Source organism: Mesorhizobium sp. WSM3866, from assembly GCF_002294795.1.
Classification (GTDB): Bacteria; Pseudomonadota; Alphaproteobacteria; order Rhizobiales; family Rhizobiaceae; genus Mesorhizobium.
Map to the genome: position 1 here is coordinate 1 of NZ_NSGC01000013.1, position 57,671 is coordinate 57,671.

Consider the following 57,671-nt stretch of genomic DNA (forward strand, 5'->3'; position numbering starts at 1 on the left):
TTCCAGATCGTCGACATTGGTCGAAATCGAGCCGGAACCTTTCTCCTCGACATCATCGCCCGCGGCCGCCAGCCGCGCTTCGAATAGTTCAGCCATAGTCGGTCTCCTCTCGTAAATTTCCTCCGCAACGACGGAATCTCCCGGTGCCCGATCGGGCGTCAGGCTGAGCCCATGATCGAGCAAGGCGATGGCGTCGTTGCGCGTGAAGAACGTGATCCTGGGAACTGACCTCGAGTTCCGCCGCTGATCAGTCTGTTGCCTGCCTCAGTCTTGGCCATGCGGGCACGACTGCCGCGAGCAGGCGCAACAGTGACAGGCCTTCCCGCCCAAGGAACAGCGACGGCAGGAGCCAGCACAACAGCAAGCCCCCCACAGAGGCCAGCAATGCCGTATCGATGAGCAGCGGAAGAGGCGATAGATGGAGGGCGCGAAGCCAGTCCACGAACGCCCAGATACCGGTTCCGACAACGCCGGCGAGCGCAACGCCAGGCAGGTGCGCAAGGAAGAAATTTGCCCACGTCATCCCGGTCACGCGGAGACTCAGCTGCGCCATGAGAAAGAAATTGGCCCCGAATGCCAGGCCGACACCGAACGCCACCCCTTCCACGCCCCAGAATTGCCCTATGAAGGCTCCGATGCAGACACCGACGGTGAAAACAGCCTGGCGCCAGGCCCGGGCGTAAACCGTTCCGGTTGCCCGCGAGACGGAATCGCTAAGCTTGTAGCTCGTGCGGAACAGCATGCTGAACGCCAGGATCTGGAGGGGGCCGACCACGCCCTCCCAGCCCCGTCCGAGAATGACCCGAACCAATTCGGGTGCGACGATCGCCACCACCACGCTGGCCGGCAGGACAAGCAGGCTGCAACCGGCGACCGCGCTGCGATAAGCGCGCGCAAGCCTGACGGGCTCTTCCTGGACCAGCGCCATGGTGGGGAACAGCACGCGATCGAGAACCTGGCCGACGATCACCGCCGGAGTGGTCATGAGTTGGGACGACAAACCGTAGACACCGAGCGCATCGGCGCCGAGATAGCGGCCCACGACAAGCCTGTCCACCTGAGTGGCAAGGTAGTTGCAGACCCGCGCAATGGTGAAGCCGCCGCCAAAATAGAGCAGTTCGAAAATCGCGCTCCGCTCGAGCAACGGCCGCATCGGGTGCCGCTGGCCGACGAGCAGCACGATCGTGCGGAACAACTGCTGGACCAGGATCGCTGCGACAAGTGCCCAGATACCGAAGCCGAGCCAAGCCAGCACTGGACCGACGACCACGTAGCCGATGGCGAAAGCGACCGCGTCGACAAGCGCGAGCCAACGGAACCGCAAGGCACGCTGGGCCGAGGCCAGCGCCACCATGGAGGCTCCTTGGAAAAGAAAGATGAAGCAGACCGCACGCACGATCGGAGTGAGCTCGGGCAGGCGAAGAAGACCGGCAATAGCGGGTGCCAACGCCCATACCAGAGCGGTTACGGTAAGCCCAAGGAAGAGCGACAGGGTATATCCGACCCGGAGATGCCGCTCCTCCAGTACAGGTCGCTGCACGATCGCAGGCGTGATGCCGAGGCCCTGGAAGATGGCCGAAAACTTGATGACGATCAGTGCCGCGGAGTAGAGACCGAACTCGTTGGGCGAGAGCAACCGGGCCAGGAGGACGAGGGCGACAAGCTCGGCAACCGCCAAGGCGCCCATGGACAGGCCCGTCCAGAACATGCCTACGACACTGCGTTTTGCCAGCCCGCGCCGGATGTCGCTCACGCCAATCTCCACATGCCGCCTTGCTTACTCGACCGACCAAAGAAGAGCGGCCATGCATCTCCCCGGAACCGCTCAGCGGGGGGAGGGGATATTCGGATGGCCATGCTGAAACGCCAACGGCGCCCGCGTGGGCCGCGAGCCATGCCCGACGAGAAGGGACGGGGGGATCTCGTAGCGGTAGAATCCCATCTCATCCCGCACCTCGGGGATGATCGCCGCCAGTTCGTTCGCATCCAGGCGCAGCCACTTCTGCTGGCGGCCGGGATCGATCATCTCCTTCGCCACGCGAAGGATGTCGTCAGAGCAATGCAGCCCGCAATGTTCATAGATACGGCGCAAGACCAACTCGGGATCCTGTATCAGATCCTCATAGCGAAACGACAGCACGCGGCCTTCGCCCAGCCTGGCGAGATCCTCTCGGGCCATTCGATTGCCGCGCGCCCACTGGCGCGCGATCACTGTCAATTTTTGATGCTCCTGCAAATCCCGATCTATTCCCTTGTAGCGCGGTCCGTAGATCGACGTGTATTTTCTGTGTAATATCCTCTTGGCGACTATCTGCTTTACGACGTCTCCCACGTAGTAATGGACTTGTGTGGCCGGCGTTTCTTTCAATAGTCGCAGAAGACCTTTGAAACTTTTTGCGCGCTGCCACTTAAGTTCCATGGAGCTTATATAGGAAAACGGATTCCTTGTAATATATAGAAATATAGCTTCTGGGAATATCTGGTGGATAAATGGCACGCGCAAGACGTTGGCGGGCGTATTTTCCATGATTTGCCGGTTGCCGTTCCGCAGCTGATAGTCGAGGAACCGGTTGCGAATGTAGCGCACGACCTTCTCGCTGGCATCGGCTTTGACAAATTCGTCATGCCGGCGCGCCGGATCGGCATAGAGCCACAATGTTTTTGGCTCGTACCAGGTGACGACATCCGGGTGCAGCCCGATCAATTTCTGCGTGATGGTGGTGCCCGACCGGTAGTTGCCAATCAGAAAAATCGGAGGTTTCAACTCTGCTGTCGTCATGACAAGCCCCTATCGCTAAAGGTCAACCAGGATGCACGGATGCGCACGACAACGCGCTGCTACTGGTCTCTGAACGCACGCATCATCTGGTCCGTCAAAGGCTTCATCAGGTATGAGAGCACCTTGCGGTCGCCAGTCCGTATGAACGCTTCCACCGGCATGCCGGGCGCCAGCGAGAGCGCTCCAAGCTTCTTCAGCTCGTGGGGGTCGGGGGTGATGCGCACCGTGTAGTAGATTTCGTTGGTATGCTGATCGCGCGTCACGTCTGCCGCGATCATGGAGACCATACCTTCCGTTTCGGGCGTGGTGTGGACGTTGAAAGCCGTGAAGCGAAGAAGCGCGCGCTGACCGATCGAGAGCTGATCGATGTCCTGAGGTGCGGCCTTTACCTCGACCGCGAGAGCATCGGTGTCGGGCACGATCAGCATGATCGGATCCCCCGCGCCAATCACGCCGCCAACGGTATGGACTGCGGATTGATGGACCGTGCCGCTGGCGGGGGCGCGAATATCAATGCGCGACAGCTGGTCCTCGGCGGCGACCTTGCGCTCCTCGAACTCGGCGATCTTGGCCTCGACATCGCGCAGATCGCTCCCGGTCTCGCTGGAAAACTCCTTGTCCAGCTGCAGGATCTGCAGCTCGATTTCGGCGATCGCTCCCTTTGCCTGCGCAATGCTCGACACAAGTTGCGCCCGCTCACCCTCGATGCGCGTTGCCTCACGTTCATATTCGGTCAGCTTCGATTTGAGGGTGAGTTTCATTTCGACAAGACTGCGTATGTCGACGAGCTCGTCGTTGATCAGCTTGATCTCCTTCGTCTTTGCCGATTCCTGCGCCGAATAGCCTTCGATCTGCTTCCCGAACTGCTCGATGCGTTCGCGCAGGCGCGCCTTGTTGCCAGACACCTCGGTTCGACGAAGCTCGAACAGCCGCTGTTCGCTCGCCACCGTGGCAGCTATCTCAGGGTCGTTAATTCTCGCGACAAGCATCGGAGCAAGCGTGATGCGCTCGCTGCCGTCACGCTCGGCCTCGAGCCGGGATTTTCGCGCATAGAGCTCATCCAGGTTCTTCGTCACGTAGGCCAGGCTGGCACGCGGAACGGTGTCGCTGAGCTGGACCAGAACGTCTCCGGCCCTGACGCGGTCGCCGTCGCGCACAAAAATCTTGCCGACCACACCGCCGGTCGGGTGTTGAACCTTCTTTTCGCTGCTGTCGACGACCACCGTGCCGTGCGAAATCACCGCTCCCGAAATATCCACCGTCCCGGCCCAGACTCCCATTCCGCCGACGAGCAATGCGACGATGGTCGTGCCACCCAGGAGATTGCGACGGATCGACCGTCGGTTCAAAAGCGACACGTTCGAAAGGGCAGCTGTCATTTCCCCATTTCCATTCCGGGTCAGCCATCAACGCGGTGTCGGGGTGAGCTTGAAAACCGGCTGCAGGCCTGCGGTCACGGTCTGTGGCGCGGGCAAGAGTGTCGACAGAACGCTTTCCCTGGTGCCGAACATCTGCGTCTGGCCTTCTTTCATCACGAGCAGGAAATCCACTGTGCTGAGAATGTTCGGCCGATGCGCCACAATCGCTAAGATGCCGCCGCGGGCCTTGATTGCGAGGATGGCAGCGGCAAGCGCCATTTCACCTTCGGCATCGAGATTGGAGTTGGGTTCGTCGAGGACCACCAGGAACGGATCGCCATACAGCGCGCGCGCCAGCGCAATGCGCTGACGCTGGCCGGCTGAAAGCGCGGTTCCGCCCTCTCCGATCTGCGTCTCGTAGCCATTGGGGAGACCGATGATGAGCTCGTGGACGCCCGCGGCGCGGGCGGCTGCGACAATGGCCTGCGGGTCCGGCCCAGGATCGAAGCGCGCGATATTGTCGGCAACCGTTCCCGCGAACAGTTCGACGTCTTGCGGAAGGTAGCCTATGTAGCGGCCCAGCCGCTCCGACGACCACTGGTCGAGAGCGGCGCCGTCCAGCTTGATACGGCCCGCCAGCGGTCGCCATGCGCCGACCAGCCCGCGAACCAGACTCGATTTGCCGGAACCGCTTGGTCCTATGATGCCTAGCACCGAGCCGGCATCCAGGCTGAATTCCACACCTTGCACGATGATGCGTTGCGCGCCCGGCGCACCGATCGCGATGCGCTCCACAGTCAACTTCGACCCGGGCACCGGAAGCGCCATCGGTTGAGCGTCCTGCGGCAACCGGGCGAGCAATTTGCTCAGCCTGCTCCAGCTCTGTCGCGCCCCGACGAAGTTGCGCCAATGGGCGATGGCAAGATCGACGGGCGCCAGCGCACGGCCTACAAGGATGGAGCCGGCGATGATGATCCCGGAGGTCGCCTCGCCTTCGATCACGAGCCAGGCGCCCACACCCAGCATCGCCGACTGAAGCATCAGTCGCAACGCGCGAGCGAAACTGCCGAAACCGCCAACGATGTCGCTGACACGCTGTTGCAGCGCAAGATGTTCGCGGCTCGCTTCGCGCCAGTGGTCGTGCAGGCGCCTGCCCATGCCCATCGCCTGAAGCACCTCCGCGTTGCGCCGGCTGGCCTCGGCCAAGCTGTTGCGCCTCACGCTGCTTAGAACCGCGGCGCCCATCGGTCTGCGTGTGAGGATCTCCGTGGCGACCGTCAGCGTCACCAGCACCAACGCGCCGCAAGCGGCGGTTGTCCCGAGGGTCGGATGAAGGCTCCAGATGATCGCCAGATAGAAGGGCAGCCAGGGAAGATCGAACAGGGTGCCAGGCCCGGCACTCGACAGAAAAGTACGGATGTTGTCGAGATCGCGTTGCGGCTGCAATCCATCTCCCTGCTGGCCGATGTACAGGGGCAATTTCGAAACGGCGGTGAATACGCGTCCCCCAACCGCTTCGTCCAACTCAGCACCGATCCGGTTCATGATGCGGCCGCGCACGAGGTCGATGACCGCCTGCCCGGCAAACAGAACGCCGGCCAGTATTGCCATGGCGATCAGAGTGGGGACGCTGCGGCTCGGCAGCACCCTGTCGTAGACCTCCAACATGAACATTGCGCCGGTCAGCATGAGGATGTTGCTCACGCCGCTGAAAACTGCAACGCCCGCGAAGGCTGCCTTGCAGGAACGCAACGCACTGGCCAGTTCGGAGCCGGGCGCCGGTTCCTTGGTCGGGGACGGGGCGCCGGCGTTCGCGAATGCGCCGGGCAAGTCGCTTCTTCGTCTCCGCCTTGCGCTGCGGACGGCTGCCATGAGGAGACCAAGGGCCGCGACCGCCACGAAAACCTGGAGGGCGCCCGGACCGGCCAGCAGGGCCTGCAGGTCGTACAAATAGCGCCAGCCAGCCACGAGGTCCGTCCAGGGTCGCGTCTGCGAAACCCTGGCGAGATCAACAAAGCGTGGCAGAAACTCCGCACCCGCAAGCGCGGCGGCGAGGAGGAGCAGGATTGCAGCGGGAAGTCGGACGATGAGGCGGCGGCGCGGGGCCTTGCTCGACTTCTTGCGGCGCGCAGTTGTGCGGGGGCGCTTTGGCGGCCGCTGCTTCGTCTTGGCATGGAAATTCGCCCGGCGGGGACGCGCTCCAAAGGCCGTCAATGCTGTGCCAAAGATCACGTCAAAATTCCGAAGATTTCTGCTGCTCTATTGGCCGACCATGCTGCGCTGGACGGCCGGATTTTGCACTTTGGGAGAGATACCAGAGTCCGGAGCGTAGAACCCCTTGTTGGCCACGACGGAAACCTCGATGACGTCGCCGGCTCTCACTTCCGTGTTTTGATCGGCGACGATGTCGTGGGCGATCTTCTGGTCGCGCCTGAAGATGGAAATCCTCACCGAGCCCTGCAGGTCGTCGAAGGTTCTCTGTTCGCCGTAAGTGAAGATAAAGAGAAGCTTGTCGGCCACGTATCTGATTTGACTTTGGATTTTTCCGAGCTCAACTTGCGCGTCCTGGGTCTGGCCGATCAATTCCATTTCGTGACTTTGGTGCTTCTTTCGCAGCTCGCTTTCAGCGTTCAGCATCGCCTGCTGCGCCTGTTCCTGCTGCAATTCCGTCTGCGCCAGTTCAGCCCGATAGCTGGTATGTGCTCGTTCCGCCGTCAACACATTCGAGTTCGTTATCAAACCCTTTTCCCGCAGAGACCGGGCAGACTGCAGTTCTTGCAGTTGGATGTTCGCGGTCTTTTCACGTTCTTGCCTGGCCGCGGCTAGCATGGCCGCTTCCTTCTTCGCCCGATCCAGCGAGGCCTCCAGGTAGGAAACGTCATCCCGATACGCGGCAAGGCGGGCGTCCAGCTGCTGCTGTTCGGACGCGATGATGCCGTCAATCAATTGCCCGCCAAACTCGACGGGCGAATCGGGAGGAGCGACGAAGGACTTTTCCAGTCGACTTTCCGCCTGGAGCCGGGCAAGACGGACCTTCAGGCGATATTCTTCAAGCGCCAGGTTTGAGCGCGCGCTTCGCAGATCAGCTATTTGCAGGGCGGGCTCCGTGTTGCCCACAGCGCTGGCGCGAAACCCGCCTGCTATGGCGAGTGCATGGCGAACCGTTATTCCGGGTTGAAACGGATAGGATCCAGGGTGGGCCACCGTTCCGGAGATAAAAAATGGCCGGTATTGTCCGATCTCCACTTTCACGAACGGCTGGAGGATCAGCTTCTGCTGCTGAAATGCTTGCTGGATGGCCTGCGAAAGGGCAACGGTGGTCAGGCCGCGCGCTTTGATATCACCCAACATTGGCAGCGAGATCGAGCCCCGATCATCGACCACGACCTCCAGCGGATAGGATTGTTCGCCGATCACGGACACACGCAGGATGTCACCGGTGTCGAAGGTGTATCCATCTGCGCGCGATGCACTTGCGGTGAGCAGTACAATGGCAACGGCAAGCCCGCCGATCATTGCGAGCATGCTGCCGACCGCGGGTTCGAAGTTGGAAATTAGCCGTCGGCACCAGTCCTTCATGCGCAGAGGCTTGGAAGGAAATTGCTGGTCAACACGCATACGCATCGTCGGTACTCCGGTTGTCTAGCCTGCTGCCATCGAGACCCGCCGACATTCGCCGGCGGGCGCGTGAAAGGAGGTTCTTCCTATGGTTCGAGAAGTAAGCCTGCATTGCGAACTCCATCGGAGCAGCAAAGGCCGATCAAAATCCGTGCAGCCCGAAAGTTTGCCCGGCGAGGCGGTCGCGAACTCTCGCCTCGTTTGGCCTCGCGGCCGAAGGGGCGGGCTCCAGCACGGATTGATAAATCTGCTCGACGCTTTCGCACATGGCGTCCAGCCCCCAGGACGACAGGTCGGTGCGTTTCGCGCCGTCGGCCAGTTGAGTGCGGTGCTGCTGGTTCTCGAGAAGACCGGCGACAGCCGCCGCCGCGGCGCCCACATCCTCGGCCGGGGTCACAATTCCGTTCACGCCATGGCGGACAACCTCTTCCACGCCGGGCAAATGCGAGACCACGCTGGCTCGACCGCCGGCCAGATACTGCATCATGACGCGAGGCAATCCCTCTCGCATCGAGGTCAGCACGCACACGTCCGCCAAGCTGATCAGTCGTTCGGGCTCGCTATGGTAGCCGATCATGCGAATGTTGTTTGCGAACCGGGATCGTTCAATCGCCGATTCAACGTCCGAACGCGCCGGTCCGTCACCGGCGAGGAGCAGTCGCACGTTTGGAACTCGGTCAACGACTTTGCCGAATGCCTCAATGAACTCGACGTGGCGTTTTCTCGGTTCCAGCGCGGCCAACATCAGGACCACCGGCGGCTTTGGCTCCCCGGCAGCCGTCCCCAGGAGCAGATGCGGATCTTGCGGCCACCGCGCGTTCGCGAAGCGTGCCAGATCGAAGCCGGAATGGACGACATGGTGCTGATCGGGGCTGCCCAGATGATTGGCGATGCAGATGTCGCGCATAGCCTGACTGACATCGATGAAAGCGCGCGTGAACCTCGCGGCCAGGCGTTCGGCGGCCAGGAACACCAGCCTCTGCCCGCGGCCGACATGCACGAAAGGCAAGATGTGGACACCGTGTATGATGCCGGGGATATTGGCTTCCTTGGCGGCGAGGCGGCCGACAATGCCGGCTTTGCTTTGATGGGTGTGCACGATGTCGGGCCGCCAATCACGCATAAGGCGGGTGAGCTGCCTTAAGGCGGAAACGTCGCGGGATGGCGCGATCGGATTGATGAGTTTTTCCAGCGTCACCAGTCGAAGGGCTCCGGCAAGGGATGCCCGTAACCTCGGGTCGTATTCCGCGCCGTGAACCAACAGCACTTCATGGCCGTGCCGCGCCTGAGCGAGACAGCAAGCCAACGTGTTCTCCTCGGAGCCGGCTCGAAGCAGTCTGGTGATCACATGGACGATCTTCATTTGCTTGTACCTCAGGGACATGAAATCCGAAGCGGCGGGAGATCGAGGGGATCGAGCGGGAGTATCGCCGGGCGCCTTCCGCGGGTTTCGGGGCACGGGCCGGGCTCGCCCGTCGTTCGGCGCGATCGCGTAAAAGCTGCACGTCGGGGATGATGCGGGGCGGTTGGACCGCCCGATTTGCCTCTCAGAGAGACAGCCAGATATGCCTGAACAACTCTTGGCCGACGGCCTCTATGCCGGCGCTGGCGTCAACGGTCCGGATATCCTTGTCCTTCGCCCGCAGTTCCGCCATCAGCGATAGCCGCGCGTCGAACGCTTCTTTCCTGATGTCCCCGGGCTTTCGCTGTTCGGAGACCGCAAAGTCTGAAACGAGGTGCAAAACGAGGTGTGGGCGGCGTTCCGCCATCTTCTCGTAGAGTCGCTGCTCAAGCCGGGCGAGGGCTGACAGGCCTGGGACGGAGAACAGGCGAGCGGGGATGGTCGGCCCGTCCAGATATCCCCTGCCGAGCGCCTGCGGCCACCGGTCGCAAATGACGATCATGCCGCGCGTCGACCATCGATGTGCGCGTTTCACTACAGCGTATCGCTCAAACGCGATCAAAACCGCCCAAAACGCCAACGCGGCAGCGACAAATCCTCCCTTCGACCAAGCCCGGCCGGAGGAATCGTTGCCATCGTTCTGGGCCAGGGACTTGAGGCGCCGTCTATGGGGAGAGACGACGGCCTGCAGTGCCTTGCGAAGCCGCCATCCATTGCCATCGCCAGTTCCGACATAGACTTGGGCACATCCGAATTTCCACCCGAATATCTGCCTCAGCCAGGTAGCCTGAGTGCTCTTGCCCATGCCATCGGGACCTATCAAGGCCACCACGAATCCACCAGCTGCGGGCCGTCTCTTCGGTGGAAAGCGCCCCGGCAGCAAGCGGTGGAGGGATCTCAGGGCGAGATAGCAGGTCTTGCGCACCAGATGCACCGCCGCATCGGCGATAGGGGGGCGTCCCGTGTAACCACACATTTCCCGGATCGAACGCCGCAGCCTGGCCAGATCTCCGCGGTGGGCGGCCAAGGCGTCGGCGCTTTGCAGGAACCTGCAGCGCACCGTTCTTGCGCCGTCAAACGTGCAGTCGACGACCTGCAAGCCGTGCTCGTCCGACGTGGACGGCAGGCGCGCAAAGTGCTGCTTCCAACCCTCGTCGAGGGTGATCCATTGCCTCCATGGAAGCGCCGAGGCGCGGAAGGCGAAGCGGGCAATCGCTATTCGAAGCTCGTCTTCGGGAGAGACCACCGGAACCGATACTCCGTCGACGCAAATCGCCTCCCATCGCGTGATCGCCGCATAATCGAAAGCCGGATAGCGCTTGCGAAATTCCCGGCCGACGCGGGCACCGATATGCATATCGAGATGGAGATAGCGGCCATGCGTGAAGTCAGGCAGGAACCAGTCTTCTCTGCCGGCACAGACATTATCGTAGCAGGAGAGGCTCACGCCGCGCCGGCCGTGCAATTGACAGACGATGGAGCAGAAGAGCGGGTAGTCATGCTTGTCCAAAAGGACATCCAGATCATCCCGGCCGGCAAATCCGTCGTGCACGGACGCGAGATCCTGAATAATTCCGTACCTCACGCCAGCTTCATTGAGTGCTCGAAACAGTTCGCTGGCAATCGGCAGTGCCGGCGCCGTTTCAATCGGCCTGAAAGGAGCTTCTCCGTCAGTTTGATACGGCGCTGCACCTGAGTGGCTGCCCAATGCGCCCGCGCCAAGAGTCTTCGCCGACGCTGAAACATTCGCTCCCGGCGCCAACGTTTCCGCCACGATCTCCGCCTTGGCCTCCGTAGCCCAGCGTCGATACTGCTGCGGCTGCAGACGATCCCGAAGGTCTCCGGCCGCGGCCGGAGGGAAGGCTGCCGATTTGGACTTGCGTGGTGTTTGCAAGAGATTTCTCGTGATTGGTCGCGGGCGAGCATCACTCGCTCGTCGTCGCCGGAAACGTCGTGGAACTGGCGTGCGGTAAGTCCAAGCCCCTCGGTGGGCTGGTGTTCCTGGGATGTCGAACGACCAATCGTCTCAGTGCCGGCCCGCAGGTTCTGACATCACCTTCGCAGGCTACCGCACCGAGGGTGAATTGGGTGCCAACTCATCACTCCCTGCCGAGTATTTCGGCATCTGTGTAACGAAAGCGGTGAGTAAAAACTCACCGAGTAGTTTCAAGACACTATCGACAACTTGTCCCGATCAATAGTGATAGGAGTAGACCGGTTCATGATGTCGAGAAGGATTCTGACCGCTCCGGCGCTTCCGACATGATCAAGTACCCCGAGCTGGTCCGAAAATGGCCCGTCTATGATCCTGATTTTCTGGCCCGGCCTCAACAGGATGTCCGGGTGCAAAATCCCGTCCTCATCGGTTGCCGATATCAAGGATTCAACCACCCCATAAGGCGCCGGTACCGGCATGCCCTTGCTCATGACGAGCTTTCGGACGCCCACGGTCGAGTTGATCGGGTACCAGCTCTGCTGATGGACAGCCAGGGAGACGAACAGATAGCAGTCGAAATACGCGCTGGAGACGGTCCTGACCCTGCGGGCGTGCCGGACGGTTCGCCTGCGCTTGGGCAGATAGGTCCGGAAGTTCTGCGATAGCAGGTGCCGCTCGGCAAGGCTCTCGGAATGCTGGTGCGTCTGGACCACGCACCAGCGCGCAGCTTCGCCGCCGTGACTTTTGTCCGCCGAGTCAGGAAAACCGTTGTTGCAGAAGTTAGTGTGCAGCATGACGCAATACTGTGTCTTTCCCTAATTGAGGTAGTAACTGTCCGAGACACTGCTTTCGAGCGACGTGTAACGGCCGTATCTGGGCAGCTTTGGTTCGTCCACCATCGTCAGGGCAATGCCGGCAAGCTTGGACCGATCGCCAAGATGTCGAATTCCTTCGGCAACGGCCTCGCGCGAGGTTTCCCGCCACCTCACGACGAAGACGACCTTGTCGACATGCCTGGCCAGGATCGAGGCATCGGCCGCGGGTCCGACGGGTGGTGCGTCAATGATCACCGTGTCGAATTTGCCCCGAACTTCCTCAAGCAGCGAGCGCATTCGCGCCGAAGCAAGAAGGGCAGGCGGGTTGCGGGTTCTTGCTCCTGCGGGCAGCATGGATATGCCCGAGCGTTCGTCCAGATGGATCGCGTTTGCAGCCTTCACCGGCAAGGTCAGGAGATCGACCAATCCGACCTTGTCAGCCATGCCGAAGAAGGCCGTGGCGGCCGAAAGACGCAAGTCCGCGTCGATGACCAGAACCCGTTCGCCGTCGGCAGCCGCCGAGCAAGCCAGGCTCAATGCCAGCGTTGTCTTGCCTTCGCCGGGCATCGCCGATGTCACGAGCACCAGGCGCGGCGAACGGTCCAGTTCCGGCGTGGCCTGGATACCGAGGCGAAGCCGCCGCACCGCTTCGCTGTACCTGGAGAGCGGTTTGCGCTCGAGATAGGCCACAGGCTGAGCATGGACGTCTTTCGACCAGCCTGACATCCTTGGCATCGACGCAAGAACCGGAACGGCCAATTCTTCCTCGATCTGCTTCTTTGCCATGAAGCCAGAAGCGAAGAGTTCACGCAGAACGGCGCCGGCGCCCCCGAAGAAGATGCCGAAAACCACACCCAAAGCCGCAAAAAGAGGCCTGTTTGGGAAGCTTGGCGCGCCAGGAACGCTGGCATCGGTGATTACACGCACGCCGCTGTTGAGGAGGGTGGATTTCTCTTCGGTGAGCTTGGCGCGTGACAGGAACGTCTCGAAGAGTTCCTTGTTCGCGGCCGCGATCCTCTCCAGATCGCGTAACTGGACGCCAACCTGACCTTCGATTTCGGAGCGGTTGGATACCGAGTCCAGGGCGCGAGCCAGAGAAGCCTCCCGAGCTTCGGCCGCGTCGACCTCGTTCTTCAGATTGCCGATCAGGCGCTGGACTTCGGCGGCGATCTGTCCCTCGATGTCGCGGCGCTCGGCCTGAGCGGACAAGACCTCGGGATGCCGCTCGCCATACTTCAATTTGAGGTCGGCTTCCCGCCGGGTCACTCCGGAGAGCTGAGCCCTGAGCGCGTTAATCACCACCGACTGCAGCACGTCCGGAATCGACTGGATGTCGCCTCCGGCAGCCTGTACCTTGCTAACTTGCTGATATTGCGAACGTTTCTCGGACAACTCGGCGCGAGCATTGATTAGGGCGACGTTCAACTCGGACAGTTGCTGGTCAGTCAAGCTGCCCGCCTGCGTCGCTACTAGATTGTGATCGATCCGAAACTTCTGGACAGCTTGCTCCGAGCGGCTGAGCTCCGCTCGCAGATAGGCGGCCCGATCGCTGAGCCACGAGGAGGCCTTCTGGACCCCTTCGTAACGGGACCTTATTCGATCTGCCACATAGGCCTGGGCAATCGCGTTCGCGAGCGATGCCGCTTTTTCCGGATCGTAGGCGCCTACATCAAGCTCAATGACGTTGCCAAGCCCGACGCGCGAAACTCCCAGCGCGTTCTGGAGCCATATCAATGCTCCCGGTCCTATCTTGGGGTCTTCCGCCAGCTTTTGGCTGTCGACGACCTGCTGAAGAAGTGACGCAGACCTCAAGACAGCGATCTGACTTTCAATGAATGTTGGATTGTCAGAAAAATCGGAATTGGAGTAATCCTGTGGAGTCATATAGTCGATCGGAGCGTCGAGCAATATCTGAGAGACGCCGGTGTATGTTGTCGGAAGAGTATATGCGGCAGCCATAAACAGTGTGAAAGTGATGACGGCAATTCCGCACACCAGCTTCCACCGACGAAGAAAGAAATCGAAGACTTCCCTGACGTCGAGGGGCAGGAATTCCCGAATCATCCTCGGATTATCAGTTGGACTGGCCATTTCCCGAATCCTCACGATCGACAGCACAACTCCCAGCCCTTCAGCGTCGGCTGAATGGCGTTCATTTCAAAATGGGTCGGGCAGCTAGCCGTTATGCGCTCTCAAACGCATGAATCGTAAGGGTTGGTGTCCCGCCGACATGTCCAAATCGCTCTTCTGCGCCCACTCACCGATCGCGTCACCGGTAAGGCAGAAACATATCAGCTTCGCGGACATCGCCGCCATTACCATTATTGAGTAGTAACTCGGCTAAAGGTCGATCTGGTCTACCCCGTATGCCTCTCCGAGCTTTAAGAAGTCGCCGAGACACCTTCCTCTCGCCCTTCAGGGAGGTCCACTACAACGCTACGATCGTCAAGGATGCTCCTGACGATGAGAGAAGCGGCCGGCCTCGGCAGTTCTGAGGTTGACATGGACACTTATAGCGAAGTCGTTCCGAGTTTTGCAGGTTGGGTGCTCGACGGTCCCGGGGTCATTCTTCTGCTGGCGGCAACCCTGCCGCTGATGCTTCTTCTTAAGGGCCGGCAGCTGGGCTACGGGACCCTTGCCGTCATTATCGGCACTGTCATGTTGCTTTTGTTGGGTATCGAGAATTGGGCGGGAGCGGTCGCCGCCCTTCTCGCCTATTGCGTCCTCGTTTCATTGGCCTTGCTTTCCACATGGAGGCGTATGAAGCAAATCGAGGACCGCCTCGCATTGGTCGCGTCGGCAATAGACGGCCTGGAAGTCGCCGAGGAGCGGCGACAGACCTACAGCGTCAGGCGTTCGCGCCGGAAGCCGGAAGCCGGAGCAATGGTGCAAACCGTCGCGGTCGGCGCGACGGACAATCCAGGAAGCGAGACGCGATATATCCCAGGGCCGCCTTGGCAAGAGCTGCAAGCGCCCGGTCCGCGACCCGAATCCGCGGCTCCGGCGTCAACGCAATCGGCAGGGCGCAATTTTGCCTCATCGACGGGTGGGGGCCCCTGACAACAAGGTTCGAAGACAAGGATCGGTGTTCCGGCGGCAGGTTCTCGGGCAGCCTGTCCGGACCGACAGCGCGGTTCAACTTTTCGCTGCATCCGCAGCGTCGCGCGTAATGACGAGACTCTCGGCCTCCCGCCGGGGCTTTGCGATGGTCCAGACGATACTGTCGGGCGCAGTATGCGGGATCGGTGCGGTGGGGCCTGCATTTCGACGGCATGCGGGCACGCCGCGGCATGCTGCTTGGCATCGGTGCGGCACGAGCTGTTGTTCCGAAGCCATCGTGTGCTGCAAGCCAAAGCTGTGCTGCCTGAGCGACTTTAATATACCAAGGGTGTAGGGTTGTACCAAAAGGTGGTAGACTGCCTTGCACAGATGGAACTTTTTGCCTAGTCGATAGTTGCAGCTTCAGGTTGACCCGGGGGAGTGGATCATGGGCTTGGGCGATTCGGGGAAATGAATTTATCGAAGCAAGTTGGATTGGTGAAAGGACCCACGCTTGCTGACGCAAGCTGGGAAAGGGGAATCTCTGTACTGCCAGGAGCCGTGCGCCGCACCTATGCGGCCAACGCGACTATTGCAGGCGAATACCACACCAAATCCTCTATTCTGATTATGATCGCCGGCTGGGCGGCATTTGCGAAGACATTGCCAAATGGCTCACGTCTCATCGTCGATTTTGCGCTTCCTCGCGAAATTGCGGTGATCGAGTTCGCCGGAAAAGCGGGCGATACGGTGACGGCCCTCTCGGACGTTATCGCGATCGAGCTGGCCGGCCCCGTCCGTACATGTTCTGCGCGTTATCCGCAGTCCATCTGCGAAGCAATCCTGCGGGCTGAGGCGGATCGATATTCAAGGGTTGCGGAACACCTGGCAAGCGTCAGCAGAAGGGGTGCCGTTGAGCGTACGGCCCATTTCCTTCTCGAACTGGCCTGCCGCTCACATCGATCGGCAACGAGCTATCCGGCCCGCTTTGAATGCCCGCTGACCCAGGGCGAACTGGCCGATGCATTGGGACTTTCGGCTGTGCATGTGAGTCGCGTGTTGAAAACGTTGCGACAGACCGCCCTGGCCTCATTCCGTTACGGGGTCGTCGAGTTGCACGATCTTCCGGGACTGATCAAAACAGCCGGATTTGATCGGTCCTACATTTCAAGCTGATGCAAGGCGCTCAGGCCTGGCACGGGCAGTTCAGAGCGCGGAAGTGCTGAACTGCCCAAACCGTTAGGGCCAAATCGTCTCCTTCCGGCAGCCTATTCTTCCAGCGCAAGCCCCAATTCGGCGCGCCGTCGCAGCCAAAGACTTGCGCGGTAGCGAGGATCCCGGGTGCGGTCATGGATCGTATCCAGGATGCGCAGAATGCGGGCAGGGCCGAGCTTGTTGCCCCACTCCAGAGGTCCGTGGGGATAGCCGAGCCCCAGCCGTACGGCTGCGTCCACATCCGCCGCCGATGCAATCTTTTGCTCGACGATCTCGCTGCCGATATTGACGATCATCGCGACCACGCGCTGGCAGACCGCGCCGCAACTATCGCTCACCAGGGTCGCCTTGCGGCCGGCGCTTTTGGCAAGCGCGAGGGCGGCGCTCCTGGCCGTATCGGATGTCGCCGCCGACGCGACGAGCGTGACGTGACGGTCCAGGCCGAAATAGGGATCGAACCCGACGCATAGTGAAGATGAGAGGCCAAGACGCATCGCGGCGCCGGCGACATCGTGCCCCTCCAACCCTACGAGGATGAGGCCGTCCCGCCCTAGCGCCTGATCCTGGAGACCGCAAACAGTGGCGCCGGCCGACGCGACCAGTTTTTGCATTTCGCCGGTGTCATTGTCGGCCAGAACGGTGACGCGATCCGGAATCCCGGCGGTCTCCGCCGGCTGTGTCGATGCGGGCGGAACGGCTTGCCGGCTGCCGTCGTAGGCATAGAAGCCGCGTCCGGTCTTGCGCCCGAGCAGGCCCGCAGCCACACGCTGCGCCGCGATGACGGAAGGGCGGTAACGCGGATCCTGATAGAACTGGTTGTAGACACCCTCCATCACTGGGTGGGAGACATCGAGCCCGGTGAGGTCCATCAATTCGAATGGGCCCATCCTGAAGCCGGCGGCGTCGCGCAGGATCGCATCGATCTCGGCGATCGAGGCCACGCCCTCCCGCAGCATGGCCAGGGCCTCGGTGCCGAAGGCGCGGCCGGCGTGATTGACGATAAAGCCGGGCGTGTCGCTGGCGACGACGGGCCGGTGGCCGAAGCGGGCCGCAAGCTCGACCAGCGTGTGCTCCACCTCAGGCGCCGTGTGAGCTCCTGAGACGACCTCGACCAGTTTCATCACGGGCACGGGATTGAAGAAATGGTAGCCGGCAATCCGCTCAGGTCGCTTGGCCGCGGAAGCGATCGCCGTGACGGACAGCGAAGAGGTGTTGGTCGCGATGATGGCGTCCGGCCTGACGATTGTCTCCAGCGCCTCGATGAGCTGACGTTTGGGCTCGAGACGTTCGACAATAGCTTCCACCACCAGATCGGCGCCTGCCAGTCGCCCAAGTGTTTCGGCAGGTTCGATATGGGCGAGCAGCTTCTCGACTACCTCCGAGCTGACTTTGCCGGCGGCTGCCCTGGCGCGCTGACGCGACGCGATTTGCTCGATGGCCGCCGCCGCCTTTCCGGGGGCATCATCGACCATCATCACATCGATGCCTGCCGCCGCCAGGACCTCCGCTATGCCGGAACCCATCACCCCGGCGCCTACGACACCGGCTTTCCCGATCCGACTGGTGGGCTCCCCTCCCGCGCCTGCCAAGTCAGCGCCCCTTGAACGAGGGTCCGCGCTTCTCCAGGAAGGCGGCAATGCCCTCCTGTTTGTCCGCGGTATCGAAAAGCAGCTGGAAGGCTTTGCGTTCCAGCCTCAAGGCGGTTTCCAACGGAGCGTCTTCGCCGTTGACGACCGCCTCCTTGATCTGCTCGACGGCCAGCGGCGGAAGACGGCCGATCCTCTCAGCGATTTGCAGCGCATGCTGCAAGGCCTGGCCCTCATCCGTCAGGATGCTGACCAAGCCGGCACGCTCGGCATCCTCGGCCGAAAACATGTCGCCGGTGAGAAGGAGCATCAGCGTCTTGTATTTGCCGATTGCCCTGAGCAGGCGCTGGGTGCCGCCGGCGCCCGGCATCAAGCCGAGCTTGACTTCAGGCTGACCAAAAGTGGCTGTCCGTGCGGCGACGATGATGTCGGCGTGCATGGCAAGCTCGCACCCGCCGCCCAGCGCGAAGCCTTCGACCGCGGCAATGACCGGCTTCGGGCACCTGGCGATCGCGTCCCAGTAGCGGTGGGTGCGCTGCAGAAGCATGTCGGCCGAGCCGAGCTTTTCAAACGCTTTTATGTCGGCTCCTGCAGCGAAGTTGCCGCCGCGCCCAGCAATGACGATCGAACGGATTTCCGTGTCCTCGGAAAAGCTTGCCACGGCGGCGGCCAGCTTCTGCCGCACTTCGAGGTTGAGCGCGTTGCGCACTTCGGGACGATTGATTTCGACCAGCCCCACATTCTCGACAGGGCGGCTCTCGACGACAACAAGGGATTCTTTCGCGGAACTCATTTCGTGCTGCGGAATCTAACAGGGAAACTTAATTTCATACCCGAACTATGGTCAGCGCCCGCGAGGCCCGCAAGGATATTGTTTGCTGCGACCGGTGCGATCAGGGCGGTCCGCAGGCCTGAGGCGGCTTCTCAGCGTCATGCTTTCGCTCGAGCTCCGATGAGTTCTATCCATTAGCGATGCTCCAGCAAGATGCGCGTCACATGCTCGGCGATGGCCAGGCTCGAGGTCAGCCCAGGGCTTTCGATGCCAAATAGATTGACCAGGCCCGCGATGCCATGCGTCCCGGTATCCTGGATGACGAAATCGCTGTTGGCTTCGCCCGGACCGGAAAGCTTTGGCCTGATACCGCTATAGGCCGGCTGCAGGCTGCCGTCGGCCAGTTCCGGCCAGTATTTACGGATTTCAGCATAGAAGCGGGTGCCGCGTGCGGGGTCGACGCGGTAATCGAGCGCATCGGTCCATTCGACGTCAGGCCCAAAGCGCGCCGTGCCACCGAGGTCGAGCGTCAGATGGACGCCAAGCCCGCCGGGCTCCGGCACGGGATAGATGAGGTGCGAAAAGGGCGCTCGCGTCGCCACTGAAAAATAGTTGCCTTTGGCGTAGCGAAGCCCGGGCAGGAACCGGCGAGCGAATCCTGTGATCGAGCCGGCAAGCGCGACAGCGCCGAGCCCCGCCGCGTTCACGAGCCGCGATGTGGCGATCTCGAAATCTTCGCCGCTTCCCGTGCTGGTTGTCTGGAGAACGATGCGGTCGGCTTCGATCCGGCCCGACACGATGCGGGTGTTGAGCGACAGCATCGCACCGCCGCCCTCGGCTTCGCCGAGCAGGGCGAGCATCAGCGCGTGGCTGTCGATGATGCCGGTGGAGGGCGAAAGCAGGCCAGCGGTGCAATGCAGCGCCGGCTCAAGCTTGTGAGCCTCGGCGGCAGAGAGGAAACGCAAGTCACCGACACCGCAGGCCGCGGCATTGGCTCGGATATTGGCAAGCACCGGCTCCTGCGCATCATCGGTCGCGACGATCAGCTTGCCGCAGCGCCGGTGCGGAATCGAGCGCTCGGCGCAGTAGCGATAGAGCATCTCGCGTCCGGCCACGCAGAGCCGCGCCTTGAGCGAGCCTTGCGGATAATAGATGCCGGCATGGATGACTTCCGAATTGCGCGAGCTCGTCTCGGTGCCGATGGCATCCGCCGCTTCGAGGATCAGCGTGTCGAAACCTTGCGCGGCAAGGCCGCGCGCGATTGCGAGGCCGACCACGCCGGCACCGGCAATCACGCAGTCAACCCGTTCCATGCCCAGTCCATTCGGTTGCGCGAGCGGCGCCTCACAGCCCTTTCTCAAGGATCATTTGGCTGTTGTCCATTGCTGTCGGGCAATGATGTGCCCGCCGCCGCTTCCGAGACCGACCATGCGCCAGGTTCCCATGGCGCTATCGATCGTGACAGGGCGGCTCTTGCGGCTTGAACCCGCGATGATGCATCACAGCTCAGACACGAGGGCAAATTTCGGACTTCTCGACCAGCGAGATGGTCCTACACTCGCAGACAGGAGCCATCATGGACGCCAGACCGAATTCCCCTGAAGCCCGCGACATCCGTTATCACATGCACGCCTACACCAATGCCCGCAAGCATCAGGAAACGGGACCGCTGGTCATCGAAAAGGGCGACGGCGTCTATGTCGAGGACATTGCCGGCAACCGCTATATCGAGGCGATGGCCGGCCTGTGGAGCGTTGCCGTCGGCTTCTCGGAAAAGCGACTGGTCGAGGCGGCCACGCGGCAGATGTCGAAGCTGCCCTTCTACCACGATTTCGGCTCGAAGGCGCATTCGCCGCTGATCGATCTGGCCGAGAAGCTGGTGCAGATGGCACCGGTGCCGATGAGCAAGGCCTACTTCACCAATTCGGGCTCCGAGGCCAACGACACGGCGATCAAGATGATCTGGTACCGGTCGAACGCGCTCGGCCAGCCGACGCGCAAGAAGATCATCAGCCGCAAGCGCGGCTATCATGGCGTCACCATCGCGTCCGCAAGCCTGACCGGGCTGCCGAACAATCATCTGTCCTTCGACCTGCCGATCGCCAATATCCTGCACACCTCGACGCCGCACCACTGGCGCGATGCCGAGCCCGGCGAAAGCGAGGAGCAGTTTTCCAGCCGTCTGGCCGACGACCTGGAAAAGCTGATCCTCGCAGAGGGGCCGGAAACCATCGCCGCCTTTATCGGCGAGCCGATCATGGGCGCCGGCGGCGTGGTCGTTCCGCCCGCCGGCTATTGGGGAAAAATCCAGGCGGTGCTGTCGAAATACGACATTCTTTTAGTGGCCGACGAGGTCATCTGCGGCTTCGGCCGCACCGGCGAGATGTTCGGTTCGCAGACCTTCGGCATCAAGCCCGACATCATGGTGTTGTCCAAGCAGATCTCGTCGTCCTACCTGCCGATCTCGGCGCTGCTGATCAACGACAAGGTTTTCGAACCGATCGCCGACGAGAGCGATCGCATCGGCACCTTCGGCCACGGCTTCACCGGCGGCGGTCATCCTGTCGCCGCGGCCGTCGCGCTGGAAAACCTCAAGCTGATCGAGGAGCGCGACCTTGTCGGCAATGCGCGCACGGTCGGCGCGCATTTGCAGGCCAGGCTGCGCAAGCTCGGTTCCCATCCACTGGTGGGCGAGGTGCGTGGCGTCGGCCTGATCGCCGCCGTCGAGCTGGTCGCCGACAAGGCGAGCAAGGCGCCATGGGGCAAGCCTGCGGCTCTCGGTGCGCTGGTCAATGGGTTCATGCAGCACAACGGCGTGATCTCGCGCAACATGGGCGATGCGATCGCTTTCTGTCCGCCGCTGATCATTACCGAGGCTCAGGTCGACGCTTTGGTCGACGCGTTCGAACGGTCGCTCGAGGCCGCGCTGCCGCAGGTGCGGCCACGGGACTGACCCATCGATCACTATGGCAGCGCCCGTGTCGGCTCGGTCAGATCGGCATTTCCGAACTGACCTGCTTGCGAGGCATGGTTATTCGGGCTTGTCGTCCGGATGACCGAGTTCGCAGAACCAGCCACCGAGATATTTCACCGACGGCCTCCTTGGGTCGGGAATTGGCGTCTTCGCCTCGACGGCGGCCCGGAACGGCTCGGCGCTGTCCTGCGGGATAAATCCGAGATGATCGGCGCCGCTGTTGTCGACCATCTTCAGCTTGTTGTTGGATAGGCCGAACGAGATGGTGTGGCCGACGCGCGGCGCTGTCAGCGATGCCTCGACCAGGCGCACGCAGTCGGCGAAGGAAAGATACGACCACAGCATGCGCCGGTCGGCCGGCTCGGGGAACGACGAGAAGATGCGCAGGCACACCGTCTCGATGCCGAACTTGTCCCAATAAAGCCGGCTGAGGCTTTCGACGAAATTTTTCGACACGCCATAAAGACTGTCCGGGCGCACCGGCGCGTCGACGCCGATATGCGCCTCGATTTCGTGATAGCCGATGGCATGTACCGAGGAGGCGTAGACGACGCGCTTCACGCCGTGTTTCCGGGCGCCTTCATAGATGTGGTAGGAGCCGCGAATGCTGGAATCGAGGATGGTCTGCCACTCGCATTCGAGCGGCGCGCCGCCGAAATGCACGATCGCATCGCAGTCCTTGGTGGCCGCGATGGTCGCCTCCATGTCGGCAAGATCGAAGACGGCTTCTTCTTCATGAGGCGCAAGATCGCTGAACGGCCCGCGGCCCGCCAGGCGGATCTTGCTTGCCAGCGGCACCAGTCCCTTGCGCAATTGCGAGCCGAGCCGGCCAGCGGCGCCGGTGATCAATATACGTTCGTAGTGCGGCATCGTTTACTCCACTTGCGCGACGGCGGCATTGATCCGCGAGATCGCCTCGGCCAGCACCCCTTCGCCGGTCGCCGTCGAGATGCGGAAATAGGGTGACAGTCCATAGGCGACACCCGGCACCGACGCCACGCGTCCTTCGTTGAGAAGATAGTTGGCCACGGCCGCGTCATCCTCCAGGACGAGGCCCTTGGGCGTCTTGCGGCCGATCAGGCTGGCGCAGCCGATATAGGCGTAGAAGGCGCCTTCGGGCGGCGACAACGTCAGTCCGTTTATCTTCCTGATGCCGTCCACTACCAGGTTGCGGCGCGCCTCGAAGGCCTGCCGGAAGCGCGCGACTTCATCCTGCGGCCCGTTGAGGGCGGCGACGGTCGCGGCTTGTGCGATCGAGCACACCGAGGTGCAGGACTGGCTCTGGATCGTCGACATCGCCTTGATGAGTGGCGCGGGGCCGGCTGCGTAGCCGACGCGCCAGCCGGTCATGGCGTAGGACTTCGAGACGCCGTTGACGATCAGGGTGCGGTCCTTGAGCTCGGGGCAGGCCTTGCCGAAGGAGACGAATTCGCGTCCGTCGAAGAGGATGTGCTCGTAGATCTCGTCGGAAAGGACCAGCACCTGCGGGTGTTTTGCCAGGAGCGCGCCCAGCGCCTTGAGATCGGACGCGGAATAGACCGCGCCAGACGGGTTGCCGGGCATGTTGAGGAAAAGCCACTTTGTCCTTGACGTGATTGCCTTTTCCAGCAGCGCCGGCGTCAGCCGGAAACCTGTGGTCTCCGGGCATTCGACGACGACGGGCGTGCCGCCGAGCAGCTTCACCATTTCGGGATAGGAGACGAAATAGGGCGCCGGCAGGATCGCCTCGTCGCCTGGCTCCAGCGTCGCCATCAGGGCGTTGAAGATGATCTGCTTGGCGCCGTTGGCGACGACGATGTCGTCGGCCGTGTAGTCCAGCCCGTTCTCACGGCGGAACTTGCCGGCCACGGCTTCGCGCACTTCGATGGTGCCAGCGGCAGCGGTGTAGAGCGTCTGTCCTGCTTTCGCCGCGAAATGGGCGGCATCGATGATGTGAAGCGGGGTCGGGAAATCGGGTTCGCCCAACCCGAGGTCGATCACGTCCACACCCTTGGCGCGCAGCGCCTTGGCGGCCTGCGAAGCCGCCATGGAAGCCGAAGGCTTCACCGCCGAGAGGCGCGAGGCAACGTAACTCATTGGTCGTTCTCCGAGATGTAACCCTTGGATCGGTCGTTGACCCGCGCGGCGGCACTGCGCTTGGCCGGATCGCCATAGCCGCCGCCGCCCGGCAGTTCGAGGATCAGCCGCCGCCCGGCGGGGACGTGCTGCCAGCCCTTGGGGCGCATCTTTGTGCCGTCGTCGAGCTTGACCACGCCGGCGACGCCGGGCTCGCCGCCATTGCGTCCGCGCGGGGGATGGTTCACGCGGTCGAACATGGCGGAGAAGTCGAACTCGTGGCCGTCGGTCGCGGCGATCTCGATGATCTGACCCAGGCCGCCGCGGAACTCGCCGTCGCCGCCGGAATTCGGCCGCAGCTCTTTGCGCCAGATCACGATCGGACCGGTATGCTCCGTCGCCTCGATCGGCATCGTATGGACACCGGACGGGAAGGCCGTCGCCGACAGCCCATCGAGCTCAGGCCGCGCGCCCATGCCGCCGGAGTTGAACATCAGCACTTCGGCGCGGCGGCCGGACGCGCCGGCGACGGGCCGCGCCGAAATGTGGATGTTCCACAGCGCGCCGGCGCCTTCGGCGAGGATCTTTCCGGGCAACGCCTTGGAGAACGCGCCAAGCACCAGATCGGGCACCATGTGGCCGAAGATGTGCCTCAACGCCACCGGGGCCGGCCGCACGGCATTCAGGATGTTGACCGGCGACGACACGGTGAAGAAGGCGAGCGAGGCGGCATTGTTCGGGATGTCGGGCGCCACCATGCATTTCAGCGCATAGCAGGCATAGGCCTTGCTGTAGATGATCGGGCAGTTGATGCCCCAGCGGCTCATCGGGTCGGTGCCGGTGAAGTCGACCTCGACATGGTCCTCGCGGACCGACACCGTGGCCGCGAGTTTCACCGGCTCGTCGTAGCCGTCGGTCACCAGCTCGTTCGACCAGCTTCCCTTGGGCAGCGCCTCGATGCGTTCCAGCATGGCGTCGCGGGTGCGCGAGAAGATGAAATTGCCTAACCCATCCAGCGAGGTCAGGCCGATCTCCTTCATCATGTCGACGAGGCGCCGGTGCCCGACCTCGTTGCAGGCAGCGAGCGAATAGAAATCGCCGACCACCTGGTTGGGCTCGCGGACATTGGCGCGCAGGATCCTGACCAGATCGAGATTGACCTTGCCCTTTTCCGCGAACTTCATGATCGGGATCTGGATGCCTTCCTCGTAGACCGACTTGCCGTCGGCGCCGAAGCCGCGCCCGCCGACATCGACGACATGCGCCGTGCAGGCGAAGAAGGCGACGAGCTCGCCGTTGAGGAAGGACGGGGACACCATGGTGATGTCGTGCAGGTGGCCGGTGCCCTGCCAGGGATCGTTGGTGACGTAGGTGTCGCCTTCGAACATCTGGTCGCGCGGGATTTCGTGCATGAAATGCAGCACCGCCTCGGCCATGGTGTTGACGTGGCCCGGCGTGCCGGTGACTGCCTGCGCAAGCATCTGGCCGCGCGGGTCGAACACGCCAGCCGACAGGTCGCCGGATTCGCGCACCGAAGTCGAGAAGGCGGTGCGCAGCAGGGTGAGCGCCTGCTCCTCGACCACCGAGATCAATCGGTTCCACATGACCTGCATGCGGATTTCGCCAACATCGCTCATGCCTGGCTGCCTTTGCGGATCAGAAGGATCGCGCCGTCGCTCTGGATGACGGCGTCGAAGCTGGTGGTGACGACGGTGGAAGTTTCGCGCTCGACGATGACCGCGGGGCCCGCGATCCGATCGCCGGGGCGGAGCGTGTCGCGCTCGACGATGCCGTAGCTGCGCGGCGCGCCGCTGACCGGATCGAACACCTCGCGGGTCGTTTTGAGTTCGCTCGTCTTCTTGCCAGTTGTGAGCTCGTGCCTGGCGACGGCGGGACGAACATCCGTCGCCTTGACCGACCAGGTGACGATCTCGATTTCCAGTCCGTCGAGCCCCTCGATGGCGCGGCCAAAGAAGCGCTGGTAATTCTCCTCGAACAACGCCTTGAGTTCTGCAACGGCATCGTCGCCGAACGGCTCGTCTGCCACCGACACGGGGATTTCCCAGCCCTGGCCGGCATAGCGCATGAAGGCGGTGATTTCGCAGACGATCCTGCCGCTGGCGCCGCCGCGCACAAAACCCTCGGCGGAGGCCTTGAGATCGGCGAGCAGGGCATTCACTTCGGCAGGCTGGAACCGCGACAGGCGCGTCAGCTTCGAGGCCAGCGCCTCGTAGCCGAACGGCGCCTTGAGGAAGCCGATCGCCGAGCCGACGCCGGCGCCGCGCGGAACGATGCACTGGTCGATGCCGAGCTTTTCACACAGCCTCGCCGCGTGAAGCGGGGCGGCGCCGCCGAAGGCAATCATCAGGTTGTCGGAAATGTTCTTGCCGTTCTCGACCGCGTGGACGCGGGCAGCATTGGCCATGTTCTCGTCCACCACCTCGCAGATGCCGAAGGCCGTCGACATGGCATCGAGCGACAGCCGCTCGCCGACATCGCGCAGAATCGACTGCTCGGACGCAGTGCTGTCCAGCTTAATCACCCCGCCGGCGAAATTGTCGGGGTCGAGCTTGCCGAGCACGAGATCGGCATCCGTGATCGCCGGACGCTTGCCGCCGCGCCCGTAGCAGGCCGGCCCCGGCTCCGAGCCGGCACTCTCCGGCCCGGTCTGGATACGGCCCATGGCGTCGACCCAGGCGATGGAACCGCCGCCGGCGCCGATCTCGATCATCTCGATAACCGGGATGGAGATCGGCATGCCCGAGCCCTTCGAGAAGCGGTAGGTGCGCGCCACTTCGAAGGTTCTCGCCGTGCGCGGCGCATAGTCCTCGATCAGGCAGATTTTGGCGGTGGTTCCGCCCATGTCGTAGGAGACGACCTTCTCAAGACCAAAGCGCCTGGCGATGTCTGCGGCGAAGATCGCGCCGCCCGCCGGGCCGGATTCGACCAGCCGGACCGGAAATTCCGAAGCGGTCTCCACCGAGATCAGGCCGCCGCCGGAATGGATCATGAAAACGGGGCAATCGGCGCCCATGTCCTTCAGGCGCGTCTGCAGGCGGGCGAGATAGTCGGCCATCTGCGGCCGCACATAGGCGTTGGCGCAGACCGTGTTGAAGCGTTCGAACTCACGCATCTGCGGCGAGACTTCGGCGCTGATCGAGATCGGGATGCCGAGTTTTCTGGCGAGGATCTCGCGCGCCCGAAGCTCGTGGTCGGGGTTGGCATAGGCATGGATGAAGCCGATCGCCACCGAGCCGAAACCACCCGCCGCAATGCGGTCGGCGATGTCCTCCAGAGCGGCTTCGTCGAGCGGCTGCAGCTCTTGGCCTTCCGCGCCGATGCGGCCCTTGACGGTGAAGCGATCCTCGCGCGGAATCAGCGGCGTCGGCAGTTGCAGGTTCAGATCATACTGCTCGAAGCGGTTTTCCGTTCGCATCTCGATCACGTCGCGGAACCCTTCCGTCGTGACCAGCGCGGTCTTCGCGCCACGGCGCTCAATCAGCGCGTTGGTGGCGAGTGTCGTGCCGTGGATGATGATGCCGATCTCGGACGGCGAAATTCCGGCGTCGCGAATGACGATGGCGATGCCGTCGAGGATCGCCTGCTCGGGAGCCGCATAGTTGGTCAGTACCTTGGTCGAAAACATCGTCCCTCGGACATCAAGGGCGATGTCGGTGAAGGTGCCGCCGATGTCCGCGCCGAGACGGATGTCGTCAGTTCTGGAGGTCATGACTTGGCCTTCTGGGAAGCGAGCGCGGCGTCGCGCATCTGAGAGAGGGTCTGCCGGGGCGTTATCGCTTCGGGCGAGATGGTGATGTCGAGGACGGCGCCGGTCGTCGAGCTAAGCGCCCGCTCGAACGCCGCCGCGAAATCCCCCGTGGTTTCGACCCGCTCGGCGTGAAAGCCATAGGCCTTCGCCAGCGCCACGAAGTCGGGATTCTCGAGCGAGGTTCCAGAGACGCGAGCCGGATAGTTGCGCTCCTGATGGGCACGGATGGTGCCGTAGATGCCATTGTTGACGATCAGCACGATCGGCTGCGCGCCGGCCTGCATGGCGGTTCCGAGTTCCTGGCAGTTCATCTGGAAATCGCCGTCACCGGCAAAGCAGACCACGGTGCGTTGCGGGTATGCGACCTTGGCCGCGATCGCGGCCGGCAGGCCATAGCCCATGGCGCCGGATTGCGGCGCAAGCAGGCGCGCTTGCGGTCCAAACTTGAAGAACTTGTTCGGCCACACGGTGAAATTGCCGGCGCCGTTGGTGAGGATGACGTCGGGCGGCAGCGTCTCGCGCAGCCAGGTGCTGACCGCGACCATGTCGACCGGGCCGGGCTGCACGGGCGCAGCGAACGTGCCTTCATAGGCCTTGCGTGCCGTCGTGCGCCAGTCGGCCCAAGAACCCTTGATCGGGGTGAGCGCCTTGGCGAAGGCGTTCGGACCGGCATGGATACCGACCGTGGGCACATAGATCTTGCCAATCTCGCGATCGGAGCCGTGCACGTGGATCAGCTTCTGGCGCGGTACGGGAACTTCCAGCAGGGTGTAGCCGTCGGTCGTCATCTCGCCGAAGCGGACATTGACGGCGAGGATCACGTCCGCATCGCGGATCAGGTTTTTCACATGCGGCACCATCCCGACGCCGGCCTCGCCGACGAACACCGGCGAATGGTTGTCGAACTGGTCCTGATACCGGAAGGCTGTCACGACCGGGATATCGGAGGCCTCAGCGAAAGCCTGAAGCGCCGCGCGTCCGTCAGCCGTCCAGTTGGTGCCGCCCATCAGCAGCACCGGATTTTCGGCGGCGGCAAGCATCTTCAATACCGACGCAATTGCCTCCTGTGCCGGCGCCGCTTCGAAGACAGACGCCGGTCCGCCGAGCGGCGCGGCTCCGGTCATGGCCGTCAGCATGTCTTCCGGCAGCGCGACCACTACGGGGCCGGGCCGTCCGGTCAAAGCGGTGTTCCAGGCCCGCGCCACGATTTCGGGAAGACGATCGACGTCATCGATCTCGACCGCCCATTTTGCGACGGTTCCATACACCGCCCGGTAGTCTATTTCCTGGAAGGCTTCGCGGCCTTTCATGTCGGTGCCGACCTGGCCGACGAAGAGGATCATCGGCGAACTGTCCTGCATGGCGGTGTGCACGCCGATGCTGGCATTGGTCACGCCCGGGCCGCGCGTCACAAAGCTGATGCCCGGCGTGCCCGTCAGCTTGCCGTAGGCGGAAGCCATGAAAGCCGCACCGCCCTCATTGCGGCAGAGCACGTAGTCCAGCTTTCCACGCGTGTCGTGCAGCGCGTCGAGAACGGCGAGATAGCTTTCGCCGGGAACGCCGAAGCTCTTGGTCGCGCCAAGCGAGATCAGGCACTCGACAAGAAGGCGACCGCCATTGCGGACCATGCTTCGGCATCCTCTTACGCTGGTGGCAAGCAGACGGAGCCTGCCTTTCGAACTTATACCTGCACTCTGGCGGGCCGACGCGAAATCAAGAAATGCGGTCCATTCGAAAGTTTTTCTTTATTCTGCAATTCGAACCAGGACGCCGGGATTCATCGTGCCCTGCGGGTCGAACGCGCCCTTCAGCCGCGCCATGAGTTCCCGCTCCACTGAACTGCGATTCCGCTCGGCCACGGCGATCTTGGCGCGCCCAAGCCCATGTTCCGCCGCGAAGCTGCCCCCCATCTCGGTAGCGAGCGCAGCCAGCGCCTCGGCAAATTGTCCCGCCTTGCCGTCGAAATCGGCGCGGCCTTCCGGCGGCGACACATTGTAGTGGATGTTGCCGTCGCCGAGATGCCCGAATGGGTTGATCCGCACGCCGGGCAGGATGTCGTCGCAAATCCCGGCGCCGGTCTCGATGAAGCGGGCGATGGCGCCCGGCGGCACCGAGATGTCGTGCTTCAACTGTTCGCCTTCCAGCCGCTGCCCCTCGGGTTGTTCCTCGCGCAGCCGCCAGAATTGCGCCCGCTGCGCGCCCGAATTGGCCAGCGCGCCATCCACGACCAGACCTTCCTCCATACCCCATTCCAGTGCCGAATCGAGGATCTCGTCCAGCGGAACGCGCGCCGAACCTGACGCCAGTTCGACGAGCAGGTAGACGTCGCCTCGTGTTTCCAGCTGGTAGGCGAGATCAGGCAGATTTTTGAGCGCCAGCGTCAGGCCGACATCGGAGAAGAATTCGAGCCCGGCAAGGAACTCGCCGGCCTCGCCGCGCAGATAGGTGCCGAAGGAAACGGCCGCGGCGAAGTCGGACATCACCAGAAGCGCGCTCGCCTGTTGTTTTGGGGTGGGATAGAGCCTGAGGACAGCGCGCGTGACGATGCCGAGCGTGCCTTCGGCACCGCAGAACAGCTTGCGCAGCTGATAGCCGGCATTGTCCTTCTGCACCGCGCGAAGGCCGTCCCACATCGCGCCGTCCGGGGTCACGATTTCGAGGCCGAGCACGAGGTCCTGCATCATGCCATAGCGAAACGCCTGGCTGCCGCCGGCATTGGTGCCGATCAGGCCGCCGATCCTGGCGCTGCCTTCGGCGCCGAGATGCATCGGGAACATCAGGCCATGCGGCTCCAGCGCGTCGTGCAACGCGGCTAGCACAACGCCCGCGTCAACCGCAATCGACCCGCTCTCCGGATCCGGTTCGCCTATTGCCGTCATGCGCGAAAGCGAGACGATCACCGCGCTCGCCTGATCGGCGACGGCGCCGCCGCACAGGCCGGTGTTTCCGCCTTGCGGAATCACGGCCACGCCGGCCACCCGGCATGCCTTGACGACTGCCGCAACATCGGCCGTGTTCGCGGGTCTGGCAACGCCCAAAGGCGCGACGCCATAGCGGTTCATCCAGTCGCGCTGATAAGGCTCGGCGTCGGTGCCCGAAAGCCAGCCTTTCGGTCCGAGAATCTCGCGCAAAGCGGTGACGGGATCGGTCATTACGATACCTGCGATATTTGGCACGCCGCGTATAGACAGCAGCGGCGCCTGGCTCAATGACCCAGCACCTGCGACAGGAATTGCCGGGTGCGCTCGTTCCGGCAAGAGGTGAAGAACTGCTCCGGCGGCGCCTCCTCGACGATCTCACCACGGTCCATGAAAATGACGCGGTCGGCGACGCGGCGCGCAAAGCCCATCTCGTGCGTGACACAGATCATCGTCATGCCGTCCGAAGCAAGGGTCACCATGACGTCCAGCACTTCGGCGATCATTTCCGGGTCGAGCGCCGAGGTCGGCTCGTCGAACAGCATGAGCTGCGGCTGCATGCAAAGGGCGCGCGCAATGGCCACCCGCTGCTGCTGGCCCCCGGAGAGCTGTCCGGGAAACTTCGTCGCCTGCTCGGGAATGCGGACCTTCTCCAGATAGCGCCGGGCGGTCGCCTCGGCCTCGGCGCGCGGTCGCTTGCGCACGATCATCGGTGCGATCATGCAGTTCTCCAGCACGGTCATGTGCGGGAACAGGTTGAAGTGCTGGAACACCATGCCGACTTCGCGCCTGATCCCGTCAATGTTGCCGACATCGTCGTTGAGCTCGGTGCCGAGCACGGTGATGCGCCCGCCATTGTGCTGCTCGAGCCGATTGATGCAGCGGATCATGGTCGATTTGCCGGAGCCCGAGGGGCCGCAGACGACGATCTTTTCTCCGCGCTTCACGGAAAGGTTTATGTTCCGCAGCGCGTGGAAAGAGCCGTAGTATTTGTCCAGGTTCTCGATATGAACCGCGGCGCCGGATGACTGCGTCGAAATCACTTTGCGCGCCTCCCTACCGTTCGCCGACCGACATGCGGCGCTCGAGGTAAGCACCGTAGCGGGACAGGCTGAAGACGAAGACGAAATAGATCAACGCAATGAAGGCATAGACCTCGACATAGGCGAAGCGCCATTCGCCGGTGCCGTAGGCGGCATTGCCGGAGGCGAGGATCTCGAAGAAACCGACGATAACCACCAGCGAGGTTTCCTTGAACGAGATGACGAACTGGTTGATCGTCGCCGGCAGCGCGTTGCGCATGGCCTGCGGCAGGAGGATGCGGCCGATGCGCTGCCAGTAGCTCATGCCGAGCGCCATGGCGGCTTCCTCCTGGCCCTTCGGAACGCCCTGTATGCCGCCGCGCACGATCTCGGCCTGATAGGCCGAGAAGAACAGGGCCGAGCCGAGAATGACCCTATACAGCTTGTCGCCTGCCATCCATTGCGGCAGCGCGAAGGGCAGCACGACGGCAAAGGTGAAGAGAATAGAGATCAGCGGCAGCGAGCGCACTCCGTCGATGATCAGGCCCGTGGTCCTGGATATCCAGGGCAGCTCCGAGCGGCGCAAGAGAGCCAGGCAGATCGCCAGCGGAAAGCCGATCAGGCAGGTGGTGACGAAGATGAAAAGGGTGAGCGCCAGCCCGCCCCAGGCTTCCTCGCCGACATAGGGGAGGCCGAGCACGCCGCCTTTCATCAGCACATAGTAGAGCGCCGCTCCGACGCCCCAGACGATCGCGATGCGGCTGCCGGTCCAAAAGGCCGGGATGCAGCTCAGCACTGTCATGACCACGACGGCCACACAGGCCAAGGCCGAGCGCCATTGCTCCTCGAAGGGATAGAGGCCGAAAAGGATGATGCGCCATCTGGCGGCAATGACCGACCAGCAGGCTCCTGCCGCCGCCTGGCAGGCCTCGGGCCCGCCGCTGGTGGTGAACACCGCTGAGAACACCGCCCAGTTCAGCAGCTTCCAGAGGACAAAAGCCGTGATCGTCAGGGATATCAGCGACAACAGCGCCTGCAGCGGCGTGGCGAAGAAACGGCGCCTCACGTCTTCGAGCTTGCCAGGGGCAGGGGGAGCGACAATTACCATCTCCATCACTCACCCCCTCAACTGATTGCCCTTGAGGGCAATGGTTTTGTTGATGCGGTTGAACACGGCGGCCAGGCTGAGATTGATCGCCAGGAACCCTGCCATCAGGATACCGATCGCTTCCAGCGTCTGGCCGGAGTGGTTGATGGTCAGCGCCACGATCATGAAGAAGTCGGTGAAGCCCACCGCAATGCCCATGGTCGTCGCCTTCATCAGCCAGACATATTGGTTCGCGAGGATCGGCAGCATGGCACGCAGCGCCAGCGGCAGCCGCACCAGCGTGAACACGCGCCAGGGGCTCAGCCCCAGCGAAAGTGCGGCCTCCATCTGGCCCTTCCCGACGGCCTTGAAGCCGCCACGCACGATTTCGGCGATATAGGAGCCGCCATAGATGGCGATCGCGATGGCCAAAGCGGAAAATTCGGGAGGGATGCGCAGGCCACCCTTGAGATTGAGACCTTGCAGGGCAGGGAAGTCGAGCAGCGGCAGGTCCGGCAGGCGGCCCAGCGCAAGGACAATGACTGCGCTGGCCAGTGCCGTCGCGGCCGCGGTCAGTTGAATGCCGAGCCGCTCGCCGGGCGGTTGGCTGAGGCGCGTGGTCCGGCCCAGCCAAACCGGCAGCGCGATCGCCGCGATTACGGCAAGGAAAGCTGCCGCAAACGCGACGCCGCCGACATTGGGGACCGGCACATAGAGGCCGCGGCTGGTCAGCAGCATGCCGAAGGCCTCGTGCGCGGCGCGTGGCGTCGGCAGATGCGTGATGACGGCGTACCAGAAGAAGACCTGGAGGATCAGCGGGATGTTGCGGAAAATGTCGACATAAGTGCGGCCAAGCAGCCGCGCCAGTTCGTTCGAGGAAGTCCGCGCCAGGCCGACGATGGTGCCGACGATCGTCGCCAGGATCAGCCCGGTGCATCCCAGGAATAGCGTGTTGATGACGCCGATGAGGAAGAACCACCAGTAGGGGTCGTTGGCGGTGGCGGGCAGCAGCGAGAAGTTGACATCCCAGCCCGTCGACTTGAACAGGAAGTCGAAGCCGGAGGTGATGCCTTGCTGCGCCAGGTTCCGCCGGGCGATCATCACGCAGGCAAGGAGCATCGCAGCAAGCGAGCCGACATAAAGAACCTGTAAAAGCGTATTGCGGACCCTCTGATTTCTTAGCAGGCTGACCATCATGGTCTTCCCCGAATTGTCGCCGGCTCCGCCTGGCCGTGCCAGGCGGAGCTCAGAGCGAGCTGCGTTAAGAGGTGGAGTCAGTCGATCACCAGCGGGAACAGGACGCCGCCATTGTTCCAGAGGTTGGTCAGCTCGCGATCCATCTTGTAGGGCGACTCCTTGCCGAGATCGCGATCGAATATCTCGCCATAATTGCCGACCTTCTTGATCACGTTGTAGGCCCAGTCGTCAGGAAATCCGAGACCCTTGCCCATGCCTGGCGCGGCACCGAGGAACTTGGCGACTGCCGGCGACGTGGGCTTGGCTTTGATCTCATCGACATTTTTGGACGTGATGCCTTCCTGCTCGGCGAAGAGCAGGGCGGAGAGCGTCCAGTTGGCGACGTCGACCCAGTTGTCGTCGCCTTGCCGCACGATCATGACCTCGGGTTCGACGGCGAGCACGTCGGGCAGGATCACGTGGTCGTCGACCTTGCCCTTGGCGACACGCGCGATTGCGAGAACTGGCCCCCACTGGGCATACATGTCGCAGCGCCCCGAGAAGTATGCTTGCTCGAGCTCTTCCGTCTTTTCGATGACGACAGGCTCCAGCTTGATCCCGACCTTCTGCGCATAGGCCGCGACCTGCTGCTCGATGGTCGTCCCCGCGGGGATGCAGATCGAGCCGCCATCGGCGTCCTTGAGCGACTTCAGATTGAGCTCCTTATGCGCCATCACCTTGGTCGTTCCGAGGTAATAGGACATCGAGAATTGCAGGCCGAGCTCGGTATCTCGGCTGAGCGTGCCGCCCGACGCCTTGATGATGATGTCGACGTCCCCCGACTGCAGCGACGGCCAGCGCTGCGCCCAGCTGATCGGGACGATCTTCAGCTTGGCCGGGTCGCCGAACACGGCGGTCGCCACCGCCTTGCAGAGGTCGATGTCCATGCCCTTCCAGTTGCCCTTGTCGTCTACCTCGGCGAAGCCGAGATAGGAGCCGTCATGGCCCGTGCAGTTGAGCAAGCCGCGCGCCTTCACCGTTTCCAGCGTCTTGCCGCCCGCCGCCTCGGCAGGCGCCGCAAAATGAACCAGGCCAAGGGCCATGGCTGCGGCCCCCCATTTCATCATTTTCATGTTTGTTTGTCTCCACTGTTGAGGTTCACTTGTTCTTGTTGTTGGAGGCCCGAAACACGCGCTTCGGCCCTCGGTCGCGAAGCCGCTCCTAATCGGAGAGCGGTGTCGGTTTCGGCAGAGAAAGCTTGAGGTCGCTGCCCCAATCCTGCTGGACGAGCCAGCGATGCAGGGCGGCCACCGCCTTCACGCGCAGATGCCCGCGCGGCATGACGAGGTAGAAGCCAGGGACTTCTTCCGGCTTCATGTCCGAGAGGGCGTCACGGCCAAGTGGCGCGACCAGCGCGCCCGACCTGAAGTCCTCCTCGGCATCGATGACGGAAACCAGGCCGACACCGATGCCTTGGAGCGTCGCACGGCGCATGGTGGCGGCGTCATCGAACCCGATGCTGCGGTCGCCCTCAGCCAGTTCCACTCCGAGGTGCCGCAATATGTCGGGCCACAGCCGCTTCGACTTGACGGTGTCGAGCAGCGTGAACCGCGTCAGGTCCTGCGCCGACTTGATCTTCTCGCCGATCGCCGGGGTACAGCAGATGATCTTCGGGTCCGGCACCAGCAGCGTGGTCTCGTAGTCCGGCCAGTTGCCATAGCCCCACTGCACCGTCATATCGATGTCGTCACGCCCAAAATCGGGCAGGTCGACCATCGTCGTCAGGCGCAGATCAGCGCCCGGCAGGATCTCGCGGAACAATGAAAGCCTGGGCAGCAGATAGTGCGTTGCGAAGTAGGGGCTGGCATTAAGATTGATGCGGTCCCGGTAGTTCGATTTGGTGACGCGGCGAACGCCTTCGGAAAATTCGTCGAAGCCGGCCTTGACATAGTGCGAGAGCAGGATCGCCGACTCAGTCAGTTCGATCGAGCGCCCCTTGCGCTCGAACAGCGTCACCTGCAGCGTGTCTTCCAGGAGCTTGATCTGCTGGCCGACGGCTTGCGGCGTCACCAGGAGCTCGTCGGCGGCCTGCCGGAAGCTCTTGTGCTGTGCGACGGCGTGGAAGACGCGAAGCGCATTGAGCGAAGGAAGGCGAAGCTTGCCGGTCATCGTGAGGTCCGCCTCCTTTCGTTCGAGACTCCGTTGATCATGCACTGCTGGATTTCAGACGCCGCCGGCTTATGAAAACCGATTCAGGCGTAGATGTAACCGCCTGAGACGATTACGTTTTCACCGGTCATATAGGTGTTCTTCGGGCCGCCGGTCATGAGCACCCACTCGGCGATCTCGGTCGGCTCGGCGCCGCGGCCGAGCGGGCTTGCCTTGGTCAATTCCTCGAGAAAACCGAGCGCCTTGGCCTTCTCGGTGGCCATGCCGGCGGGCGCGACGGAATTCACCAAAATCCCGTCCTTGGCGACGTGATGGGCAAAGGAGCGCGTGAGGCTGACGACGGCGGCCTTGGTCGCCGCATAATGGGCGTTCTGCGGATGCGCCTTGAAGGCGTCGACGGAAGTGAGGTTTACGATCCTTCCACGCACATGCGCTTTTGGCTCTTGCGACTGCATGTGGCGAACTGCCGCCACCATCATGTGGTACGTGCCCTTGATGTTGATGCCGTTGGAGGCGTCCCACTCGGCGTCGGTGATCTCGAGGAGCGGACGCCGAGGATAGATCGCGGCGCAATTGATCAGCGTGTCGACGCGCCCGAGCTTCGCGACAATGGCGTCGAAGGCGGCGTGACACTGCGGTCCGACCTGGATGTCGCAAGCTGCGGCAGCCGTGGGCAGGCCCTTGGCTTTCGCCGCGTCGAGAGCGCTCTCAGCGGCTTCCTGGTTGATGTCGATGATGGCGATCTTTGCCGCCCCGGCCTCCACAGCCATGCGGGCGAGAAGGGCGCCAAGGCCGGCGCCGCCGCCGACGATCAGAACGGAAAGATCCTTCATCGCAGTTTTCCTTACTTGGTGCCGCTGGGCGAGGTCGGCCAGGTCGGCATGATGTCGAAACGGGTAACGTCGGCCCATGCGGGGAGCGCCAGCACAGCGACGACCATCCTGCCCACGTCGTCCGGCTGCACTACTTTTCCGGCGTACATCGCCGCCCGGGCGTCGGCGTCGAGGATGCCTTTGTAGAGCTGCGTCTCGACGCGACCGGCGACGATCTCGGTGACGCGTATGCCGGACGGCGAGAGGTCGGCGCGCAAGGCAGCGGCAAAGCCGGAGATCGCCGCCTTGGTGGCCGAATAGACGGCGATGTTGGAATAGGCCGCGTGGCCGGCGGTGGAGCCGGTGAACAAGATGTGGCCGGACTGGCGCTCGCGCATCTGCGGCACGACGAGGCGGGTGAGCAGGATCGCCGCGCTGAGGTTCACCTCCAACGTGGTGTCGATGTCTGCGATCGTCATGTCGGCGAAATTGCCGAGCGGCGGCATGATGCCGGCGTTGTTGATCAGCACATCGATGGTGAGATCGGCCAGGACCGATTCCAAAGCCTCGCGGTCGGTAACGTCAACGGCGATCGGCAGGATGCCAGGACGCTCGGCCTGCAGTTCTATCAGCGCCGCCTGGCTGCGACCGACCGCATAGACGTCGTAGCCGGCGTCGCTCAACGCGATGGCGATGGCTCGCCCAATGCCGCTCGTCGCACCTGTGATGAAGGCTGTCGTCACGTGGGCTTCCCCTATTGCCTGATCTTAGTCTGCGGCCTCGACCGGTGCCGCGAAACCAAGAAAAGCAGCAAAAAGGAAAGATAAACTTTCGAGAGCCTTTCCGGCAGCTCAAACGTTCCACGCTGCCTGCGCGGCCTCCAACGCTGCGAACCAAAGGAAAACAATCCCGTCGGCGCGCGGGAGAGGGTTTCCGGTCGCCGGTGGAACAAAAACACGGCTTTCGCAACGCGCGGCAAGTCGCATTCGGTGCTCACGCGAAGGATCGAACCCGTCCCGGCCTTAACCGGCCGTTGGCGCTGGCCTTTTCATTTTGGTGAAGAGCGAGGCTGCGGCGGCCTTTTGCTCCGCGTCGGTCGCCTCGACTCCGGAAGCCCGCGCGAGGGCGCGAACGCGCCCGAGGCTGTTGTGCAGATGCTTGCGCATGGCCTGGCGGGCCTTGCCGCCATCCTGTCTTTCGATGGCATGGACGATGGCTTTGTGCTCGCTGTGGATGCGCGCGTAATAGCTGTCCTTCAGGGCCGGCTCGACGACGTAGCCGAGTTGGAAGCGCGGCACGATCATCGGCCCGAGATAGGCCAGGAAGCCATGGATGAATTCGTTGCGCGCGGCCTTGGCGATCGCGAGGTGGAAATCGTAGTCGTAGTGGATCTGGACCGCTGCCGGGTCGGCCTGCTGCGCGTCGATGTCATCCATCATGGCACGGATGTCGCTCGCCTCCTTGTCGGTGCGGCGTTCGGCGCAGAGCCCGGCGGATTCGACTTCGACGCTCAACCTGAGTTCGAGCAAGGCGATGGTTTCCGGCAAGGTTCTCAGCGCCTCGTCCGGGATCGAGAAATTGCGCGGCACGGGCGTTTCGCTGACGAACATGCCGCGTCCCTGCTGCGGCACCACCATCCCCTCGGAGCGCAGCCGCGCCACGGCTTCGCGCACGACGGTGCGGCTGACATCGTATTCGGCGCAAAGCTCCGCCTCGGTCGGCAGTTGCGCGCCGGGCTGCAACTCACCGGAGCGGATTTTTTCTGCCAGGCTCTCCGCCACGACGGTGGAAAGCGGCTTGCGCTTCGTCATTCAGGCCTTCCGTTCAAGTCCAGATTGGGGCCGTTCAGGTTCAGATTCGGGATGATGCCCGAACCGGCGAGACCATTCAAACCGCCGCGGTGACGATCAGTTCGACCAGCATGCCGGGCCTGGCCATCCGCCCCTCGCCGGAACAGCGTGCCGGCGCATGCTCTTTCGGCATCCAGGCGTCCCAGACCGCATTGACCTCGTCGAAATCCCGCACGTCGTCCAGCCACATCTGGACGTGGAGGATGCGGGTCTTGTCGGTGCCTGCCGTGGCGAGTAGCGCATCGATCTTGGCGAGCACCTCGCGCATCTGGTCGGCCGCCGGTTGGCCCGGCCTGGCAACCTGGCCGGTCAGGTAGAGCGTGCCGTTGTGGATGACGCCATGATGGATGCGGGTGTCGAAGTCGAAGCGCTGGATATCGCCCACTGGATTCTTCCTCGTCAGATTGCCGGTGTCTGCCGGATGGGATTGCCCTGCAGGTACTGCGCGTACGGCGCCTGGACGAGCCAGCCGGCATCGACGGGCAGCGTGACGCCGGTGATCGACGCGGCACGGTCGGAGCAGAGGAACAGCGCCGCCTCGGCGATATCGCGCGGCTGGACGAAGCGGCGCAGCGCGGTGGTGGCCTGAATCGCTTCCGGGTTGCGTTCGCCCTTGGCGATCCTGGCCTTCAGTCCGTCGGAGAGGGTATAGCCCGGCGCTACGGCGTTCACACGGACTCCATGCGGGCCGAGTTCGGCAGCCAGGATCTGGGTGAGCGCCAGCACCGCATGCTTTCCGGGCGTGTAGGCCGGAAGCGACAGCGGCGCGAAGGAGGCGAGCGAGCCGACATTGAGGATCGCGCCGCGTCCGGCGGCCGACATCAGCCGGCCGAACAACTGGCAGCCAAGCAGCGTGCCGCGATAGTTGATCCGCCACATCTGCTCGTCTTCGGTGAGGTCCTGGTCGAGCACATGCTTGCCGCTCTGCAGGATGCCGGCGCAGTTGACCACGACATGAGGGGTGCCGAACGCATTGCTGACGTCTTGCGCCAGCGCCTCGACGGAAGCGGGATCGCCGACATCGGTCTGGACAAACACGGCGCGTGGGGCGCCGGCGCTCTCGCAGGCCTCGGCGGCTTCCTTGCCGCGGCTCGCGTCCCGGCCTGCGACGACCACCTGGTAGCCTTCCTCGGCGAAGCGCTCCGCAATAGCGCGGCCGATCCCGGACGTGCCGCCGATGACGACCGCGGTCGAAGCCTCAGCCATTGTGGCGCTCCTTTCGCTCGATGTCGAAGAATGCGGCCATGGCCTCGACCTGGAAGTCCATCATCGGGCGTCCGGGCTGGATGCGGCAGCCGATCTCTTTCGCCGCCTTGAGCAGGGCCGTTTCGGCCGGCTTCATGATGATGTCGACCACGGTCATCTCCGGCGTCAGCTTGTTCACATCCATCGGCAGCGGATCGCCGGCCTTCAGCCCGGAGGGCGTCGCGTTGATCGCCATGTCCATTCCGGACGGATCGGGTTCGCCGACCTCGATGTGGCAATCGGGGAACGACCTGCTGACCAGCGAAGCGAGCTTTTGCGCGCGTTCCCTGTCGATGTCGGCGAGGCGGATCTCCGTCGCGCCTTCCTCGGCGAGGCAGTAGGTCAGCGATGCGCCCGCACCGCCTGCGCCGACCTGGAGGATGCGCCGGCCGGCGATCCGGTGTCCGCCGGCCTTCAAGCCGTCGATGAAGCCGACGCCGTCGAAATTGTCGGCATACCAGGTGCCGCCCGCCTGCCGGCGCACGGAATTCGCGCTTTGCACGCGCGCGGCGCGATCGTGGGCGGCGGCGCATTTGTGGTAGACCGGGACCTTATAGGGCACCGAGATGATCACGCCGCGGATGTTCTCCGCCGCCGTGATGCCGGCCCAGAAAGTATCGAAGTCTTCCGGACGGCAGCTCAGCGGCACCATCAGGCTGTCGAGCCCCTTCTGCTCGAAGATCTCGTTGAAGATGCCAGGGCTTTTCGCGTGGCCCACGGGATGGGCCAGCATGACGAAGACATCGGCCTTGCCGGTTCCGCGCATCGGTTATTCCTTTCCGTTTGACAGTTCATGATCGCTCAGGACCTCGAGAGCCCGGACGAGCGACGAGTGGTCTGCTTCCGCGCCGCCCGGGCGGGCCGCACAGGCATTCATCAGTTGCTGCGCCAGCGCCGTGCTCGGCAGGGCGGCTCCAAGCGCGCGGGCGCTTTCGAGCGCGAGGTTGAGATCTTTCTGGTGCAAGCGGATGCGGAAGCCCGGCTCGAAGGTGCGGGCGATCATGCGCTCGCCATGCACTTCGAGCACGCGGGACGAGGCGAAGCCGCCCATCAGCGCGCTTCGCACCTTCGCCGGATCGCAGCCCGCTTTGCTGGCAAAAACAAGCGCTTCGGCGACGGCTTCGATGTTGAGCGCGACGATGATCTGGTTGGCTATCTTGCAGGTCTGGCCGGCGCCGTTCTTCGCGCCGATCAGGGTGATGTTCTTGCCGAGCTTCTCGAAGATGGGCAGCGCACGCTCGAATTCGGCAGCCGACCCGCCGACCATGATGGTGAGACTCGCCCCTTTTGCGCCGACCTCGCCGCCGGAGACGGGTGCGTCGAGGAAGCCGCCTCCCGCTTCCCTGAACTTCGCCGCGAATTCCGCGGTGGCGATCGGGCTGATCGAGCTCATGTCGATGACCAGCTTGCCGGCTGAAATCCCTTCGAGCACGCCACCCGGCCCGAGCAGGACGCGCTCCACGTCGGGCGTATCGGGCAGCATGGTGATGATGATTTCGCAAACCCGCGCCACTTCCGCCGGGGAAGCCAGCACCGACGCTTTCAGATCGGCAGGCAGAGGAGAGCGATTGAGCACCGTGACGATCTCGTGCCCGGCATCGGCGAGATGCCGCGCCATGGGCGCGCCCATGACGCCAAGTCCGATGAAGCCGATTTTCATGCGCAACTCCCGTGCTCGCCAGAGCGTCTTGCAGCTCAACGGAGGCGTATGATATAGGACATCATACGAATTTCAATGCCTCTTCCACTGGAGACCGATCGCAAATGCAAGAGCGCGTCAATTCGCTGAAGGCGGCCGTCAGGGCTGGCCGGCCTCATATCGGCATCTGGTGCTCGCTGGCTTCAGCGCTGACCACAGAAGTGGTGGCTGGTTCCGGAGCGGGCTGGCTGCTGATCGACGGCGAGCACAGCCCTAACGATCTGCGCAGCATCATGGCGCAGCTTCAGGTCGCGGCGGCATTTCCGTGCGAGGCGGTGGTGCGCCTGCCGTCCGACGATCCCACCCTGATGAAGCAGGCTCTGGATGTCGGTGCCCGCAGCCTGATGATTCCGAATGTGCGCACGCCGGACCAGGCGCGCGCAATCGTCGCGGCGATGACCTATGCTCCGGGCGGCTTCCGCGGCTTCTCGGTCGGCCATCGCGCCAACGCCTTCGGCCGTATCGCCGGGTATCATGCGAAGGCGCGCGAGCAGCAGTTGTTGGCGGTGCAGATCGAGGACGCGGCCGGCGTCGCCGATGCGGCTGAGATCGCAGCGGTGGATGGCGTGGACGTTCTGTTTGTCGGGCCCGGCGATCTTTCCATGAATATGGGCGCGATGGGCAATCCCGGCGCTGCGCATGTGCAGGAGGCGATCGCTTCCGTGCGCAAGGCCACGGCCGCGGCAGGCAAGGCGAGCGGGATTTTGGCTCCCGTGAAGGCCGATGCCGACCGCTATCTCGCCGAAGGATTCACCATGGTTGCCGTCGGTTCCGACCTCGGCCTGTTGGCGCGGGGCTCGGACGCCCTGATTGCGTCCTTCAACCGCTAGACTCGGGAGACGGCCGTGGCGATCCCCCCTTACAAAGCACCCTCGCGCTACGCCTACGACATCGTCATCGTCGGCGGTGCCGTCATCGGCTCTTCGACGGCTTACTGGCTGAGCCAGGCGCTGGGCAGTGGCGCCTCGATCCTCGTGGTCGAGCGCGACTCCAGCTACGAATTCTCCTCGACGGCGCTCTCCACCAGCGCCATCCGCCAGCAATACTCCAATCCGATCAATGTGAAGATCAGCCAGTTCGGCATCGAGATCATCCGCGGTTTCCAGGAGCGGATGGCGCCTTTCTACACGAACGAGCCGGCGCCCGATCTCGGCTTCAAGGAGCACGGATATCTCTATTGCTGCTCGCCGGAAGGCGTGGAGGCGGCCAAGGAGCGGGTCGAGCTGCAGCGCAGCCTCGGCGCCCACACCGTCTTTCTCGAGCCGGGTCCGCTGAAGGAACGCTTCCCCTGGCTGAATGTCGACGACCTCGGCGGCGGTTCGTGGGGTGCGCGCGAAGAGGGCTGGTTCGATTCCATGGGCATGTTGAACGGCTTCCGCCGCGCCGCCCGCGCCAGCGGGGTCGAGTACATCGACAATGCCGTGACCGGACTGGATGTCGTCGATGGGCGGGTTGTCTCCGCTCGGCTGGCGACCGGCGAGACAGTCGCTTGCGGAACCCTGGTCAACGCCGCCGGCCCGCGAGCGCAGCAGGTCGCTGCCATGGCCGGCCTTTCCATCCCGGTAGCCCCCTACAAGCGCTACAGCTTCGTCTTCGCCAGCGCCAACCCGATCCCTGGGCGAATGCCCAACGTCATCGACCTTTCCGGCACTTTCGTGCGCCCGGAAGGCGAGCTCTTCCTTACCGGCAACACGCCGCAGGGCGACGGGCCGGCCGATTACGACGATTTCGTAATGCATTTCGAAGAGTTCGACGACTATATCTGGTCGGCGCTGTGGCACCGCATTCCGGCCTTCGACGCGCTCAAGGTCCAGACCAGTTGGACCGGCCACTACGAATACAACATGCTCGACCACAACGGCATCGTCGGCTTTCACCCGGAGGTGAAGAACTTCATGTTCGCCAACGGCTTCTCAGGGCACGGCCTGCAGCAGTCGCCGGCGGTCGGCCGGGGGGTGTCGGAGCTCATCGTGCACGGCGCCTTCCAGACGCTGGACCTTTCACCGTTCTGTTACGAGCGCATCCCGCGCAATGAACCGTTCCTGGAAGAAGCGGTGATCTGAACGGTTCGGGAGAATTTCACTCGGCGGCCTGAACGTGCCGGGCGTCGATGATCGCCCTTATCTCCGAGCGGCACGACCCGCAGTTGGTTCCGGCGCGCAGCGTCGAGCCGATCGCCTCCAGACTGTCGCAGCCCGCAGCGACCGCCGAAGCGAGCTGGTTGGCGCCGACGTGGAAGCATGAGCACACGATCCGCCCGATGGCGGGCATCGGCGCTGGTGAACGCCCGGAAAGAAGCGCATGGCGATCGGCTGGCGACAGCGGCTGGCGGGTGGCCAGCAGCGAGACCAGCCAGTCCCGCGTCGGCAACTGGTCTGGAGCGGCGACCAGCACGGCCTCAGCCATGGCTCCGCCTTCGTCGATCGCAGCGGCGCGATAAGCGAGCCCGCGGCGATCGGTGTATTCGAGCAGTTGATCCTGCCGTTGAACGCCGAGCAGCTTGCGCGCCAGAAGAATGCCCTGGTCCGGCGGCTCGGTCCCCGTCAGTTCGTAGACCCAGCCGCCTTCGACCGTGTAGCGGCTCCAGTGGACGAAACCGGTCGGCCTGAGATCGCGCCGCGTGATGAGCACGCCGGCCCATCCAGTGTTTTCGCGCACGATTCTGGCTGGGACATGCTTCAGTTCTGGCTGGCCGGAATGCGGGTCGGTGACAGGCGAGGACAGCAGGCCGGCGGCGGCCCTGGCCGCGAACTGGCCGCTCCAATGCATCGGCATGAAGGCATGGCCGCGCCGCTGCGCGTTGGCCACACGTACTCTCGCGCGCACGAAGCCGAAGCGCGTCGACAGATGGGCAAGGTCGCCATCCTTGAGCTGGTGCGCGGCCGCATCCGCCGGATTGAGGTCGACCGCCGGTTCCGGCGTGTTGGCCATCAGGCGCGGCACGGTGCCGGTACGCGTCATGGTGTGCCATTGGTCGCGCAGCCGGCCCGTGTTCAGCGCAAGCGGATAGTCCGCATCGACTGTAAACGCCGTCGCCTCCTGCCGCACCGGCACGAAACGCGCACGGCCGTCCGGTGTCGGGAAACGACCGTCCGCAAACAATCTCGTCTGGTACTCGCGCGATTCTGGTGCCGGCCAGTGGCGCGGCGCGAAGCCGGCATAGCCCGCATCGCTGAGGTCCATCAGGCCGCCCAGATCGAACAAGCGCCCCCCATTGTTCTCGAAAGCCGAGAGCGCGGCATGCTCGCGGAAGATTTCGGCCGGCGTCTGGTAGGCAAAAGCATCGCCGAAGCCCATGCGCGCGGCGACCTCGCAGATGATTCGCCAATCGGCTTTCACGTCGCCCGGCGACCGCATGAACGGCCGCTGACGCGAGAGGCGCCGTTCCGAATTTGTGACCGTGCCGTCCTTCTCGCCCCAGGCAGCGGCGGGCAGCAGCACGTCGGCATAGCGCGTGGTGTCGGTGCGGGTCACATCCGAAACCGCGACGAAATCGCATTTGGACAGGGCGGCGCGCACGCGCGACGCGTCCGGCATGCTCACCGCGGGATTAGTGCCCATGATCCACAGCGCCTTGATGCGGCCGTCGGCAACCGCCTGGAACATGTCCACGGCCTTCAGCCCGCCGCGTCGCGCGATTCCGGGCGCCTTCCAGAAGCGGGAGACCCGCTCGACAGCGGCCTGATCCGCGAAGTCCATGTGCGCGGCAAGTTGGTTGGCGAGGCCCCCCACCTCGCGGCCGCCCATGGCGTTCGGCTGGCCCGTGACCGAGAACGGCCCCATGCCTGGCTTGCCAATGCGGCCGGTGGCGAGGTGGCAGTTGAGGATGGCGCTGACCTTGTCGGTTCCATGTGCCGACTGGTTGACGCCCTGGCTGTAGACGGTGACCGTCCGTTCGGTGCCGGCGAAGATCTCATAAAAGGCCTGGACATCCGTGGCCACCAGCCCGCAGCCTTTTGCGACGCGCGCGACCGACGGCGCATCGGCACCGGCCAGCGCGGCAGCGGCTTCGAAGCCCGATGTGCTGGTGCGGATGAAATCCGCGTCGATCTTTCCGCTCTGGACGAGATGCGCCAGAAGGCCGTTGAACAAGAGCACGTCCGTGCCCGGATCAAGCGCCAGGTGCAGGTCGCATTCGTCGGCCGTGGCGGTGCGGCGCGGATCGATGACGACGATCCTGGTTCCGCGTTCGCGCTGCGCCGCGAGCATGCGCTGGTAGAGCACGGGGTGGCACCATGCGGTGTTGGAGCCGGTGAGCACGATCAGATCGGCGTGCTCGAAATCCTCATAGACACCGGGAACGATGTCCTCGCCGAAAGCGCGGCGGTGGCCGGCGACCGACGACGCCATACACAGCCGCGAATTGGTATCGATATTGCCCGAGCCGATGAAGCCTTTCATCAGCTTGTTGGCGACGTAGTAATCTTCGGTAAGCAACTGGCCGGAGACATAGAAGGCGACCGAGTCCGGCCCATGCTCGGCAATCGCGTCCGAGAATTTCGCGGCGACGAGGTCGAGCGCTTCGTCCCAACTCGTCTGCCTGCCTTGGATTTCCGGCTGAAGCAAGCGGCCATCGAGGCCGAGCGTCTCGGCAAGCGCGGCACCCTTAGAGCAAAGGCGGCCGAAATTGGCCGGGTGCTCGGGATCGCCGCGGACGGTTGCCTTGCCACCCGCGGCGATCTCGGCCACCACGCCGCACCCCACCCCACAATAGGGGCAGGTGGTCCTCACCTCGCGTGCTTCTTCCATGGCTCAGGCCGCTTTCGAGGCCAACGCTTCGAGCGCAATGAACAGCCGTTCGCCTTCGATCCTGACCGGGATCGTCCTAACCGAGCCTTCGTCGGCGCCGAGCGCCTTGCCGGTCTCCAGCGAGATCACCCAATTGTGCAGCGGGCAGGTCACCGCCGCGCCATGGACGATGCCCTGGCTGAGCGGCCCGCCTTTGTGCGGGCAATGGTCTTCGATGGCGAAGACCTTGTCATCCGCGGTGCGGAAAACAGCGATCTTGCCTTGCGGGGTGGCCACGCAACGCGCGCCGCGGCGAGGGACGTCGGAAACGGAGCCGATTGCGATCCAGTTCATTGGGACACTCCCGTGTTTGCTTGATAGGCGAGCGTCCAGGATGGCGCGAACTTCTCCATCACTCGGCCGCCTCGGCGAACCCGACCGAGGCCAGCGGCCGGAACTCGTGCTTGTCCTTGCCGGAGACGCGTTCGGACCACGGGTCGACCTGAGCGAATTTCTGCGAAAAGACGAAGCGCTCGAAGTAAGCGCGGCGCTTCTCCACGTCATCCAGGACCTGCTTTTTGATCTCGGCGGTACCGACGCGCTTGGCCCATTTGTAGATGCGCTCGAGGTAGCGGGCCTGCTCGCGATACATCTGGACGAGCGCCACGATCACCTCCAGCGCTTCGTCCTCGGTCTTCACCAGGCCGAGCACTTCGGTGCCCTTGATGTCGAGGCCGGCGGCGCCAGCGAAGTGGATCTCGTAGCCAGAGTCGACGCAGACCACGCCGACATCCTTGCAGGTCGCTTCCGCGCAATTGCGCGGGCATCCCGAGACCGCCATCTTCACCTTGGCCGGGGTCCAGGAACCCCACATGAACTTCTCGATGCGGATGCCCAGCCCCGTCGAATCCTGCGTGCCGAAACGGCACCAGTCGGAGCCGACGCAGGTCTTCACCGTGCGCAGGCCCTTGGCATAGGCATGACCCGAGACGAAGCCGGCCTTGCCGAGATCGGCCCATACCGCAGGCAGGTCCTCCTTGCGGATGCCAAGCATGTCGATGCGCTGGCCGCCGGTCACCTTCACGGTCGGAATGTCGAACTTATCGACCACGTCGGCGATGGCGCGCAATTCGCTCGCGCTGGTGACGCCGCCCCACATGCGCGGCACGACCGAATAGGTGCCGTCCTTCTGGATATTGGCGTGCACACGCTCGTTGATGAAGCGCGACTGATAGTCGTCGGCATATTGGTCCGGCCAATCGCAGACCAGATAGTAGTTGAGCGCGGGCCGGCACTTCGCGCAGCCGCAGGAGGTCTTCCATTCGAGCTCCTGCATGATGGCCGGTATCGTTTTCAACCTCTTCGCCTTGATCAGGCGCCGCACGTCGTCATGACCGAGGCTCGTGCAGCCGCACATGGGCTGCACGGCCGCCGGATTGTAGGCCTCGCCCAGCGTGAGTTTCAGGAGTTGTTCGACGAGACCCGTGCACGAGCCGCACGAAGCCGAGGCCTTGGTGTGGGCGCGCACGTCGTCGAGCCCGGTCAGCCCTTTGCCGGTGATCGCGCCGGTGATCTTTCCCTTGCAGACGCCGTTGCAGCCGCAGATTTCCGCATCATCCGCCAGTGCCGCAACGGCCGCCAAAGGGTCCGAGGAAGCGCCTGCCTGGAATGCCTGGCCGAAGATCAGCGTGTCGCGCATCTCCGAGATGTCGGTCGCCTTCTTCTTCAAATCGTTGAACCAGGCGCCGTCGCCGGTCTCGCCGAACAGTACCGTGCCGATGATGCGGTTGTCCTGCAGCACGACCCGCTTGTAGATGCCGGCCGATGCGTCGCGCAGGATGATCTCCTCGCGGTCGTCGCCGTCGGCAAAGTCGCCGAGCGAATAAAGGTCGATGCCGGTGACCTTGAGCTTGGTCGGCGTGTCGGAATGGACGAAGCGCCTGTCCTCGCCGTTCGCCAGCCCGGCTGCCGCCACTCGGGCCATCTCGTAGAGGGGCGCGACCAACCCGTAGACATGGCCGCCGACCTCGGCGCATTCGCCGAGCGCCATGATCGCCGGATCGGATGTCTGCATGCGGTCGTCGACGACGATGCCGCGATTGACTTCCAGCCCTGCGTCCTTGGCCAGCGCGATATTCGGGCGGATGCCGACCGCCATCACGACCAGCGTCGCCGGAATGATCGTGCCGTCCATGAGTTCGACGCCCTTGACCTTGCCATTGCCGACAATGGCCTTGGTGTTGGCCTTGGTCATGACCTTGATGCCGCGCGCCTCGACGGCCTTCTGCAGCAGGTAGCCGGCAGCCGGATCGAGCTGGCGCTCCATCAGTGTCGGCATGACGTGCAGGACGGTCACGTCCATGCCGCGCTCTTTAAGCCCGGCCGCCGCTTCAAGGCCGAGCAAGCCGCCGCCGATGACGATCGCCTTGGCGCGCGACTGCGCGGCAAGCAGCATGGCGTTGACGTCGTCGAGATCGCGGTAGCTGAGCACGCCCGGCAAGTCCTTGCCCGGCACCGGGATGATGAACGGCACCGAGCCGGTGGCGATGATCAGCCTGTCGTAGCCTTCGGTCACGCCGTGGTCCGAGGTGACGGTCCTCGCGTCGCGGTCGATGGCGACGATCCTGTGGCCCTTGTAGAGGGTGATGCCGTGCTTGATGTACCAGCCGTCGCCATGGATGACGATTTCCTCGAACTCCTTCTCGCCCGAAAGCACCGGCGACAGCATGATGCGGTCGTAATTCACGCGCGGCTCGGCGTTGAAGATCGTGACGGCGTAGCGGTCGGGTGCGGCTTCCAGCAGGTGCTCGAGCATCCTGCCGGGGGCCATGCCGTTGCCGATGATGACGAGTTTCTCGCTCATGTCCGGTCAGCTCCGATCTATTCGGCGGCGTAGGTGAGGGGCGCGGGCTTTACGGCGGCCGCGCGCTCCATCCGGCGGATGGTGGCGTGCATCCAGAGAAGGCACGAGACCACGATGACGAAGAGCAGCATGAAGCAGCTCGACCAGACGCCGGTGAGGTCGTTCAGCGCGCCGAAGGCGATCGGCAGGATGAAGCCGCCGAGGCCGCCGATCATGCCCACCACCCCGCCGACCGCGCCGACGCTCTGCGGGTAGTAGACGGGGATGTGCTTGTAGACGGCGGCCTTGCCGAGGCTCATGAAGAAGCCGAGCACGCAGGCGACGGCCATGAAGGCGAGCGGGCCGATCTCGACATGGAACGGGATCGGCCCGCTGATACCGCGCACGACGTAATCTGCCGAGGGGAGAGACAGAACGAGGGTCGCGACGGCAGATACGGCGAAGGTCCAATAGAGCACGGTACGGGCGCCGATGCGGTCGGAAAGCACGCCGCCATAAGCGCGGAAAATGCTTGCGGGGATTGAATAGGCGGCGCCGATCATGCCGGCGGTGGCGATGCCGAAGCCATAGACGCCGATCAGATAGCGCGGCAGCCAAAGCGACAGCGCCACGAACGCACCGAAGGAGAAGAAGTAGTAGAAGGCGAAGCGCCAGACCTGCAGGTTCTTCAGCGGCGCGAATTCCTGCCAGAAGCTTCTCGCCGGTACTGCCTTACCGGCACGGCGCTCGCGGATAACCGGATCGTCGCTGGTCATGAACCAGAACACGCCGGCCATGACAACCAGCGCCGCGGCCCAGATCAGCGCGACCGACTGCCAGCCCCAGGCAATCAGTACGAGCGGCGCCAGGAACTTGGTGACCGCAGCGCCGACATTGCCAACGCCGAAGATGCCGAGAGCCGTGCCTTGTTTGCGCGCGGGGAAGAAGCGCGAGACATAGGCGACGCCGACCGCGAAGGAGCCGCCGGCAAGCCCGACGCCGAGCGCCGCGACCAGCATCTGCTCATAGGTATGTGCAAAGGCGAGCAGGAAGGTCGCGACCGCCGCCGCGAGCATGGTCATGGTGTAGACCAGCCGGCCGCCGTAGCGGTCGGTCCAGACGCCGAGCACCATGCGCACGAGCGAGCCGGTGAGGATCGGCGTGCCGACCAGCAGTCCGAACTCGGTCTCGTTCAAGCCGAGCTCCTGCTTTATGCGCACGCCGATGATGGAGAAGATCGTCCACACCGCGAAGCAGACGGTGAAGGCGATGGTGGAGATGACGAGCGCCTGCCGGGAGCTACTGTCCTGGCTGGGCGCGGCTTGGAGGTTTGCGGTCATGGTCGGCTCCGTTTGCGGCGTGGGAGGCACCGCGTGTTGTGTTGATCAAAGGCTCGGCATCGGTCAGCGCGCCGAGGCTGGGACCTGCGCGGTGACTTGCGGACCCTTGGCCTCTCTGTCGTGATTGGTGGGAAACAGCAGAAGCGCGGCGGCGAACCCCACCGCCGTCAGGATGCTGCTCGCCAGGAAATCGCGGCGGGTGAAATCCTTTAGGGAAGCGCCAGTTCCGATCCGTTTCGTCATCGTCGTCTCCGTCCGGCGCCGCCTGGGATCGGCGCCTTCGATTGCGTTTCGGTCCAAAACAAAAAAGCTGCCGACCAGGCCTGTCGCGTCCGTACATCCGGGACACGCGTCGACCTGAGCGGCAGCTTTGCCTGTGGCGCCCGCCATTGGACGCCTGTTCTATTGCCCGCGAGGGGCGCGATTATCTTAAAGCACGAAGCGTGCCAGTTTTGCGTGGAAGACGGATTTCCAGGAGAATCAAAGCGGTAGGCGCTTCAGGCGCCGGCCCGGCCGAGCCGAGACACGGTCAAACGTTGATCAACGGAGCGGGCAGGGCGCACAAATTTTGTGCAATGCACAAGAATGGCGCGCAAATGATCAGTCGCGATTCTGGGCCGCGATGTAGGCATCGATCCGATCGGGATCGAAGATCTGGCCGTCGAAGAATCCGTCCGGGCCGAGCACAAGGCTCGCCCCGGCCGAGCCGACCGGCGTCGCGGTCTTCAGCGCGCCTTCCACTTTGGCGTTGGCGCCGGGCAGGGCCACGCCGAGCGGCTTCAGCGCCGAGCGGTAGAGATCGGGCCGGTAGCAGTCGCGGGCGATCGCCAGGTTTTGCGGCGTATGCGGCAATTGTCCCCAGCGCACCATCTGCGTGTAGAACCAGAGCGCATGGCTCTTCCAGGGAAAGTTCGCCGCCTTGTCGAAGGGCAGGAAGAAAGCCTCAATGCTGCGCTCCGGGCCGCCGCCGAGCTGAAGTCGCCCGGTGAGTGCCGGCATCTGGATCGCCTCCGGCTGCCCGAGGAACGCAGGCTTGGCCATCAGCGCGGCCAGCGCGCCGCGGTTCACCGGATCCTGGCACCAGCGCGCGGAGTGATGCAGCGCTCTCAGCAGCGCCGCCAGCGCGTCGGGGTTTTCCTCGGCCCAGCTTCTGCGCGCGCCGATCACCTTTTCCGGGCTGTTGCGCCACAGCAGCGCCTTGACGGTGACGATGCGGCCGGTGCCGGCGGCGACGGCGGCACTGTTCCAGGGCTCTCCGACGCAATAGCCGTCGATGCGGCCGGCGGAGAGCGCATCGGCCATGAAGGGCGGCGGCACGATGACGATCTCGACATCGCGGTCGGGATCGATGCTGCAGGCGGCGAGCCAGTAGCGCAGCTCGTAATTATGCCCGGAATGCGGATGGACGACGGCGAAACGCAAAGGCTCGCGGCCGGCGGCCGCCCGCTCGCGGATGAGAGCGCCAAGCGCCGTCCCGGCGCGCGCCGGATCGAGATCGGGCGCGGCCCCGTGCGCCGACATGCCTTGCCACACCGCATTGGAGACGGTGACGCAGTTGCCGCCAAGCCCGAGCGAGAAGGGCACTATGGTCTCCGAGGCAAGCGGCGTGAGGCCGAGGCTGCAGGCGAGCGGCATCGGCCCCAGCATATGTGCCACGTCGAAATGGCCGATGGCGATGCGGTCTCGGATGTTGGCCCACGAGGTCTCGCGATGCAGCTTGAGCTCGATGCCTTCGCGGGTGGCAAAGCCCATCTCGCCGGCTGCTACAAGGACGGCGCTGTCGAAGAGCGGCATGAAGCCGGCGGTGATCTGGTGCGCGGCAGTCTTGCTCATTCGCCCTCCAGCGGGCCCAGCAATCCCGCCGCCGTCACCAGGCTCTGGGCGATGTCGGCGATCTTGCGGTTCTGGTTCATGGCGGTCTTGCGAAGAAGCGCGTAAGCGGCCTCCTCGCTCAAGCCGCGCGACTTCATCAATATGCCTTTGGCGCGATCGACGACCTTGCGGTTCTCGAGCTCGCTGCGCGCCTCCTCCAGTTCGCGCGCCATGCGCGAGAAGGCGTTGAAGCGGCTGATCGTCATGTCAAGAATCGGCTTGATGCGCTCCTTCTTCAGCCCGTCGACCACATAGGCGGACACGCCGGCTTCGACCGCCGCCTCGATCGAGGCCCGGTCGGAGCGGTCGACGAACATAGCGATCGGCCGTTTCACTGCTCGCGAAAGCTGGAACATGTTCTCCAGCATGTCGCGGTTGGGGTTTTCGAGATCGATGACGATGACATCCGGCTCGATCTCGGCGATGCGCTTGGCAATGCCGGCCACGTCATGAACAACGGTGACATGGCGATGGCCGGCGTCCCGCAATCCGGCCTCAATGATCGAGGCGCGGATGCGGTTCTCGTCGATAACAAGGATGGTCAACGAACCAGCGGACATGCGCCCTATTGTGCAGCCCGGCCGGAATTGTGCAATGCGGTAGCGTGGTCCGCGGCGACTTTCCCACGCCCAAACGCCGCCGGCCAGTCGCCGATATTCGAAGCTTCTAATTTTCGAAGGCAGGTTTTTCGCTGGGCCAAAAAGGTCAAAAACGTATCAGTCGGCGCGGCGTGGCGAGGTGGCGCACATCCTTGGCCGCCGCTATCCTGACCCTAGATGAGCCGGAACAAACGGCCGCGGTTCGAAGGCTGGCACAGCCTGCGGGAGGAATCGATGGGACCCGATCTGGAAGTCATACAGATAAGGCCTGGCGAGTCGTTCGCGGTGAGGTGGCATGGCTATCCCTACCATACGGTGCGCTGGCATTTTCATCCGGAATACGAACTGCACCAGATCGTCGCGACCAAGGGCCGCTATTTCGTCGGCGACTTCATCGGCGAGTTCGAGGTCGGCAACCTCGTTCTCACCGGTCCGAACCTGCCGCACAACTGGATCAGCGAGGTTCCGGAAGGTCAGTCAGTTCCGCTGCGCTGCAGGCTGGTCCAGTTCAGCGAGGAATTCATCGGCGGCGCGATCGCCACTTTTCCCGAGCTTGGCGCGGTCTCGCCACTGCTCGAGCTCGCGCGGCGTGGCGTCCTGTTCAGCGCCAGTGTGAGCAGGGCGGTCATGCCGTTGCTGGCGGAGATCACTCATGCTTACGGCGTTCACCGGATCAGCCTGTTCATGTCGATCATGGAGGCGCTGAGCCGCGAAACTACGCCGCGCGTGCTCGCCAGCGAGAACTATCTGCCGGACCCGTCCGGATACATGTCTGCGGGCATGAACCAGGCGCTCGCCTATATCCGCGAGAACCTGACCCAGCAATTCAACGAAGGCGATCTGGCGGCAATCGCGGGACAGACGCCGAGCGCCTTCTCGCGCTCGTTTCGCAAGCATACCGGCATGTCGCTGCTGCAGTACATCAAGCGGCTGCGCATCAACCTCGCTTGCCAGATCCTGATGAGCGACGAAGAGGCGCAGATCTCGGACATCTGCTTCGAGGTCGGCTTCAACAATCTGTCGAACTTCAATCGCCAGTTCCTGGCCGAGAAGGGCATGCCGCCTTCGCAGTTCAGGAGATTGGTTGCGGATAATTTCGCGGCCGCGCGCGCCGCATAGAAAGGAGTTCGGGAGGAGAAACAAGCCTTAGACAAGAACCAGGACGAAGCGGTGGGTCGCGCAAGCGAACCAGCGATGGACGAGTATTTCCTCGTGTCATGCCAGCGGGAGGAAGCCGTGAGGCTGCTGCACGAGTTCACTGGACTTCCGATGGGGTGCGCGAGCAGCATCCGCGGCTCGATGTCGAAGTCCGTTTAGATCACACAATGGGAATTGGAGAAGACCTTATGTCCAGATACGTGTCCAGATTGACAGCAGCCGCGATGGCCGTCTCGAGCCTCGCTCTTGGGGCGACTTTTGCCAATGCGCAGGATATCGCCGGCTCCACGGTCGCGTTCCTGATGCCCGACCAGGGCTCGACGCGTTACGAAGAGCATGATCATCCGGGCTTCGTCGCTGAAATGAAGAAGCTTTGCGACAGCTGCAAGGTGCTCTATCTCAATGCCGACGCCGACGTCACCAAGCAACAGCAGCAGTTCAACTCCGTCATCACCCAGGGCGCGAAGGTTGTCGTGCTCGACCCGGTCGATTCCGCGGCGGCGGCCTCGCTGGTGCACAATGCGCAGGCTCAGGGCGTCAAGGTGATCGCCTATGACCGTCCGATCCCCACGGCCAAGGCCGATTTCTATGTATCGTTCGACAACAAGGCCATCGGCAAGGCGATCGCCGCCTCGCTGGTCGAGCATCTCAAGGCCAAGGGCGTGTCGAGCGACGGCGATGTCGGCGTGCTGCAGATCAACGGCTCGCCGACCGACGCCGCGGCGGGCCTGATCAAGGACGGCATCCATGAGGGTCTCAAGACCGGCAGCTACAAGACGCTCGCCGAGTTTGACACGCCGAACTGGGCGCCATCGAATGCCCAGCAATGGGCGGCGGGACAGATCTCGCGCTTCGGCAACAAGATCGTCGGCGTGGTCGCCGCCAACGACGGCACGGGCGGTGGCGCCATTGCCGCCTTCAAGGCAGCCGGCGTCGATCCGGTGCCGCCGGTGACGGGCAACGACGCGACGATCGCCGCCTTGCAGCTCATCATTGCCGGCGACCAGTACAACACTATCTCCAAGCCGAGCGAAATCGTCGCCGCGGCGGCGGCAAACGTTGCTGTGCAGCTTCTCAAGGGCGAGACTCCGAAAGCCGAGACAACGCTGTACGATACGCCCTCGCAACTCTTCGTGCCGGCGGTGGTGACGCAGGAGAATTTGAAGGCCGAAATCATCGACAAGAAGATCCAGACCGCAGCCCAGCTCTGCACCGACCGCTACGCCGAAGGCTGCAAGAAGCTCGGCATTCAATAAGGAGCGATGCGGCTGAAGCCGCATCGTCTCCCAAAGCGATGCGGCGCAGCCGCGTCGCCTGCGATATGCTCGGCTGGCCCGTCAGGGCTGAGAGCCGGGTGTGTCCGGCCGCTCCCTCCTGGCGGCCGGACAGATCGACCAAAACGCGGGAAGAGACACGCAATGGCAATACCCGACGCACCGCCCACGACGAGCCGTCCGCCGGTGCTTAGCCTGCGCGGCATCTCGAAGAATTTCGGCGCGGTGTCGGCTCTCACCGACGTCGATCTCGACATCAATGCCGGGGAAATCGTAGCCCTGGTTGGCGACAACGGCGCCGGCAAGTCGACGCTGGTGAAAATCCTGGCCGGCGCGCATATGCCGAGCTCGGGCTCGATCACTTTCGACGGCCAGCCGGTGACGCTTGCCAATCCCGCCGCGGCGCTGAAGCTCGGCATCGCCACCGTCTTCCAGGATCTCGCGCTCTGCGAAAACCTCGACGTCGTGGCCAACATCTTTCTCGGCCGCGAGCTTCATCCGCTTCGCCTCGACGAGGTCTCGATGGAGGTCCGCGCCTGGACACTGCTCAACGAGCTCTCGGCACGGATTCCCAGCGTGCGCGAGCCGGTGGCGTCGCTGTCGGGCGGGCAGCGGCAGACGGTGGCGATCGCCCGCTCGCTGCTGATGGAGCCGCGCGTGATCCTCCTCGACGAGCCCACCGCCGCACTCGGCGTCGCGCAGACCGCTGAAGTGCTGAATCTCATTGAGCGCGTGCGGGATCGCGGGCTGGGCGTCGTCATGATCAGCCACAACATGGAGGACGTGCGCGCCGTGGCCGACCGCATCGTGGTGCTGAGGCTCGGCCGCAACAACGGCATCTTCCTGCCCGGCGCCTCCAATCAGGAGCTGGTCACGGCGATCACCGGCGCCGACGACAATGCGGTCTCGCGGCGCGGCAGGCGCACGGCCGAGAAAGCGCAAGGAGAACAGCCATGACCACGGCGTCCGACCGCAATCCCGGCGCGCTGCTCGATCGCAGCGACGAACGGCTGAAGGATCGCAGCGGCGCCAAGGGCGTCATCAGGGGCTTCCTCGACCGCGTCCGCTCCGGCGATCTCGGCTCGCTGCCCGTGGTTGTCGGGCTGGTTTTGATCTGCACGATCTTCCAGACGCTCAACCCGGTATTCCTGTCGCCGAACAATCTGGTCAATCTTTTGTTCGACTGCTCGACGGTCGGCATCATCTCGCTCGGCATCGTCTGCGTGCTAATGGTGGGCGAGATCGACCTGTCCGTCGGGTCCGTCAGCGGCCTGGCCTCCGCGCTGCTCGGCGTGCTGTGGGTGCAGTGGGGCTGGCCGGTCGCGCTTGCCATGCTGGCGGCGATGGCGGTCGGGTTCGTGACCGGCTGCGTCTACGCGCTGCTGCTCAACAGGCTCGGCATGCCAAGCTTCGTCTCGACGCTTTCGGGCCTGCTCGCCTTCCTGGGATTGCAGCTCTACATCCTCGGCCCGACGGGCTCGATCAACCTGCCTTACGATTCGCCGCTGGTGAATTTCGGCCAGCTTCTGGTGATGCCACACTGGGTGTCGCACACTTTGGCCGTCGTGCCCGGCGTGCTTGCCCTGGCTCTCGGCTATCGCAAGGCGCAACGCCGCCAGGCCGCCGGCCTGTCATCGCGTTCGCTGGGCGGGCTGCTGCTCCAGGCGGTCGCGATCACGGTCGCGCTCGAACTGGTGGCTTACTACCTCAACCTGTCGCGCGGCGTGCCCTGGATGTTCGCGTTGTTCGTCGGCCTGGTCGTGGCGATGAACTATGCGCTGAAGCGCACCCAATGGGGCCGCTCGATGACCGCTGTCGGCGGCAACCGCGAAGCGGCGCGTCGCGCCGGCATCAATGTCCGGCTGATCTACGCCAGCGCCTTCGCGCTCTGCGCCACGCTGGCGGCGACGGGCGGCCTGCTCTCGGCAGCACGCCTGGCAACCGCCAGCCAGCAGGCCGGCACCGGCGACGTCAATCTCAACGCCATCGCGGCGGCCGTCATCGGCGGCACCAGCCTGTTCGGCGGCCGCGGCAGCGCCTATTCGGCGCTGCTTGGCATCATCGTCATCCAATCCATCGCAAGCGGCCTGACGCTGCTCGATCTGTCATCCTCGCTCCGGTACATGATCACCGGCTGCGTGCTGGCGATCGCGGTCATCGTCGATTCTCTCGCCCGCCGCTCGCGTGTTTCACACGGCCGCGCCTGAGGCCTATCGAAGAGGATCGCAATGTCTGAAAGTCTTTCCGGCAAGGTTGCCGCAATCACTGGCGCTGCCTCGGGCATCGGGCTGGAATGCGCCCGCACCATGCTCGCCGCCGGCGCAAAGGTCTTCCTAGTCGACCGGGCCGAGGACCGGCTTCAGGAACTTGCCGCGGAGCTCGGCGACAATGCTTATGCGGTTGTCACCGACCTGCTCGATCCGGCGAGCGTCAACCGCATGATGCCCGAAATCCTCGAAAGAGCGGGCCAACTCGACATCTTCCATGCCAATGCCGGCGCCTATGTCGGCGGGGAGGTGGCATCGGGCGACCCCGATCAGTGGGATAGGATGCTCAACCTCA

47 protein-coding genes (1 of these 47 running past the window's edge) are annotated in these 57,671 nt (G+C 63.6%); 10 read left to right on the top strand and 37 right to left on the bottom strand.

The features are described 5' to 3' along the window. Positions 1-247: 247 nt before the first annotated feature. The 9 genes from CK222_RS25015 to CK222_RS25055 form a co-directional block, all read right to left on the bottom strand. The gene (locus CK222_RS25015) at positions 248-1,753 is read right to left on the bottom strand and encodes a lipopolysaccharide biosynthesis protein (RefSeq protein ID WP_245307672.1); all 1,506 of its coding nucleotides are present in this window, start codon (positions 1,751-1,753) and stop codon (positions 248-250) included. Between the two features lie 72 nt (positions 1,754-1,825). Further along, entirely contained in the window at positions 1,826-2,779 is a 954-nt protein-coding gene (locus CK222_RS25020; RefSeq protein WP_082954065.1) for a sulfotransferase, read from the bottom strand. A 59-nt stretch (positions 2,780-2,838) separates the two neighbouring features. Further along, complete coding sequence (locus tag CK222_RS25025; protein ID WP_095802265.1) at positions 2,839-4,158, bottom strand: HlyD family type I secretion periplasmic adaptor subunit; 1,320 nt, start codon at positions 4,156-4,158, stop codon at positions 2,839-2,841. A 27-nt stretch (positions 4,159-4,185) separates the two neighbouring features. Beyond that, positions 4,186-6,369, bottom strand: a complete 2,184-nt coding sequence (locus CK222_RS25030; protein WP_245433248.1) for a type I secretion system permease/ATPase — start codon at positions 6,367-6,369, stop codon at positions 4,186-4,188. A 27-nt stretch (positions 6,370-6,396) separates the two neighbouring features. Next, positions 6,397-7,761 carry a polysaccharide biosynthesis/export family protein gene (locus CK222_RS25035; RefSeq protein ID WP_245433251.1) on the bottom strand — a complete coding sequence of 455 codons (1,365 nt, stop codon included), beginning with the start codon at positions 7,759-7,761 and terminating at the stop codon, positions 6,397-6,399. Positions 7,762-7,897: 136 nt separating this feature from the next. Continuing rightward, positions 7,898-9,118: a glycosyltransferase gene (locus tag CK222_RS25040; RefSeq protein ID WP_095802266.1), complete on the bottom strand. Its 1,221-nt coding sequence runs from the start codon at positions 9,116-9,118 to the stop codon at positions 7,898-7,900. Positions 9,119-9,302: 184 nt separating this feature from the next. Further along, complete coding sequence (locus CK222_RS25045; protein WP_245433254.1) at positions 9,303-11,051, bottom strand: hypothetical protein; 1,749 nt, start codon at positions 11,049-11,051, stop codon at positions 9,303-9,305. Positions 11,052-11,323: 272 nt separating this feature from the next. Further along, positions 11,324-11,887, bottom strand: a complete 564-nt coding sequence (locus CK222_RS25050; RefSeq protein ID WP_095802267.1) for a transcription termination/antitermination NusG family protein — start codon at positions 11,885-11,887, stop codon at positions 11,324-11,326. A gap of 21 nt (positions 11,888-11,908) precedes the next feature. Beyond that, positions 11,909-13,999, bottom strand: coding sequence for a polysaccharide biosynthesis tyrosine autokinase (locus tag CK222_RS25055; RefSeq protein ID WP_095802268.1), 2,091 nt, complete (start codon positions 13,997-13,999; stop codon positions 11,909-11,911). Between the two features lie 372 nt (positions 14,000-14,371). Between CK222_RS25055 and CK222_RS25060 the strand changes: the two genes are divergently transcribed. Both CK222_RS25060 and CK222_RS25065 read left to right on the top strand, forming a co-directional pair. Next, positions 14,372-14,968, top strand: a complete 597-nt coding sequence (locus tag CK222_RS25060) for a hypothetical protein (protein ID WP_141247125.1) — start codon at positions 14,372-14,374, stop codon at positions 14,966-14,968. 450 nt (positions 14,969-15,418) lie between these two features. Continuing rightward, complete coding sequence (locus tag CK222_RS25065) at positions 15,419-16,123, top strand: Crp/Fnr family transcriptional regulator (protein WP_082954067.1); 705 nt, start codon at positions 15,419-15,421, stop codon at positions 16,121-16,123. A 92-nt stretch (positions 16,124-16,215) separates the two neighbouring features. Here the strand turns inward: CK222_RS25065 and CK222_RS25070 are convergent, their stop codons facing one another. The 3 genes from CK222_RS25070 to CK222_RS25080 form a co-directional block, all read right to left on the bottom strand. Continuing rightward, on the bottom strand, positions 16,216-17,751 hold the full coding sequence (locus CK222_RS25070; RefSeq protein ID WP_278053314.1) for a 3-hydroxyacyl-CoA dehydrogenase: 1,536 nt from the start codon (positions 17,749-17,751) through the stop codon (positions 16,216-16,218). Between the two features lies 1 nt (position 17,752). Further along, on the bottom strand, positions 17,753-18,541 hold the full coding sequence (locus CK222_RS25075; RefSeq protein WP_095802271.1) for an enoyl-CoA hydratase-related protein: 789 nt from the start codon (positions 18,539-18,541) through the stop codon (positions 17,753-17,755). Between the two features lie 173 nt (positions 18,542-18,714). Continuing rightward, the gene (locus CK222_RS25080) at positions 18,715-19,833 is read right to left on the bottom strand and encodes an NAD(P)/FAD-dependent oxidoreductase (protein ID WP_095802272.1); all 1,119 of its coding nucleotides are present in this window, start codon (positions 19,831-19,833) and stop codon (positions 18,715-18,717) included. Between the two features lie 263 nt (positions 19,834-20,096). Between CK222_RS25080 and CK222_RS25085 the strand changes: the two genes are divergently transcribed. Continuing rightward, on the top strand, positions 20,097-21,473 hold the full coding sequence (locus CK222_RS25085) for an aspartate aminotransferase family protein (RefSeq protein WP_095802338.1): 1,377 nt from the start codon (positions 20,097-20,099) through the stop codon (positions 21,471-21,473). A 78-nt stretch (positions 21,474-21,551) separates the two neighbouring features. Here the strand turns inward: CK222_RS25085 and CK222_RS25090 are convergent, their stop codons facing one another. From CK222_RS25090 to CK222_RS25175, 18 genes are all read right to left on the bottom strand, one after another. Further along, positions 21,552-22,364, bottom strand: coding sequence for an NAD(P)-dependent oxidoreductase (locus CK222_RS25090; RefSeq protein WP_095802273.1), 813 nt, complete (start codon positions 22,362-22,364; stop codon positions 21,552-21,554). 3 nt (positions 22,365-22,367) lie between these two features. Further along, positions 22,368-23,570, bottom strand: a complete 1,203-nt coding sequence (locus CK222_RS25095; RefSeq protein ID WP_095802274.1) for a pyridoxal phosphate-dependent aminotransferase — start codon at positions 23,568-23,570, stop codon at positions 22,368-22,370. Continuing rightward, positions 23,567-25,186 (bottom strand): hydantoinase B/oxoprolinase family protein, encoded by a 1,620-nt coding sequence (locus CK222_RS25100; protein WP_095802275.1) that lies wholly within the window; start codon positions 25,184-25,186, stop codon positions 23,567-23,569. The genes CK222_RS25095 and CK222_RS25100 overlap by 4 nt, the downstream gene beginning before the upstream one ends. Further along, complete coding sequence (locus CK222_RS25105) at positions 25,183-27,279, bottom strand: hydantoinase/oxoprolinase family protein (protein ID WP_095802276.1); 2,097 nt, start codon at positions 27,277-27,279, stop codon at positions 25,183-25,185. Before CK222_RS25105 ends, CK222_RS25100 begins: the two co-directional genes overlap by 4 nt. Continuing rightward, positions 27,276-28,946, bottom strand: coding sequence for a thiamine pyrophosphate-binding protein (locus tag CK222_RS25110; protein ID WP_067328777.1), 1,671 nt, complete (start codon positions 28,944-28,946; stop codon positions 27,276-27,278). The genes CK222_RS25105 and CK222_RS25110 overlap by 4 nt, the downstream gene beginning before the upstream one ends. A gap of 117 nt (positions 28,947-29,063) precedes the next feature. Beyond that, entirely contained in the window at positions 29,064-30,470 is a 1,407-nt protein-coding gene (locus CK222_RS25115) for an FAD-binding oxidoreductase (protein WP_095802277.1), read from the bottom strand. A gap of 53 nt (positions 30,471-30,523) precedes the next feature. Further along, positions 30,524-31,279: an amino acid ABC transporter ATP-binding protein gene (locus CK222_RS25120; protein ID WP_095802278.1), complete on the bottom strand. Its 756-nt coding sequence runs from the start codon at positions 31,277-31,279 to the stop codon at positions 30,524-30,526. A gap of 13 nt (positions 31,280-31,292) precedes the next feature. Further along, a complete protein-coding gene (locus tag CK222_RS25125) occupies positions 31,293-32,372 on the bottom strand; it encodes an amino acid ABC transporter permease (protein ID WP_095802279.1) in 1,080 nt (359 codons plus the stop codon). Between the two features lie 3 nt (positions 32,373-32,375). Beyond that, positions 32,376-33,542 (bottom strand): ABC transporter permease subunit, encoded by a 1,167-nt coding sequence (locus CK222_RS25130; protein ID WP_245418722.1) that lies wholly within the window; start codon positions 33,540-33,542, stop codon positions 32,376-32,378. Positions 33,543-33,619: 77 nt separating this feature from the next. Further along, positions 33,620-34,654 (bottom strand): amino acid ABC transporter substrate-binding protein, encoded by a 1,035-nt coding sequence (locus tag CK222_RS25135; RefSeq protein WP_095802280.1) that lies wholly within the window; start codon positions 34,652-34,654, stop codon positions 33,620-33,622. 88 nt (positions 34,655-34,742) lie between these two features. Then, positions 34,743-35,690, bottom strand: coding sequence for a LysR substrate-binding domain-containing protein (locus CK222_RS25140; RefSeq protein ID WP_066992107.1), 948 nt, complete (start codon positions 35,688-35,690; stop codon positions 34,743-34,745). A gap of 83 nt (positions 35,691-35,773) precedes the next feature. Beyond that, positions 35,774-36,523 (bottom strand): SDR family oxidoreductase, encoded by a 750-nt coding sequence (locus CK222_RS25145; protein WP_095802281.1) that lies wholly within the window; start codon positions 36,521-36,523, stop codon positions 35,774-35,776. A gap of 11 nt (positions 36,524-36,534) precedes the next feature. Then, positions 36,535-37,245, bottom strand: a complete 711-nt coding sequence (locus CK222_RS25150) for an SDR family oxidoreductase (protein WP_095802282.1) — start codon at positions 37,243-37,245, stop codon at positions 36,535-36,537. A gap of 279 nt (positions 37,246-37,524) precedes the next feature. Then, positions 37,525-38,313, bottom strand: a complete 789-nt coding sequence (locus CK222_RS25155; protein ID WP_164747247.1) for a FadR/GntR family transcriptional regulator — start codon at positions 38,311-38,313, stop codon at positions 37,525-37,527. Between the two features lie 76 nt (positions 38,314-38,389). Further along, entirely contained in the window at positions 38,390-38,737 is a 348-nt protein-coding gene (locus CK222_RS25160) for a RidA family protein (protein ID WP_095802283.1), read from the bottom strand. Between the two features lie 14 nt (positions 38,738-38,751). Next, complete coding sequence (locus tag CK222_RS25165) at positions 38,752-39,558, bottom strand: SDR family oxidoreductase (protein ID WP_095802284.1); 807 nt, start codon at positions 39,556-39,558, stop codon at positions 38,752-38,754. Next, positions 39,551-40,363 (bottom strand): shikimate dehydrogenase, encoded by an 813-nt coding sequence (locus tag CK222_RS25170; RefSeq protein WP_095802285.1) that lies wholly within the window; start codon positions 40,361-40,363, stop codon positions 39,551-39,553. Before CK222_RS25170 ends, CK222_RS25165 begins: the two co-directional genes overlap by 8 nt. 3 nt (positions 40,364-40,366) lie before the next feature. Then, a complete protein-coding gene (locus CK222_RS25175; protein ID WP_095802286.1) occupies positions 40,367-41,257 on the bottom strand; it encodes a 2-hydroxy-3-oxopropionate reductase in 891 nt (296 codons plus the stop codon). A gap of 104 nt (positions 41,258-41,361) precedes the next feature. On the opposite strand from CK222_RS25175, the gene CK222_RS25180 reads away from it, so the two are divergent. Both CK222_RS25180 and CK222_RS25185 read left to right on the top strand, forming a co-directional pair. After that, entirely contained in the window at positions 41,362-42,126 is a 765-nt protein-coding gene (locus CK222_RS25180) for an HpcH/HpaI aldolase/citrate lyase family protein (protein ID WP_095802287.1), read from the top strand. 15 nt (positions 42,127-42,141) lie between these two features. Continuing rightward, a complete protein-coding gene (locus CK222_RS25185) occupies positions 42,142-43,359 on the top strand; it encodes an FAD-dependent oxidoreductase (protein WP_095802288.1) in 1,218 nt (405 codons plus the stop codon). 16 nt (positions 43,360-43,375) lie between these two features. Here CK222_RS25185 and CK222_RS25190 read toward each other — a convergent pair whose 3' ends face one another. From CK222_RS25190 to CK222_RS25220, 7 genes are all read right to left on the bottom strand, one after another. Beyond that, positions 43,376-46,045 carry a nitrate reductase gene (locus tag CK222_RS25190; RefSeq protein WP_095802289.1) on the bottom strand — a complete coding sequence of 890 codons (2,670 nt, stop codon included), beginning with the start codon at positions 46,043-46,045 and terminating at the stop codon, positions 43,376-43,378. A 3-nt stretch (positions 46,046-46,048) separates the two neighbouring features. Next, positions 46,049-46,378 carry a nitrite reductase small subunit NirD gene (gene nirD, locus CK222_RS25195; protein ID WP_095802290.1) on the bottom strand — a complete coding sequence of 110 codons (330 nt, stop codon included), beginning with the start codon at positions 46,376-46,378 and terminating at the stop codon, positions 46,049-46,051. 58 nt (positions 46,379-46,436) lie between these two features. Beyond that, positions 46,437-48,887, bottom strand: a complete 2,451-nt coding sequence (gene nirB / locus CK222_RS25200) for a nitrite reductase large subunit NirB (protein ID WP_095802291.1) — start codon at positions 48,885-48,887, stop codon at positions 46,437-46,439. Positions 48,888-48,904: 17 nt separating this feature from the next. Further along, positions 48,905-50,206 carry a nitrate/nitrite transporter gene (locus CK222_RS25205; RefSeq protein ID WP_095802292.1) on the bottom strand — a complete coding sequence of 434 codons (1,302 nt, stop codon included), beginning with the start codon at positions 50,204-50,206 and terminating at the stop codon, positions 48,905-48,907. A 63-nt stretch (positions 50,207-50,269) separates the two neighbouring features. Next, complete coding sequence (locus tag CK222_RS25210) at positions 50,270-50,449, bottom strand: hypothetical protein (RefSeq protein ID WP_095802340.1); 180 nt, start codon at positions 50,447-50,449, stop codon at positions 50,270-50,272. Between the two features lie 357 nt (positions 50,450-50,806). Then, a complete protein-coding gene (locus tag CK222_RS25215; RefSeq protein ID WP_095802293.1) occupies positions 50,807-52,039 on the bottom strand; it encodes a CmpA/NrtA family ABC transporter substrate-binding protein in 1,233 nt (410 codons plus the stop codon). Beyond that, positions 52,036-52,638: an ANTAR domain-containing response regulator gene (locus CK222_RS25220; protein ID WP_066992153.1), complete on the bottom strand. Its 603-nt coding sequence runs from the start codon at positions 52,636-52,638 to the stop codon at positions 52,036-52,038. Before CK222_RS25220 ends, CK222_RS25215 begins: the two co-directional genes overlap by 4 nt. Before the next feature lie 273 nt (positions 52,639-52,911). On the opposite strand from CK222_RS25220, the gene CK222_RS25225 reads away from it, so the two are divergent. The 5 genes from CK222_RS25225 to CK222_RS25245 all read left to right on the top strand — a co-directional run. Next, positions 52,912-53,796 carry an AraC family transcriptional regulator gene (locus tag CK222_RS25225; protein ID WP_066992353.1) on the top strand — a complete coding sequence of 295 codons (885 nt, stop codon included), beginning with the start codon at positions 52,912-52,914 and terminating at the stop codon, positions 53,794-53,796. A 227-nt stretch (positions 53,797-54,023) separates the two neighbouring features. Next, on the top strand, positions 54,024-55,091 hold the full coding sequence (locus CK222_RS25230; RefSeq protein WP_066992156.1) for a sugar ABC transporter substrate-binding protein: 1,068 nt from the start codon (positions 54,024-54,026) through the stop codon (positions 55,089-55,091). 162 nt (positions 55,092-55,253) lie between these two features. After that, on the top strand, positions 55,254-56,066 hold the full coding sequence (locus CK222_RS25235) for an ATP-binding cassette domain-containing protein (protein ID WP_066992159.1): 813 nt from the start codon (positions 55,254-55,256) through the stop codon (positions 56,064-56,066). Then, positions 56,063-57,316: an ABC transporter permease gene (locus tag CK222_RS25240; protein ID WP_095802294.1), complete on the top strand. Its 1,254-nt coding sequence runs from the start codon at positions 56,063-56,065 to the stop codon at positions 57,314-57,316. The genes CK222_RS25235 and CK222_RS25240 overlap by 4 nt, the downstream gene beginning before the upstream one ends. A 21-nt stretch (positions 57,317-57,337) precedes the next feature. After that, positions 57,338-57,671, top strand: partial view of an SDR family oxidoreductase gene (locus CK222_RS25245; protein ID WP_095802295.1) — the 5' portion only. It continues 395 nt past the right edge of the window; 334 of the gene's 729 nt are visible here — the first part of the coding sequence; it begins with the start codon at positions 57,338-57,340; its stop codon lies beyond the right edge, outside the window.

Bases quoted from the DNA above. Each gene is read 5' to 3' on its own strand.
- CK222_RS25205 (WP_095802292.1), bottom strand. From the start codon at position 50,206: ATGACCGCAAACCTCCAAGCCGCGCCCAGCCAGGACAGTAGCTCCCGG.
- CK222_RS25050 (WP_095802267.1), bottom strand. From the start codon at position 11,887: ATGCTGCACACTAACTTCTGCAACAACGGTTTTCCTGACTCGGCGGAC.
- CK222_RS25110 (WP_067328777.1), bottom strand. From the start codon at position 28,946: ATGGTCCGCAATGGCGGTCGCCTTCTTGTCGAGTGCCTGATCTCGCTT.
- CK222_RS25055 (WP_095802268.1), bottom strand. From the start codon at position 13,999: ATGGCCAGTCCAACTGATAATCCGAGGATGATTCGGGAATTCCTGCCC.
- CK222_RS25210 (WP_095802340.1), bottom strand. From the start codon at position 50,449: ATGACGAAACGGATCGGAACTGGCGCTTCCCTAAAGGATTTCACCCGC.
- CK222_RS25170 (WP_095802285.1), bottom strand. From the start codon at position 40,363: ATGCGCGGAACCGGCAAGGCCGATGTCTTCGTCATGCTGGCCCATCCC.
- CK222_RS25240 (WP_095802294.1), top strand. From the start codon at position 56,063: ATGACCACGGCGTCCGACCGCAATCCCGGCGCGCTGCTCGATCGCAGC.
- CK222_RS25190 (WP_095802289.1), bottom strand. From the start codon at position 46,045: ATGGAAGAAGCACGCGAGGTGAGGACCACCTGCCCCTATTGTGGGGTG.
- CK222_RS25130 (WP_245418722.1), bottom strand. From the start codon at position 33,542: ATGATGGTCAGCCTGCTAAGAAATCAGAGGGTCCGCAATACGCTTTTA.
- CK222_RS25075 (WP_095802271.1), bottom strand. From the start codon at position 18,541: ATGAGTTCCGCGAAAGAATCCCTTGTTGTCGTCGAGAGCCGCCCTGTC.
- CK222_RS25080 (WP_095802272.1), bottom strand. From the start codon at position 19,833: ATGGAACGGGTTGACTGCGTGATTGCCGGTGCCGGCGTGGTCGGCCTC.
- CK222_RS25065 (WP_082954067.1), top strand. From the start codon at position 15,419: ATGAATTTATCGAAGCAAGTTGGATTGGTGAAAGGACCCACGCTTGCT.
- CK222_RS25215 (WP_095802293.1), bottom strand. From the start codon at position 52,039: ATGAGCAAGACTGCCGCGCACCAGATCACCGCCGGCTTCATGCCGCTC.
- CK222_RS25025 (WP_095802265.1), bottom strand. From the start codon at position 4,158: ATGACAGCTGCCCTTTCGAACGTGTCGCTTTTGAACCGACGGTCGATC.
- CK222_RS25105 (WP_095802276.1), bottom strand. From the start codon at position 27,279: ATGACCTCCAGAACTGACGACATCCGTCTCGGCGCGGACATCGGCGGC.
- CK222_RS25095 (WP_095802274.1), bottom strand. From the start codon at position 23,570: ATGAGTTACGTTGCCTCGCGCCTCTCGGCGGTGAAGCCTTCGGCTTCC.
- CK222_RS25155 (WP_164747247.1), bottom strand. From the start codon at position 38,313: ATGACGAAGCGCAAGCCGCTTTCCACCGTCGTGGCGGAGAGCCTGGCA.
- CK222_RS25125 (WP_095802279.1), bottom strand. From the start codon at position 32,372: ATGGAGATGGTAATTGTCGCTCCCCCTGCCCCTGGCAAGCTCGAAGAC.
- nirB (WP_095802291.1), bottom strand. From the start codon at position 48,887: ATGAGCGAGAAACTCGTCATCATCGGCAACGGCATGGCCCCCGGCAGG.
- CK222_RS25165 (WP_095802284.1), bottom strand. From the start codon at position 39,558: ATGGCTGAGGCTTCGACCGCGGTCGTCATCGGCGGCACGTCCGGGATC.
- CK222_RS25220 (WP_066992153.1), bottom strand. From the start codon at position 52,638: ATGTCCGCTGGTTCGTTGACCATCCTTGTTATCGACGAGAACCGCATC.
- nirD (WP_095802290.1), bottom strand. From the start codon at position 46,378: ATGAACTGGATCGCAATCGGCTCCGTTTCCGACGTCCCTCGCCGCGGC.
- CK222_RS25085 (WP_095802338.1), top strand. From the start codon at position 20,097: ATGGACGCCAGACCGAATTCCCCTGAAGCCCGCGACATCCGTTATCAC.
- CK222_RS25180 (WP_095802287.1), top strand. From the start codon at position 41,362: ATGCAAGAGCGCGTCAATTCGCTGAAGGCGGCCGTCAGGGCTGGCCGG.
- CK222_RS25135 (WP_095802280.1), bottom strand. From the start codon at position 34,654: ATGAAAATGATGAAATGGGGGGCCGCAGCCATGGCCCTTGGCCTGGTT.
- CK222_RS25235 (WP_066992159.1), top strand. From the start codon at position 55,254: ATGGCAATACCCGACGCACCGCCCACGACGAGCCGTCCGCCGGTGCTT.
- CK222_RS25225 (WP_066992353.1), top strand. From the start codon at position 52,912: ATGGGACCCGATCTGGAAGTCATACAGATAAGGCCTGGCGAGTCGTTC.
- CK222_RS25175 (WP_095802286.1), bottom strand. From the start codon at position 41,257: ATGAAAATCGGCTTCATCGGACTTGGCGTCATGGGCGCGCCCATGGCG.
- CK222_RS25040 (WP_095802266.1), bottom strand. From the start codon at position 9,118: ATGAAGATCGTCCATGTGATCACCAGACTGCTTCGAGCCGGCTCCGAG.
- CK222_RS25100 (WP_095802275.1), bottom strand. From the start codon at position 25,186: ATGAGCGATGTTGGCGAAATCCGCATGCAGGTCATGTGGAACCGATTG.
- CK222_RS25020 (WP_082954065.1), bottom strand. From the start codon at position 2,779: ATGACGACAGCAGAGTTGAAACCTCCGATTTTTCTGATTGGCAACTAC.
- CK222_RS25060 (WP_141247125.1), top strand. From the start codon at position 14,372: ATGAGAGAAGCGGCCGGCCTCGGCAGTTCTGAGGTTGACATGGACACT.
- CK222_RS25035 (WP_245433251.1), bottom strand. From the start codon at position 7,761: ATGCGTATGCGTGTTGACCAGCAATTTCCTTCCAAGCCTCTGCGCATG.
- CK222_RS25145 (WP_095802281.1), bottom strand. From the start codon at position 36,523: ATGAAGGATCTTTCCGTTCTGATCGTCGGCGGCGGCGCCGGCCTTGGC.
- CK222_RS25230 (WP_066992156.1), top strand. From the start codon at position 54,024: ATGTCCAGATACGTGTCCAGATTGACAGCAGCCGCGATGGCCGTCTCG.
- CK222_RS25090 (WP_095802273.1), bottom strand. From the start codon at position 22,364: ATGCCGCACTACGAACGTATATTGATCACCGGCGCCGCTGGCCGGCTC.
- CK222_RS25140 (WP_066992107.1), bottom strand. From the start codon at position 35,690: ATGACCGGCAAGCTTCGCCTTCCTTCGCTCAATGCGCTTCGCGTCTTC.
- CK222_RS25115 (WP_095802277.1), bottom strand. From the start codon at position 30,470: ATGACCGATCCCGTCACCGCTTTGCGCGAGATTCTCGGACCGAAAGGC.